The organism is Streptomyces sp. ISL-11 (assembly GCF_018614525.1).
Classification (GTDB): Bacteria; Actinomycetota; Actinomycetes; order Streptomycetales; family Streptomycetaceae; genus Streptomyces.
Genome location: NZ_JAGGOL010000098.1, coordinates 1 through 47,483, shown reverse-complemented (window position 1 = coordinate 47,483; position 47,483 = coordinate 1). Strand labels below are relative to the sequence as shown.

The window sequence follows — 47,483 nt, the reverse complement described above, 5'->3', positions numbered from 1 at the left end:
GCGCGCGCCCAGCGGCCGGGAGCGGCGCCCGCGGCCCGTACGGCCGGCTCGGTGGCGCTCACGCGGCGCGGAGGCGGGCGGCGCGCTGCGCGAAGAAGCGCGCACCGACGGCGAGGACCAGCGTGCCTGTGATCATCTGTACAGCGTAGGTGGTGATCATCAGCGGGGTGCCGGACCGGTCCGGGCCGGCGAGCGCGGCGAGGAGCGGCCAGCCTCCCCAGCAGGCCGTCGCGGCCGACCCGAGCCCGGCGAGCACCAGGGGCACCGACAGCGGCAGCCGTCCGCCCCGGCCGAGGACGAGCAGGGCGAGGCTCGCGGTGGTCGCCAGCGCGAAGAGCGCGTGTCCCGACTGGCCGGCCGCGAAGTCACCGCTGTAGGACCGGGCCAGGTCCGGCGCGAGGCCCGCCGGGGACCCGGCCGCCCACAGCAGGTGCACGGCAGCCGGCATGAGCGCCAGGACGGCCGCGACCGCCGCGGCCGTGCGCTGCCCGCGCCCCGGCGGGCACGCGGCCAGGTCGGCGACGCGCCCGCGCCACAGGTGGCCCCAGCGCCCGCGGGCGTACAGGGCGAACAGGGCACCCAGGCCCAGCCCTTGCACGATGAAGCCCCCGTACACGACGCCGAACACCCACTCGTCGAGGAGCGGGCGGCCGTCGGGTGCCGGGTCGGCGGCCGTACCGCCGAGCGCCCGTACCGCGAGCTGGGCCGGGAAGCCGTAGACGATGGGGGCCAGCAGGCCGGCCGCGCCCCACATCGTCAGGGCCGGCGGCCACGCCGGGAGCCGTCTGCCCCAGGGGCGGGTGAGCAGCAGCGCCAGGACGACGACGCCGGCGTCCATGAGCAGCGTGACGCCGTTCGCCCACCGCATGAACGTCTCGTGGTCGAGGAGGACGCTGCCCTCGGGGATGCCGGTCCGGTTCCCGGCCGTCCAGGCGAGCTTGAGGCTCAGGTAGGGCAGGCAGGTGGCGATGGTGACGGCCCGCAGGCCCCGGTGTACGGAGGCGTGGTCGTCCCACGGTGCGGACGTGGTGACGTGCTGATGCGACGTCAGGGTACTGCCGGAGGTGTCCGGCGTACCGCTCGCGGCGGTCGGGAACTCTGTCGTGCGGCTCATACGACCAGACTCCCGTGAGGGGGCGCGGGGCGCCTCGGCCCCAGCGGTGAATCGTCTCCGCCCCTGGGGGGAACCTTCCCTCGTCCCTGGGGCAGACGCCGCGCCTCGCGGGCTCCGCCTCACGGCGCCCGCCGCTCCACCGGGGGAAGAAAAACGTGGACGGAATGATCGCCGCGGCTGATAGTGGTGGGCATGGAGAGCCTGGCACGCACCCACTTCGCCCCGGAGAACACCTACCTCAACACCGCGTCCGCTGGGCTGTTCCCGGCCGCCGCCGTCACCGCCCTGACCTCGGCCGTCACCGCGGCGGCCGCCGGCGCCGCCGGCAATGTCGACTACTTCCCCGACGTCGAGGCCGTCCGGTCCGCCTACGGCCGTCTCCTGGGCGTGTCCGGGGACCGGGTCGCCGTGGGCGGCTCCGTCGCCGTGTACTGCGGGCTGATCGCGGCATCGTTGCCCGCCGGTGCCGAAGTCCTCGTGGTGGGAGGGGATTTCAGCTCCCTGGTCAATCCCTTCCACATGCGTCCGGACCTGCGGGTACGGACCGTACCGCTGGAGAAGGCCGCCGACGGGGTCCGGCACGGCACGGCTCTCGTCGCCGTCAGCGCCGTGCAGTCGGCCGACGGGCGGATCGCCGACCTCGACGCGATCGGCGCCGCCGCCCGCGCCCACGGCGCCCGTACGCTCGTCGACGTCAGCCAGGCGGCCGGGTGGCTGCCCTTCGACGCGGCCGCCTACGACTACACCGTGTGTGTCGGCTACAAGTGGCTGATGTGCCCGCGCGGCGCCGCCTTCCTCACCGTGCCCGAGGACTTCGGCGGCCTCACGCCCGTCTTCGCCGGCTGGGCCGCCGGTGAGGACCCTTGGGAGAGCTGCTACGGCAGGGTGGAGACGCTCGCGCCGACCGCGCGCCGCTTCGACGAGAACGTCGCCGCCCTCTCCTATGTGGCCGCCCGCCACAGTCTCGCCCTGGTGGAGGAGCTGGGCGTCGAGCGCATCGGCGCGCACGACCGGGCGCTCGCCGACCGCTTCCGCGCCGGGCTCGCGGAGCTCGGCCACACGCCCGTCCGGGCCGAGGGTTCCGCGATCGTGTCCGTCCCCGGCCTGGGGAGCGCCGCCGAGCGGCTGACGGCGGCGGGGGTGCGGGTCGGCGCGCGGGCCGGGAACCTCCGTGCCGCCTTCCACCTCTACAACACCTCCGCCGACGTCGACCGGCTCCTGGAGGTGCTCGCGAAGGGGTGACCGGGCTCCGCCCCGGGGGTCAGGCCGCGCAGTCGTAGACGGCCTTGGCGAGCCGCCCGGCCTCCGGGGCCGCGCCGCCGGGGAAGGCGAAGCGGCGCCGGTTGTAGCCGAAGGCGAGGCCGCGGCCCGGATCGGCGAACGCCTGCGAACCGGCGGCGCCGCTGTGCCCGAAGGCGCGGGCGCCGAGGAAGGGGTAGGTGTCCGAGACGGCGGAGAAGCCCAGGGCGAACGCGCCCTGCTGGCGCAGGACGAGGTCGTAGCCGGTGGAGTGGATCTGGGCGAACTCGGCGGCGGTGTCGGGGGTGAGCAGCGGCTCCTTGCCGTCGACCCCGCTGATGGCGGCCGCGTACATCCGGGTCAGGCCGCGCGCGTTGGCCATGCCGCCGACGGAGGCGGGACCGCCGGCGCGGACGACCCGGAAGTTGGGCAGCGTCTCCAGGGCCGTCAGCTCGGGGTGGTTGAGGTTGAAGCCGATCCCGCGCAGGCTCAGCGGTCCGGCGCCGCCCTCCCGCAGGGCGCGCTTCTGCTCGGGCGTGGGGTCCATGGGCTGGGTGTCGAGGACCCGGTGCTCCTGGTCCTCGGGCAGGCCCATGTAGAAGTCGATGCCGTACGGGGCGCGGATCCGCTTCTCGTAGAACTCCTGCATGGTCAGGCCGGTGACGCGCCGGACGACCTCGCCGGTGAGGGCGCCGATCACCAGGGCGTGGTAGCCGAAGGCTGCTCCGGGCCGCCAGTGCGGACGCTGGGCGGCGAGCCGCTCGGCGATCAGACGGTCGTCCGCGAGCTCCTCCACCGTCAGGCCGCCGTCGACACCGGCCAGGCCCGCCCGGTGGGCCAGCAGCTCGCGCAGGGTGATGCGTTGCTTGCCGGCGGCGGCGAACTCGGGCCAGTAGTGCCGCACCTCCTGGTCGAGCTCCAGGGCGCCGTCCTGGACGAGCAGGGCGACGGCGAGGTGGGCCGCGCCCTTGGTGGAGGAGAAGACGCCGGTGAGCGAGTCCGCCTCGATGCCGGGCCCGCCCCACAGGTCGACCGCCTGCTGCCCGTCGACATAGGCGGCGAGCTGTGCGGAGTGCCCGGCACGCTCCTCCGCCAGCGTCGCCTCGAACTCCTCGCGTACCGCCTCGTAGCCCTCGGCGACGGTCCCCTGTGCCGCGATCCCGCTCGACATCCCGCATTCCCTGAAGATCAATATTGTGTCGGGGTGTGCAGCCCGGCCGGTCCGGGGTTATTCCGATGAGCGTACGAAACTCCGGCGGGCCCGCTCGGGAATTCGACGTTCGGTAATGGAACCGCAAAGCCCGGCCACTCGTTACCCGGGGCATGACCGCTATGACACCCGGCTCGAACATCCCTCTCTCCGTCGCGCGCGTGACGGTGGACGTCACCGCCCCGGTGCGGCTCGACGTTTCGGGCCTGCTGCTCACCGCCGACGGCAAGGTGCGCTCCGACGACGATTTCGTCTTCTACAACCAGCCCACCGGCCCCGGCGTGACCCACCGCGCCGCGAGCGGCTCCACGCCCGACTCGATCACCGTGGACACCGCCGCCGTCCCGGCCGGCATCGAGAAGATCGTGGTGACGGCCAGCCCGGACGCCGCCGGTGCCACCTTCGCGGGCATCGAGCCGACGGCGACGGTCCGCGCGGACGACGGCACCGTCCTCGCCACCTTCACCCCGCCGCGGCTGGGCTCCGAGACGGCGCTGGTGATCGTCGAGGTCTACCGCCGGGCCGGCGCCTGGAAGGTGCGCGCGGTCGGCCAGGGCTACGCGAACGGGCTGGCGGGCATCGCCACCGACTTCGGCGTGAGCGTGGAGGAGCCGGCGCCCGCCGCCGCCCCGGCGCAGGCACCCGCCGCCCCGCCCATGCCGGCCCAGGCACCGCCGGTGCCGGCGGCCGCCCCGGCCGCCGCGCCTCCGGCTCCCGCCGCCGGCGGGAAGATCAACCTGGACAAGGGCCGGGTCAGCCTCCAGAAGAACCAGACGGTGTCCCTCGTCAAGGGCGGCCGCCCGCTGACGCAGTCCGTGAAGATGGGCCTCGGCTGGGAGCCCGCCTACGGCAGCCGGGCCATCGACCTGGATGCCTCGGTCATCGCCTACGGCCCCGACCGCAACATGATCGACGCCTGCTACTTCGGCAAGCTCCAGATCCTCAACGGCGCCATCCAGCACTCCGGTGACAACCTCACCGGCGAGGGCTCGGGCGACGACGAGAGCATCACCGTCCACATGGAGGGCCTGCCGCAGGAGGTCACCGGCCTGGTCTTCACCGTCAGCTCGTTCAACGGGCAGAAGTTCACCCAGGTCGCCAAGGCGTACTGCCGGCTGCTGGACGCCCGCACGGGCGAGGAGCTGGTGCGCTTCGACCTGACCGGCGCCGAGCCGAAGACGGGCGTCCTGATGTGCAAGTTCATCCGGCAGTTCTCCGGCGAGTGGGAGATGACGGCCATCGGCGAGTTCGTGAAGTCGCGTACGGTCCGCGACCTGGTCAAGCCGGCCGCCCAGGCGCTGTGACGACGCCGCGGGCGGGACGGCCCGGGACGCACCGGGGCCGTCCCGCCCGCGGCCCGGTTCACCGGCCCTGGCGGCGCCACGGTCCGGTGATCGCGAACATGATGCCGGGCTCCTGCATGTTGGCGAAGAGCGTCTTCCCGTCCGGCGAGAAGGTCACGCCCGTGAACTCGCTGTACTCCGGCTTCGCCGGGGTCCCGATGTTGAGTTCGTTGCGCGCGATGGGGTAGGTACGCCCGTTCTCCAGCGCCCCGAAGAGGTGCTGGACGCCCTCGCCGTCCTCGGCGATGACCAGGCCGCCGTACGGCGAGACGGTGATGTTGTCGGGCCCGTCGAAGACGCCGTCGCGCTCGGGGTGCTTGTTGACGCCGAGGAGCACCTTGAGGGTGAGGGTGCGCCGCCGGGGGTCGTAGAACCACACCTGGCCGTCGTGCTGGACGGGGCTCTCCTCGCGGGCGAAGGAGGCGACGACGTAGACGCCGCCGTCGCCCCACCACATGCCCTCGAGCTTGCGGGCCCGGGTGACCTCGCCGCCCTTGAACTGCTTGCGCACCGAGACGGACTTCGCGTCGCGGTCGGGCACCGTCACCCAGTCGACGCCGTAGACCGTGCCGGCCCGGGTCGCCCGCGAGAGGTCGTCGACGAAACGGCCCCCGGAGTCGAAGCACTTGAACGCCTGGAGCGCGCCCGCGGTGTCGCCCAGGGTGCGCAGCCGGCCGCGGCCGTGGTGGAAGCCGCTCGGCGGACTCCAGCGGTAGAACAGCCCGTTGGGGCCGGAGGCGTCCTCGGTCAGATAGAGGTGGCCGCGGCCGGGGTCGACGACGACGGCCTCGTGGGCGTACCGGCCCAGCGCCTTGACCGGCTTGGGCCGGCGGTTGGCGCGGCGGTCCTGCGGGTCGACCTCGAAGACGTAGCCGTGGTCCTTGGTCATGCCGTTCTTGCCGGCCTTGTCCTCGGTCTCCTCGCACGTGAGCCAGGTGCCCCAGGGGGTACGGCCGCCCGCGCAGTTCGTGGACGTACCGGCGATGCCGACCCACTCGGCGACGTGCCCGTGCCGCGCCACCTCGACGACCGTGCAGCCGCCGGAGGCCGCCGGGTCGTAGACCAGCCCGTCGGCGAGCGGGACCGGGTGCGGCCACTTGGAGCGGGGGCCGCCCAGCTCGTGGTTGTTCACGAGCAGGGTCACCCCGCGCGGCCCCGCGAAGGTGGCCGTGCCGTCGTGGTTGGAGGGCGTGAACTCGCCCGACTCCAGCTTCGTGACACCCGTTCGGGTGATGACCCGGTAGGAGAATCCCCGCGGAAGGGCGAGCAGGCCCTTCGGGTCCTTGACGAGCGGGCCGTAACCGGGCCCGGGCGGCTTCGCGGCACCGCCCCGCGGCGGGTCGTACGCGCCGGCGTCGGCGGCCAGCGCGCCGGGCGCGCTGGCGAGGACCCCGACACTGCCGGCCAGCGCCACTCCGGCCCCGGCGGATCTCTTCGCGAAGTCTCTGCGGCTGATGGTCATCGTCGCCTCCAGGGATGGCCTGATCGTGCCGGCGCCCCTTGAGCCGAGCGGGTGAATTACCAGGGGCGCGCTTACGATCCCTCCCCGTGTCGAACATCGGATGAACATGACGCGACATCCGACGACCGATCCGATGGAACGGTCCTCCGCCCGGGTGAACCCGAGTGGCGACGGGGGCGGGCGGCGGTCGGACCCGCCCGCCCCCGGAAATCCCCGGTCCGGCGCAGGGCCTCAGCTGCGGGAGCGGGCCTTGAAGGCCGCCTTCCGGGCTTCCTTCGCGACCTTCTTGTCCGGGTGCAGCCGGCCCATCGCCTCCAGCACCTCGGCCGTGGCCGGGTGGTCCACCCGCCAGGCCGAGTCGAAGAAGCCGCTGTCCCGGCCGACCAGGTCCGCGACCAGGGCGCGCAGCTCGTCGGAGTCGCCGTCGGCCGCGAGCTGCGCGGCGATGGTGTCGATGGTCAGCCAGAAGACCATGGTCTCGTCCGGCTCGGGGATGTCCGCCGCGCCGTGCTCGGCGAGCCAGACACGGGCGAGGCCGCCCAGCTCACGGTCGTCGAGGACCTCACGGAGCGCCGGCTCGGCCTCGGCGCCGACCAGCGAAAGGGTCTGCTGGCAGGACAGCCGGCGGTGCGGCGCGTCGTCGTCGGCGCCGCGCGCGGCGGCGAGCAGCTCGCGGGCGGCGTCCAGCGGGGCGCGGCGGCCCAGCCACAGCTCGGTCTCGGCGCGGGCGGCCAGCGGCGGGTGACCCGGGAGCGCGCCGAGGAGGACGTCGGCGCGCTCGTCGGCGAGGTCGCCGACGGCCGGCGCGTCGATCCCGGCGTCGAGCATCCGCGACCGTACGGCGTAGAGGCCGAGCGGGGTGAGGGCGACCATGCCGTAGCGGGTGACGTCCTCCTCCTCGGGGCCGGCGGCGGCCAGGCCGTCGACGGACTCGCGGATGTGCCCCTCGCCGTCGACCTCCTCGATGAGGGCCTCGTCCACCGGCTGGTAGGCGATCAGACCGGTCGGCGCGAGCATCCGGAACTGGTCGTCCAGCCGCATCATCGCATCGGACACCTCTTCGAGGATGTCGTCGGTGGGCTCGTCCATGTCATCCGGGACGATCATGGAGGCGGCGAGCGCGGGCAGCGGTACGGGCTGGTCGGGGCCGCCCTCGTCGAGGACGGTCAGCAGGTAGAGGTTGCCGAGGACGCCGTCGAGGAAGTCGGCCTCCTCCTCGGGGTTCCAGTCGAGCGCGTCGAGGTCCAGGTCGCCGCCCTCGGAGATCTGGTCGACGATGTCACCGAGGTCGGGTGCGGCCGCGTCGGCCAGGACGTTCTCCAGGCCGCCGAGCCAGATCTCCAGGATGTCAGCGGGACTGCCGGAGGTGAGCGTGGCCAGTTCCTCGCCCGCGGTGGCGATGCCGGAGGGCCGGTCCTCGTCGGCCTCGCCGGCGGTCTCCGTCTCCTCCTCCGGGGACTCGGCGAACTCCACCAGACCGGTGTCCAGCGCGTGCTGCCACGCCTCGGCGGTGTACGCGGGCCCGTCCTCGTCGTCCGTGAGGCCGAGGAGCTCGGTGGCGGTGGTCAGCTGCCCGGCGAAGAGCTCGCCGCCCGCCCCGACCGGTGTCCCCTCGCCGGCCCAGCGGGCCAGCTTCGCGGCGCGGACGAACAGCGGCGAGGACAGCGCGTCCCGCGCGAGCTCCGCGTCGGAGGGGAGCCGCACCGGCGGCATGGTCGGACGGTCTGCGGACATCAGGGGTGTCTCTCCTCGTCGTGACGGCCACGCCGGTCGATGGGGCGCGCGATGCCCAAGCGTAGACGGGTTTCACCCCCTGCCGCCCGGTTCACCGGCCCGTGGGCCGCCGGTCACCCGCGAAGCCTTGACAACTCCCCTGGTAACCCCCGACATTGACGCGCGTAGATCTTGCATTCCGCTCTCCCACCATCCATCACCGCCCCTTCCGGAGGCTCCCGTGCCCACTCGTGTGCCCACTCGCCGCCCCCTGCGCAGACCGCCCGCCGCCGGTTCCCTGATAGCCGTCGCGCTCGCGGCCGGGCTGCTCGCCGCCCCGCAGTCCGCGAGCGCGACCGACGCCGGTGACACGGCGATCCGGATCCACGACATCCAGGGCACCACCCGCGTCTCCCCGCTCGCCGGCCGCCAGGTGACCGACGTGCCGGGCGTCGTCACGGCCGTACGGACCTTCGGCTCGGCGCGCGGCTTCTGGTTCCAGGACACCTGCCCCGACCGGTCGCCCGCGACCAGCGAGGGCATCTTCGTCTTCACCGGCTCGACGACCCCGGCCGTCGCCGTCGGCGACGACGTCCTCGTCTCGGCCACGGTCGGCGAGTACTACCCGGGCGGCGAGACGGCCGGCCTGCAGTCGGTCACCCAGCTGACCAAGGCGAGCTGGACGGTGCGGTCCTCCGGCAACGCCCTGCCCGCCGCCTTCCGACTGCGCGCCTCCTCCCTCCCGGACCGGTACGCGCCCGACGCCCACGGCGGTTCCATCGAGCAGCTGCCGCTGCGGCCGGACTCCTACGCCCTCGACCGTTACGAGTCGCTGGAGGGCATGCGCGTCTCCGTCGAGGACGCGCCCGTGGTCGGCGCCACCAGCTCGCACAAGGACCTCTGGGTCACCGCCGACCCGCGCCACAACCGCACCGAGCGCGGCGGCGCGCTCTACGGTTCCTACCGCGACCCGAACGGCGGCCGGGTCAAGGTGACCTCGCTGATCCCGTTCGCGCAGCGCCCCTTCCCCGTGGCGAACGTCGGCGACGCGCTGACGGGCACCACCGCCGGGCCGCTGGACTACGACAACTTCGGCGGCTACACCCTCCAGGCGACCGAGCTGGGCACGCTCGCCGACCGGGGGCTGAAGCGCGAGACCACGCGCAAGCAGAAGGACGGCGAGCTGGCGGTCGCCACGTACAACGTCGAGAACCTCTCGCCGAAGACCCCGCAGGCGAAGTTCGACCGGCTGGCGGCGGCGCTGGTGACCAACCTCGCCTCGCCCGACGTCGTCGCCCTCGAAGAGGTGCAGGACGACAACGGCACGACCGACGACGGCGTCGTGGAGGCGGGCCAGACGCTGCGGAAGCTGACGGACGCCATCAAGGCGGCCGGCGGCCCGGCGTACGAGTGGCGGCAGATCAGTCCGGTCAACGACCAGGACGGCGGCCAGCCGGGCGGCAACATCCGCACCGCCTTCCTCTTCAACCCCGCCCGCGTCTCCTTCGTCGACACCCCCGGCGGTGACTCCGGCACGGCGGTCAAGGCCGTCCGCGAGGGCGACCAGGCGGCACTGTCCGCCTCGCCCGGCCGGATCGAGCCGGCCGACGCGGCCTGGACGAACAGCCGCAAGCCGCTGGCCGGACAGTTCTCCTTCCGGGGCGAGCGGGTCTTCGTGGTCGCCAACCACTTCAACTCCAAGGGCGGCGACCAGGGCCTCGACAGCCGCTTCCAGGCCCCGGCCCGTACGTCGGAGGTCCAGCGGACCCAGCAGGCGAAGCTCGTCAACACCTTCGTCAAGCAGCTGCTGGCGACCGACAAGCACGCGAACGTGATCGTCGCGGGCGACCTCAACGACTACCAGTTCTCCCCGGCGCTCACGACGCTCACCGCGGACGGCGTGCTGACCGACCTGGTCGACCGGCTCCCGAGGAAGGAGCGGTACGGCTATGTCTTCCAGGGCAACTCGCAGGTGCTCGACCACATGCTGACGAGTCGTCATGTCCGTTCCGTGGACTACGACATCGTCCACATCAACGCGGAGTTCGCCGACCAGGCGAGCGACCACGACCCGCAGGTGCTGCGCTGGAAGCCGTAGCAGCACTAATCGGTGAGCGGAAGAACAATTAAATAGACCTGTACGGTCGAAGGGGCCCAGAATCGAGCGACCGGACTCGATCTTGGAGAGTGCCCATGCCCACCAGCCCCTTCGGCCGCACCGTCTGCGCGATGGTCACCCCGTTCACCGCGGACGGGGCCCTCGATCTCGACGGCGCGCAGCAGCTCGCCGACCGCCTCGTCGGGCAGGGCGGCTGCGACGGCCTGGTGCTCAGCGGTACCACCGGTGAATCGCCCACCACCACCGACGCGGAGAAGACCGCGCTCGTACGGGCCGTCGTCGAGGCCGTGGGCGACCGGGCGAGGATCACGGCGGGCGTCGGCTCGGCGAGCACCCGGCACACGGTCGAGCTGGCCCGGGCGGCCGAGGCCGCGGGGGCGCACGGCCTCCTGGTCGTCACGCCCTACTACAGCCGCCCGCCGCAGGAGGACGTCGCGGAGCACTTCCGCACGGTCGCGGACGCGACCGGCGTGCCGGTGATGCTCTACGACATCCCCGGCCGCACGGGCACCCGGATCGAGCCGGACACGATGCTGCGCCTGGCCGAGCACCCGCGCATCGCGGGCGTCAAGGACTGCTCGTACGACCTGCTGGGCAGCTCGAAGGTCATGGCACGCACCGGTCTGGCCTACTACTCCGGCTCCGAGGAGCTGAACCTCCCGCTCCTGGCGGCGGGCGCCGTCGGCTACGTCAGCACGGTCGCCAATGTGGCGGGCCCGCTGCTGGCCGCGACCCTCGACGCGTACGACCGCGGCGACACGGCGCGGGCCACCCGGCTCCACCAGCGCGCGGTGCCCCTGGTCGAACTGATGATGGCGGCGGGCCTGCCGGGCACGGTGACGGCGAAGGCCCTGCTGAACGCGCTCGGCCTGCCGGGCGGCCCGGTCCGCGCGCCGCTGCGGGCGGCGGCCCCGGACCGGGTGACGCGACTGCTGGCGGCGTACGAGGCTTCCGGGGCGGAGGCGGGTGCGGCTGTGGGCGCGCCCTAGTCGGGTCTTCGGCTGCGGGCCGTCGTTGCCGCCTGCGGCGGCGGGCGCCCTGCGGGCGCGTCCTCAAACGCCGGACAGGCTTGATTCGGCTGAGCTCAGCCGCCTTCAGCCCGTCCGGCGTTTGAGGACACCGCCGCGCAGCGGTGGTGCGGAACTTCGGCTGCGGGCCGTCGTTGCCGCCTGCGGCGGCGGGCGCCCTGCGGGCGCGTCCTCAAGCGCCGGACGGGCTTGATTCGGCTGGGCTCAGCCGCTTCAGCCTGTCCGGCGCTTGAGGACACAACACAGCAGCCCGTCCGGCGATTGAGGACACCGGCACGTCAGTTGTGACTGTGCAGCATCTCGTTCAGGCCGCCCCACGTGCCGGAGCGCGGCAGGGCCTCGACGCGGCCGGTGGTGGAGTTGCGGCGGAAGAGGAGGTTCGCCGCGCCGGAGAGGTCCAGCGCCTTGACGACCTCGCCGTCGGGCAGCGTGACGCGCGTGCCGGCGGTGACGTACAGGCCCGCCTCGACGATGCAGTCGTCGCCCAGCGAGATGCCGATGCCGGCCTCCGCGCCGAGCAGGCAGCGCTCGCCGATGGAGACGGTCTGCTTGCCGCCGCCGGAGAGGGTGCCCATGATCGAGGCACCGCCACCGATGTCGGAACCGTCGCCGACGACGACACCCGCGCTGATGCGGCCCTCGACCATGGAGGTGCCGAGCGTGCCGGCGTTGAAGTTGACGAAGCCCTCGTGCATGACGGTGGTGCCGGCCGCGAGGTGCGCGCCCAGGCGGACACGGTCGGCATCGCCGATGCGGATGCCGGACGGGGCCACGTAGTCCGTCATGCGCGGGAACTTGTCGACACTGGTCACCTGGAGGTGCAGGCCCTCGGCCCGCGCGTTCAGACGGGCGGTCTCGACCTGGTCGACGGCGACGGGGCCGAGCGAGGTCCAGGCGACGTTGGCGAGCAGGCCGAAGACGCCGTCCAGGTTCTGGCCGTGCGGCTTGACCAGGCGGTGGGAGAGCAGGTGCAGGCGCAGGTAGACGTCGTGCGCGTCGAGGGGCTTGTCGTCGAGCGCGGCGATGACCGTGCGGACGGCGACGACCTCGACACCGCGGCGCGGGTCGGGGCCGATGGCCTTGGGGGCGGCCTCGCCCAGCAGCTCCGCGGCGCGCTCGGGGGTCAGCCGCTCGGTCCCGGCCGGGCCGGGCTCGGCGACCAGCTCGGGGGCCGGGAACCAGGTGTCGAGGACGGTGCCGTCCGCGGTGATCGTGGCGAGGCCGGCGGCGACGGCGCCACCAAAACGGGCATCGGTACGGGAAGCTACTGCATCGGTCATGGTCGAAAGCTAACCGGACACGGCCGCTCAAGGCGAACTCGCCCGGTCGGCGATCACGGCCGACCGCCCCGGCCGGGCGTCCCGCACCCCGGCGCCGCCGCCCCGCCCGTCAGCCGATGAGCGACTTCTTCGGGCTCAGAACGCAGAATTCGTTGCCCTCCGGGTCTTCCATCACCACCCACGTCACCTCGGAGCTCTGGCCCACGTCGGCGCGGCGCGCGCCCAGACCGGTCAGCCGCTCGACCTCCGCGTCGCGGTCGTCGGGGTTGAGGTCGATGTGCAGGCGGTTCTTGAGCGTCTTGTCCTCCCCGACGGGGACGAAGCAGAAGCCCGGCGCCGCGGACTCGTCGGCGCCGACGACGACCTCGTCGTCGGCCTCGAAGAGAACGCGCCAGTCGAGCACCCGGCACCAGAAGTGCGCCTGGGCGCGAAGGTCATGTGCGTCGATGACGATGGTGTAGAGCGAAGAAGCCATGCCCTCAGTCTGAGGTAGACGACCATGAACCACCTGCCGTCCGAGTCACTTCCGCACACGCGGACGTTCATGGGCCGGCCGCCGTCGGGCTCCGTTTGGGCGGGCACCCCGGCCGTACGGGCGGACGTGGCGGCCGTCGCCACACGGCAGCAGCCCGCGCTCTGACCTGCTGTCAGAGCGCGGGCTGCCGGTGGGACGAACCGCTCAGACGTTGAAGCCCAGCGCGCGGAGCTGCTCGCGGCCGTCGTCGGTGATCTTGTCCGGGCCCCACGGCGGCATCCAGACCCAGTTGATGCGGAGCTCGTTGACGATGCCCTCGGTCGCGGACTTCGCCTGGTCCTCGATGACGTCGGTCAGCGGGCAGGCCGCGGACGTGAGCGTCATGTCGAGGGTGGCGATGTTGGCGTCGTCGACGTGGATGCCGTAGATGAGGCCGAGGTTGACCACGTCGATGCCCAGCTCGGGGTCGACGACGTCGTACAGCGCCTCACGGACCTCCTCCTCGGAGGCCGGCTTCGTCGTCGTCTCGGTGTTGTCGCTCATGCGGTCTTCCCTTCGGACAGCGCCTGCGCCGTCGCGTCCTTCCACGCCATCCAGCTCAGCAGCGCGCACTTCACGCGTGCCGGGTACTTGGAGACGCCGGCGAACGCCACGGCGTCCTCCAGCACCTCCTCCATCTCGTCGTCCGGCTCCAGCTTGCCCTTGGACTGCATCAGCTCCAGGAAGGTCTCCTGGATCCGGCGCGCCTCGCCGAGGCCCTTGCCGACCAGCAGCTCATTGAGCACCGAGGCGCTGGCCTGGCTGATGGAACAGCCCTGGCCCTCGTACGAGACGTCCTCGATGGTCTCGCCCGCGAGCCGCACCCGCAGCGTGATCTCGTCGCCGCACGTCGGGTTGACGTGGTGCACCTCGGCGTCGCCGGCCCGCAAGCCCCGGCCGTGCGGGTGCTTGTAGTGGTCCAGGATGACGTCCTGGTACATCGAATCAAGCTTCACAGTCAGCAGCCCTCGTCCGTGTCAGCCGAAGAAGTTCCGTACGTGCTCCAGGCCCTCGACCAGCGCGTCGACCTCGCCGGGGGTGGAGTACAGATAGAACGACGCTCGCGTGGTCGCGGGAATTCCGTACCGGAGGCAGACCGGCCGTGCGCAGTGGTGGCCGACCCGGACCGCGATGCCCTGCTCGTCGAGGACCTGGCCCACGTCGTGCGGGTGGATGTCACCGAGCGTGAAGGAGATGGTCGCGCCGCGGTCCTCGGCCGTCGTCGGGCCGATGATCCGCAGGTCGGGGACCTCCTGGAGACGGCGCACCGCGTATTCGGTGATCGCGTGCTCGTGGCGGGCGATGTTCTCCATGCCGATCGCCGAGAGGTAGTCCACCGCGGCACCGAGGCCGACGGCCTGGGCGATCGGGGGCGTACCGGCCTCGAACTTGTGCGGCGCCGGGGCGTAGGTCGAGGAGTGCATCGAGACGGTCTCGATCATCTCGCCGCCGCCGAGGAAGGGCGGCAGGTCCTCCAGGAGCTCCTGGCGTCCCCACAGCACGCCGATGCCCGTCGGACCGCACATCTTGTGGCCGGTGAAGGCCACGAAGTCGGCCTGGAGCGCCTGGACGTCCAGCACCATGTGCGGGGCGGCCTGGGAGGCGTCGACGACGACCAGCGCGCCGACCTCCTGGGCGCGGCGGACGATCGCCTCGACCGGGTTGATCGTGCCCATGATGTTCGAGACCAGCACGAACGAGACGACCTTGGTCTTCTCGGTGATGATCTCGTCGATGTTGGACAGGTCGAGGCGGCCGTCGTCGGTGAGGCCGAACCACTTCAGCTTCGCGCCGGTGCGCTGCGAGAGCAGCTGCCACGGCACGATGTTGGAGTGGTGCTCCATCTCCGTGATGACGATCTCGGTCTCGTGGTCCACGCGGTAGGGCTCGTCGGCCCAGCCGAGCATGTTGGCCACGAGGTTGAGCGACTCGGAGGCGTTCTTGGTGAAGATCACCTCGTCGCGGCTCGGCGCGTTGATGAAGGCGGCGACCTTGTCGCGCGCGCCCTCGTACAGCGCCGTGGCCTCCTCGGCGATCGTGTACACGCCGCGGTGGACATTGGCGTTGTGCCGCTCGTAGTACGCGTTCAGCGCGTCGAGCACCTGGCGCGGCTTCTGCGAGGTGGCCGCGGAGTCCAGATAGACGATCTTCTTGCCGTCGTGGACCGTACGGTCCAGGATCGGGAAGTCCTTACGGATCGTGTCGGTGTCGAGGAGGCCCGGCAGTATGGTCACGCGGTGACGCCGCCCTTCGTCTGGTATGCCTCGTAGCCCTCGTTCTCGAGCTTGTCGGCGAGCTCGGCGCCGCCGGACTCGACGATGCGGCCGTTCGAGAAGACGTGGACGAAGTCGGGCTTGATGTAGCGCAGGATGCGCGTGTAGTGCGTGATCAGCAGGGTGCCGACCTCGCCGGTCTCGCGGACGCGGTTGACGCCCTCGGAGACCTGGCGCAGCGCGTCGACGTCCAGACCGGAGTCGGTCTCGTCGAGGATCGCGATCTTCGGCTTGAGGAGCTCCAGCTGGAGGATCTCGTGGCGCTTCTTCTCACCGCCGGAGAAGCCCTCGTTGACGTTGCGCTCGGCGAAGGAGGAGTCCATGTGGAGTCGCTCCATGGCCTCCTTGACCTCCTTCACCCAGGTGCGCAGCTTGGGGGCCTCGCCGCGGATGGCGGTGGCGGAGGTGCGCAGGAAGTTGGAGACCGAGACGCCGGGGACCTCGACCGGGTACTGCATGGCGAGGAAGACGCCGGCCCGGGCGCGCTCGTCGACGGACATCTCCAGGACGTCCTCGCCGTCGAGGGTGACGGTGCCGCCGGTGATCGTGTACTTGGGGTGACCCGCGAGGGAGTACGCCAGGGTCGACTTGCCGGAGCCGTTGGGGCCCATGATGGCGTGGGTCTCGCCCTGCTTCACGGTCAGGTCGACGCCCTTGAGGATCTCGCGGGGGCCGTTCTCGGCCTCGACGGAGACGTGCAGGTCGTGGATCTCAAGCGTTGCCATGGGGAACTCAGGACTCCTGGGTGACGGAGACGAGCACGTCGTCCCCTTCGATCTTGACGGGGTATACGGGGACGGGGCGCGTGGCGGGCAGACCGGAGGGCTTTCCGGTGCGCAGGTCGAAACTGGAGCCGTGCAGCCAGCACTCGATGGCGCAGTCCTCCACCTCGCCCTCGGACAGCGAGACGTTCGCGTGGGAACAGATGTCGTTGATGGCGAACACCTCGCCCTCGGTCCGTACGAGCGCGACCGGTGTGCCGTCGAGCTCCACGCGCTTGGGCGTGTCGTCCTCCAGCTCACTCAGCCCGCAGACGCGGACGAACGTGGTCTCGCTCATGCCACCGACGCTTCCAGCTCGGCCTCGATCTTGGTGATGAGGCGCTCCTCCAGGTCCGGGAGCCCGATCTGCTGGACGAGCTCGGCGAAGAAGCCGCGGACGACCAGCCGGCGGGCCTCGTCGGCGGGGATGCCGCGGGCCATCAGGTAGAAGAGCTGCTCGTCGTCGAAGCGGCCGGTGGCCGAGGCGTGGCCGGCGCCGACGATCTCGCCGGTCTCGATCTCCAGGTTGGGGACCGAGTCGACCCGCGCGCCGTCGGTGAGGACGAGGTTGCGGTTGAGCTCGTAGGTGTCGGTGCCCTCGGCCGCGGCGCGGATGAGCACGTCGCCGATCCAGACGGCGTGGGCGTCCTGGCCCTGCAGCGCGCCCTTGTAGGCGACGTTGCTGCGGCAGTGCGGGGTGTCGTGGTCGACGAAGAGGCGGTGCTCCTGGTGCTGGCCCTTGTCGGTGAAGTACAGGCCGTAGAGCTCGGCCTCGCCGCCGGGGGCGGCGTAGACGACCCGGGGGTGCAGGCGGACCAGGTCGCCGCCGAAGGTGACGATCACGGACTTGAAGGAGGCGTCGCGGCCGACCAGCGCGGTGTGCTGGGCGGCGTGCACCGCGGTGGCGTCCCAGTCCTGGACCGAGACGACGGTGAGCTTGGCGCCGTCGCCGATCAGGTACTCGACGTTGGCGGCGAGCGTGGCGTCACCGGTGTGGTCGAGGACGACGACGGCCTCGGCGAAGGCGCCGATCTCCACGACCTGGTGGCCGTAGGCGACACCGCCCTCGCCGTGCACGGCGATCCGGACGGGCTCGGTGAGCACCATGTCCTTGGGGATGGAGACGACCGAGGCCTTCTCGAAGGAGCTGTACGCCTGGGCGGCGACCCGGTCGACCGGCTTGCCGGCGCGGCCGAGGCGGGCGTCCTCCCGGCCGACGGTCTCGACGATGACGCCCTCGGGGGCGGTCACCTCGACCTTGACGCCACCGCCGTTCGCCACGGCGGTGCCGTCGTGCAGACCGCGGAGGCGCGCCAGCGGGGTGAACCGCCACTCCTCCTCGCGGCCGTGCGGGACGGGGAAGTCCGCGACGTCGTACGAGGCGGGGGCGCTGACCCGGGCGTCGATGGGCTGCTGCGGCCCACCCACCTGGATGGCGCCGTCGGTCGTGCTGCCGGCGGGAGTGTTGTCAGCCATGGCTGTCGTCGTGCTCTCTTCCTGTCACAAAAGGGGTCGCTGCGGGACGGGGGGCGGGGATCAGCCGACCGCGCCTTCCATCTGCAGCTCGATCAGCCGGTTGAGCTCCAGGGCGTACTCCATCGGCAGCTCACGGGCGATCGGCTCGACGAAGCCGCGCACGATCATCGCCATGGCCTCGAACTCGGTCAGACCGCGGCTCATCAGGTAGAAGAGCTGGTCGTCGCTGACCTTGGAGACGGTCGCCTCGTGGCCCATGGAGACGTCGTCCTCGCGGACGTCGACGTAGGGGTAGGTGTCCGACCGGGAGATGGTGTCCACCAGCAGGGCGTCGCAGAGCACGTTCGACTTGGAGCCGTGGGCGCCCTCGCCGATCTCGATCAGGCCGCGGTAGGAGGTGCGGCCGCCGCCTCGCGCCACCGACTTGGAGACGATGTTGGAGGAGGTGTTCGGTGCCATGTGGACCATCTTGGCGCCGGCGTCCTGGTGCTGGCCCTCGCCGGAGAAGGCGATGGAGAGGGTCTCGCCCTTGGCGTGCTCGCCCATCAGGTAGACGGCCGGGTACTTCATCGTCACCTTGGAGCCGATGTTGCCGTCGACCCACTCCATGGTCGCGCCCTCGTAGGCCACGGCGCGCTTGGTGACCAGGTTGTAGACGTTGTTCGACCAGTTCTGGATCGTCGTGTAGCGGCAGCGGCCGCCCTTCTTGACGATGATCTCCACGACGGCGCTGTGCAGCGAGTCGGAGGAATAGATCGGGGCGGTGCAGCCCTCGACGTAGTGCACGTAGGCGTTCTCGTCGACGATGATCAGCGTCCGCTCGAACTGGCCCATGTTCTCCGTGTTGATACGGAAGTAGGCCTGGAGCGGGATGTCGACGTGGACGCCCGGCGGTACGTAGATGAAGGAGCCGCCGGACCACACGGCGGTGTTCAGCGAGGCGAACTTGTTGTCGCCGACCGGGATGACCGTGCCGAAGTACTCCTGGAAGATCTCCGGGTGCTCCTTGAGCGCGGTGTCGGTGTCCAGGAAGAGGACGCCCTGCTCCTCCAGGTCCTCGCGGATCTGGTGGTAGACGACCTCGGACTCGTACTGGGCGGCGACACCGGCGACGAGACGCTGCTTCTCGGCCTCGGGGATGCCCAGCTTGTCGTAGGTGTTCTTGATGTCCTCGGGCAGTTCCTCCCAGGAAGCGGCCTGCTTCTCGGTGGAGCGCACGAAGTACTTGATGTTGTCGAAGTCGATGCCGGTGAGGTCGGAGCCCCAGGTCGGCATGGGCTTCTTCTCGAAGAGCTTCAGACCCTTCAGACGCAGCTTGAGCATCCACTCCGGCTCGGACTTCTTGGCCGAGATGTCGCGGACGACGTCCTCGGAGAGGCCTCGCTTGGCCGTGGCACCGGCCACATCGGAGTCGGCCCAGCCGTATTCGTACGTGCCCAGACCTTCGAGCTCAGGGTGGGCAGTCTCCGTGGGGAGAGTCATGCGGGGTTCCTCCCGGCCGTGCTGGCGGATGCTGTGGTGGTCTTGGTGGTGCGCTCTTCCGAGCCGCGGTCCGTGCTGCGCGGAATGAACGTCGTGCACACCCCGTCACCGTGGGCGATGGTGGCAAGACGCTGCACATGGGTCCCGAGCAGGCGGGAGAAGACCTCGGTCTCCGCCTCGCACAGCTGCGGGAACTGCTCGGCGACATGGGCGACCGGGCAGTGGTGCTGGCAGAGCTGTTCGCCGACCGGTGCGCTACGCGCCGTAGCAGCGTACCCGTCCTCGGTCAATGCCCGGGCAAGGGCCTCCGCGCGGGATTCGGTCGCCCCTTCCGGCAACGCCTCCAGGGCCTTGCGGTACCCCTCGGCCTGGGCGGCCATCCGGGCGCGGGCGAACGCGGCGACCGCCGCCTCGCCCATCTCGCCCCCGCCGGCCGCCTGCGCGATCCAGCGCATGGCGTCCCCGGCGAGCTTGTCGTACGCCTGGTCGAAGGCGTCCCGGCCGCAGTCGGTGAGCGCGAAGGCCTTGGCCGGGCGGCCGCGCGTACGGGCGCCGTAGATCCGCTTCTCGCGGGGCTCGACGACGCCCTCGGAGACGAGGGTGTCGAGGTGGCGGCGGACGGCGGCCTGGGTGAGCTCCAGGCGCTCGGCCAGCTCGGCGGCGGTCGACGGACCGTGATCGAGGATGGACCGGGCGACGCGGTTGCGTGTGCCGCGCTGCTCGTCGTGGGCGCGCTCCTCCTCGCGGACGGGACCGCTCGCGAGCTCGCGGGCAGGCGCCTCGGCCCCGGCGGCCGTCCGGGCCGCGGGGTCCTGCGGAGCCTCGCTCGCGTATTTCACAACACCATTGTTGCGTAATTACCGAGAGAGCGACAAGCCTCGACCGGATCACCCGGCGGTGTCCTCGATCACTAAGGGTCACCTAACCGCCACGGTCAAGATCACTTGAGGTGGCCGGTCCGCGACCCCCCGGCGGGGTTCGCGGCGCCCCGGGGTTCGTAGACTTCCCGCCATGCGCAGCGTCTCCCCGGGGGAAGCCCCCCGGCCCTCCGGCCGAGAGCCCGCGGTCGAGATCCACGGCCTGGTGAAGCGGTACGGGCCCAAGGCCGCTGCCGACGGGCTCGACCTGTCCGTCGCCCGCGGCTCCGTGACCGCCGTCCTCGGCCCCAACGGCGCCGGTAAGACCACCACCATCGAGACCTGTGAGGGCTACCGCCGGCCCGACGCCGGGACGGTCCGGGTGCTCGGCCTCGACCCCGTCGCCGACGCCGCCGCGCTGCGGCCGCGGATCGGCGTGATGCTGCAGAGCGGCGGCGTCTACCCCGGCGCCCGCGCCGAGGAGATGCTCCGCCACACCGCGACCCTGCACGCCCACCCCCTCGACGTCGACGCCCTGATCGAGCGGCTCGGCCTCGGCGGCTGCGGCCGCACCGCCTACCGGCGGCTGTCCGGCGGCCAGCAGCAGCGCCTGGCCCTCGCCATGGCCGTCGTCGGCCGCCCGGAACTGGTCTTCCTCGACGAGCCGACCGCCGGCCTGGACCCGCAGGCCCGGCGCGCCACCTGGGACCTGGTGCGCGAGCTGCGCGCCGACGGCGTCACCGTCGTGCTCACCACGCACTACATGGACGAGGCCGAGGCGCTGGCGGACGACGTCGCCATCATCGACAGCGGCAAGGTCATCGCCCAGGGCGGACCCGAGGAGCTGTGCCGGGGCGGCGCCGAGAACACGCTCCGCTTCGGCGGCCGCCCGGGCCTGGACCTCGTCTCCCTCCTCAAGGCCCTGCCCGCCGGCTCCGCCGCGGTCGAGCTGACCCCGGGCACGTACCGGGTCACCGGCAAGATCGACCCGCAGCTGCTGGCGACCGTCACCACCTGGTGCGCCCAGCACGGCGTCATGCCGGACCGCATCGCCGTGGAGCGGCACACGCTGGAGGACGTCTTTCTTGAGCTGACCGGTAAGGAGCTGCGGTGATGACGACCGGGTACGCACGGACCGGCCGGGGGTCCGGGGGTTGCCCCCCGGAGGACCGCAGCCTTGAGCTGACCGGTAAGGAGCTGCGCGGATGACCACCACCTCCGGGACCTTCACTCCCGACCCCGGCGCCGCGCCCCTGTCCCGGATGATCCGGGCCCAGGCCGCGCTGGAGACGCGGATGCTGCTGCGCAACGGCGAGCAGCTCCTGCTGACCGTCGTCATCCCCACCCTGCTGCTGGTCCTCTTCAGCGCCGTCGACATCGTCGACACCGGCGAGGGCAAGGCCGTCGACTTCCTGGCCCCCGGCGTGCTGGCGCTGGCCGTGATGTCCACGGCGTTCACCGGGCAGGCCATCGCGACCGGCTTCGAGCGGCGCTACGGCGTGCTCAAGCGGCTCGCCGCGTCCCCGCTGCCCCGTACGGGGCTGATGGCCGCCAAGACCTGCTCCGTGCTGGTCACCGAGGTCCTCCAGATCGCGCTGCTGACGGTGATCGCCTTCGCGCTGGGCTGGTCGCCGCACGGCAACCCCTTCGCCGTCGTGCTGCTGCTCCTCCTGGGGACGGCGGCGTTCTCCGGCCTCGGGCTGCTGATGGCGGGCACCCTCAAGGCCGAGGTCACGCTCGCCGCCGCGAACCTCGTCTTCCTGCTGCTGCTGGTGGGCGGCGGGGTGATCGTGCCGCTGGAGAAGTTCCCGGACGCGGCGCGGACCGTACTGGAACTGCTGCCGATCTCGGCGCTCTCGGACGGGCTGCGCGACGTGCTGCGGGACGGCGCCGCCATGCCGTGGGCGGACCTGGGCATCCTGGCCGGCTGGGCCGTGCTGGGCCTGGGGGCGGCGGGCCGCCTCTTCCGCTGGGAGTGAGCCGGAACCGTACGGGCGATGCGCCCGCCGCGCCCGGCCGACCCCTCGTGAATCCGTGCACAAGCGGGCCTTTACGATGACTCCGTGCCCACATCGCTGAATCCCCTCCAGGCCATCGCCGACCGCTGGCAGCCGTCCGCGCGCTTCGTCCGGCTGGCGGCGCTCGCCTGTGTGGTGATGGCCGTGGTCATCGTCGTGACGGGCGGCGCGGTGCGGCTCACCCAGTCCGGGCTCGGCTGCCCGACCTGGCCGACGTGCACCGAGGACAGCCTGACGCCCACCCCCGCGATGGGCATCAACGGCGTCATCGAGTTCACCAACCGCATGCTGACCTACGTCTTGTGCGCGGTCATCGGTGTGGCCATCGTCGCGGCACGCGCGCGTGCCCCCCGGCGCCGTTCCCTGGAACGGCTCGGCTGGGCACAGTTCTGGCTCGTCGCGAGCAACGGCATCATCGGCGGGATCACCGTCCTGACGGGCCTCAACCCGTACATCGTCGCCGCGCACTTCCTGGCGGCGACGGCGCTGCTGACGGTCGCCGTGGTGATGTGGCGCCGCTCCTGCGAGGGCGACGAGCAGCCGCGCGACGTGGCGCCCCGCCCGGTGCGGCAGCTCAGCTGGGTGCTGGTCGCCGCCAGCGCCGTGCTGATCGTCCTCGGCACGGTCGTCACGGGTTCGGGACAGCACGCGGGCGACGCCTCGAAGGACGTCCACCGGATTCCGCTGAACTTCCGCGAGATCACCCAGCTGCACGTGGACTTCGTGTTCATCGTGGTCGGCCTCACGGTGGCCCTGTGGTTCGCGCTGCGGGCCGTGAAGGCGCCCGCGGGGGCGTGCCGCAGGGTGGTCGAGCTGTTCGCCGTGCTGATGTTCCAGGGCGTCATCGGCTTCGCGCAGTACTTCAACGACTCCCCCGAGGTTCTCGTCGGCACCCACATGCTGGGCTCCTGCCTGGTGTGGATCGGCGCGCTCCGGGTCGCTCTGGCACTGCGCGACCGCGGCGAGCCCGTCGTCACCGTGCCCGCACCCTCCGCCGGGCAGGACGCGCTTCAGGCGGCCGCCGCGTCCAGCCGGTAGACCCTGCGCGCGGTGCCGGCCGCGACGAGCGCGGCGATCCGCCGCGCCTCCGATCTACGGCACCAGCCGTCGGCGACCCACTCGTCCATCACGGCGGTCATGGCCCGGACGAACGAGCGGGCGCCGACCACGTAGAGCTCGGCCAGCGCCCGCGCCCCGGTGGAGAACAGCAGCTTGCCGAAGGGCGCCTCGGCCAGGCCCTCCGCCGGCCGGGCGCCCACGTCCGCGTAGACGTGGGGGAAGACCGCCGCGAGCCGGGCGGCGTGCCGGTGGTGTCCGGGGCCGGGCAGCAGGACGAGGTCCGTGCGCAGGCCCGCGGTGGCCCGCAGGAAGCGCGTCAGGCGCCGCGGGTCGCCGCAGTGCAGCTGCACGGGCAGGCCGGTGGTGACGGCGCTCCACAGCAGATGACGGACGAGTACGGGCTCGTCGGGCACGGCGCCCGTACGGCGGGTGCGCAGCCAGCGCGCGGCGGCCCTGCCGACCTCCGGCGGGCCGGGCGGTGTCTCCTCGCAGGAGCCGACGGCGCAGGCGAGGGCGGTGGCGCTCCGCGCGGCCGCGTGCAGGGCCCCGGCGAGGTCCGCGACGAAGGAGCCGGCGCTGCCGGAGGTGTCCGCGAGCCGCCCGGCGAGCGCTTCGAGCCGTACGACCTCATGGGCGCGGCCCTCGGCGGCGCGGGCCAGTTCGGCGGGCGAGGTGAGGCGGTCCGGCGCGCCGGACTCCATCAGGAACGTTCCGATGCCGGTGCCGCGCAGCAGCAGTTGTCCGGCGCGGTAGGCGCCCAGCTCCCGGCGGCGGGCCAGGTAGTGGACCGGCGCGCAGAAGGGCTCCAGGCCCAGCAGGGGCGGGCACCAGCGGCGGACGGCGAGGCCCGCGCGGGTGTCGAAGAAGCTGGTGCCGGGCGGTGCGGGGCCGGTGGCCCCGGCGGCCGCGGCGAGGTGCGTCTCGAAGCCGCCGAGCCCCGGTTCGCCGTGGACCATGCCGTGGCTGTGCTGATCGATGAGCGGCGGCAAGCCGTCCATCCGCCCCCCTCGCGCCGATCCCGCCCCCGGGCGGCACGCGCGTGCGGCCGTCCCCCGCGGGTCTAACGGCCGAGGGGCGCGTCAGTTATCGCCGGGGTTGGCCGGGCCGCCGAGCTGGAGGCCGGCCATGCGCGACCACTCGTACGGGCCGGTGCGCACCTTGGCGGCGAACTCGCCGTCGAAGTCGTCGTGCAGGGTGAGCCCGGCCAGCTCGGCGGCCTCGCGGGCGATCTCCATGGAGGGGGCGACGAGGTTGCCCCACTCGCCGTTGGCGCCGACGAGGGCGATGCGGGTGGTGCCGCGGGCGATGTGCGCCAGCTGGCCCTCGGCGGTGCCGCCGTGGCTCTTGGCGAACGCGCCGATCTGCCGGGCGAGCCGGGCGGCCTTGCGGCCGGGCCGGGCGTGAGGTGCGGTCTCTTCGGCCTGCGCGGTGGTGTCGTCTGCCGCGGTGGTGTCATCTGCCATGGACAGGATGCTACCGGCCGGTAATTAATGACGGAAGGGATTCCCGCCGGGGAAGGGCCCCGCGTCGGCCGCGCGCACTCAGTGCAGGAAGGGGTCCACGGCGACGGCCGCGAAGAGCAGCGAGACGTAGGTGATGGACCAGTGGAACAGCCGCATCTCCTTCAGCTTCGCGCCCGTGACACCGGCCCTGGCGCGGGCCTGGAGGCCGTGCGCCTCCTTGAGCCAGAAGGCGCCCAGCGCGGCCGCCACCACGGTGTAGAACCAGCTGGTGTAGCCGAGCGGCTGGAGCGAGAGCGAGACGGCGACCATCACCCAGCTGTAGAGGACGATCTGGCGGGCGACCGCCTTGTTGCCGGCGATGACCGGCAGCATGGGCACGCCCACCCGCTCGTAGTCGTCCTTGACCTTCATCGACAGCGGCCAGTAGTGCGGCGGCGTCCAGAAGAAGATGACGAGGAAGAGGACGAGGGCGGCCCAGGAGACGGAGTCCGTGACCGCGGACCAGCCGATGAAGACGGGCATGCAGCCCGCGATGCCGCCCCAGACGATGTTCTGGGCGGTACGCCGCTTGAGGATCATCGTGTAGACGACGACGTAGAACACATTGGCGCCGAGCGAGAGCATCGCGGACAGCGGGTTGACCAGGAACCAGAACCAGGCGGTCGAGCCGACGGTCAGAGCGGTCGCGAAGACCAGGCACTCGCGCGGGGAGACCATGCCGGTCACGAGCGGGCGCTGTGAGGTGCGGTCCATCAGCGCGTCGATGTCGCGGTCGATGTACATGTTGTACGCGCCGGCGCCGCCGGCCGACAGGAAGCCGCCGATGCAGGTGGCCAGCACCAGCCACAGGTCGGGCACGCCCTCGGCGGCGAGGAACATCACCGGCACGGTGGTCATCAGCAGCAGCTCGATGACCCGCGGCTTGGTCAACGCCACGAACGCCTTGGCACGGGCCCCGAACGGCCGGTGACTCGGATTCTCCGCGAGCACCCCCGCAGGACGGGATTCGACGGCCGTCACGCACACCCCTGACAGAGATAAGGCCAGCAAGCACGTCCGGGCAGAAGGAACCCCGGGAAAGGCTTGCGCGTACCACGCCACTCTAGACGTAGGGGATACCCCGGCCTCCGCCGGGGTGGGGTCGTGTTGAGGCCGTAGCGGACCTGATCGGCACCGGATCCACAACGTCTCCGCATCGGATCGGACGCCCTGGGAACATGACAGAACGGAAGCGTTCGGGAGGCGCGCTCGCGGCCCTCCCGGCAGGCTGTACCCAAGACCGTCACAGCCGTGGCGGGAATCTTTCCTACCGATGTCAGGTTGCCCGGGGCGTTGGGCCCGGGCGGTCGAACAAGCGCCGAATGAGCGCCTGAGCAGCCGACTGAGCGTCGAAAAGGCGCCCTGTCCTGCGGGGTAGGCTCGACAGCGCCGCGTCGTGGCGGAAGACCGCCCCCGGCAACAAGAACATGTGGAGAGGAGCCCTGACCGAGGGTGAGCAACAAGCCGACCACAACAGACCTCGAGTGGACCGAACTGGACCAGCGGGCCGTCGATACCGCCCGCGTCCTGGCCATGGACTCCGTGCAGAAGGTCGGCAACGGCCATCCGGGCACGGCCATGAGCCTGGCACCGGCCGCTTATCTCCTGTTCCAGAAGCTGATGCGGCACGACCCGAGCGACGCCGAGTGGACCGGCCGCGACCGGTTCGTCCTCTCCCCCGGGCACACCAGCCTGACCCTTTACGTCCAGCTCTTCATGGCCGGCTACGGCCTGGAGCTCTCGGACCTGAAGTCGTTCCGCACCTGGGACAGCAAGACCCCGGGCCACCCGGAGCACGGTCACACCCGCGGTGTGGAGACCACCACCGGCCCGCTGGGCCAGGGCATCGCCAACGCGGTGGGCATGGCCATGGCCGCCCGCTACGAGCGCGGCCTGTTCGACCCGGAGGCCCCGAAGGGCGAGTCGCCCTTCGACCACACCATCTGGGCGATCGTCTCCGACGGCGACCTGGAGGAGGGCATCTCCGCCGAGGCGTCCTCGCTGGCCGGTCACCAGAAGCTCGGCGACATCGTCGCGCTCTGGGACGACAACCACATCTCCATCGAAGGCGACACCGAGACGGCCTTCTCCGAGGACGTCCTCAAGCGCTACGAGGCGTACGGCTGGCACGTCCAGCGCATCGAGCAGTCCGTCAACGGCGACTTCGACGTCCAGGCGCTGCACTCGGCCCTGACGGCGGCGCAGCGGGAGACCTCCCGCCCGTCGCTGATCGCGGCCCGCACGATCATCGCCTGGCCGGCCCCGAACGCCCAGAACACCGAGGCCGCGCACGGCTCGGCGCTCGGCGACGAAGAGGTGGCCGCGACCAAGAAGGTGCTGGGCTTCGACCCCGAGCAGACCTTCCAGGTCGAGGACGACGTCTTCAGCCACGTCCGCAAGGTCGTCGACCGCGGCCGCGAGGCGCACGCCGCCTGGGACAAGCGCGTCCAGGAGTGGCGTGCCGCCAACCCGCAGCGCGCCGCCGAGTTCGACCGGATCAGCGCGGGCGAGCTGCCCGACGGCTGGGAGAAGTCCGTTCCGGTCTTCCCGGCCGGCAAGGACGTCGCGACCCGCAAGGCGTCCGGCGAGGTCCTCAAGGCGCTGGGCGGCGTGCTCCCCGAGCTGTGGGGCGGCTCCGCCGACCTCGCCGGCTCGAACAACACCACGATCGACGCGTCGTCGTCGTTCCTCCCCGAGGGCAACCCGCTCCCGGAGGCGAACCCGTACGGTCGCACGATCCACTTCGGCATCCGCGAGCACGCCATGGGTTCGACCATGAACGGCATCGCGCTGCACGGCAACACCCGCGTCTACGGCGGCACCTTCCTGGTGTTCTCCGACTACATGCGCCCGGCCGTCCGCCTGGCCGCCCTGATGAAGCTGCCGGTCACCTACGTGTGGACGCACGACTCCATCGGTCTCGGCGAGGACGGTCCGACCCACCAGCCGGTCGAGCACATGGCCGCGCTGCGCGCCATCCCGGGCCTGAACATGGTCCGCCCGGCCGACGCCAACGAGACGGCGATCGCCTGGCGCGAGATCACCAAGCGCCACGCCACCCACCCGGCGCCGCACGGCCTGGCCCTGACCCGCCAGAACGTGCCGACGTACGAGGCCAACGAGGGTGCGGCCAAGGGTGGATACGTCCTGTTCGAGGCCGAGGGCGGCCGTGCCCAGGTGATCCTGATCGGCACCGGCTCCGAGGTCCAGCTGGCCGTCGAGGCCCGCGAGGCGCTCCAGGCCGCGGGCATCCCGACCCGTGTGGTCTCGATGCCGTCCGTCGAGTGGTTCGAGGAGCAGGACCAGGCGTACCGCGACGGCGTGCTGCTGCCGGACGTCAAGGCCCGCGTCGCGGTCGAGGCGGGCATCGGCCTGACCTGGTACCGCTACGTCGGCGACGCCGGCCGCGTCGTCTCGCTGGAGCACTTCGGTGCCTCCGCGGACTACAAGGTCCTGTACCGCGAGTTCGGTCTGACGTCCGAGGCCGTCGTGGCCGCCGCGCGCGAGTCCATCGAGCACGCCGACGCCAACCGCCGCTGACGCCCCACCCCATTCAGTAGGAGATGCAATTCCCATGACAGACGCACTCAAGCGCCTCTCCGACGAAGGCGTCGCGATCTGGCTGGACGACCTGTCCCGCAAGCGCATCACGTCGGGCAACCTGGCCGAGCTGATCGACCAGAGCCACGTGGTGGGCGTCACGACCAACCCGTCGATCTTCCAGAAGGCCATCTCCAGCGGTGACGGTTACGAGCAGCAGCTCGCCGACCTCGCCGTGCGCGAGGTGACCGTGGAAGAGGCCATCCGCATGATCACCACGGCGGACGTCCGCGACGCCGCCGACATCCTGCGCCCGGTCTTCGACGCGACCGACGGCCAGGACGGCCGGGTCTCCATCGAGGTCGACCCGCGCCTGGCGCACAACACCAAGGCCACCGTCGCCGAGGCCAAGCAGCTGGCCTGGCTGGTGGACCGCCCCAACACGCTGATCAAGATCCCGGCGACCAAGGCCGGCCTGCCGGCGATCGCCGAGACCATCGGCCGGGGCATCAGCGTCAACGTCACGCTGATCTTCTCCCTCGAGCGCTACCGCGCGGTCATGGACGCCTACCTGACCGGCCTGGAGAAGGCGAAGGCCGCGGGCCTGGACCTGTCCCTGATCCACTCGGTCGCGTCCTTCTTCGTCTCCCGCGTGGACACGGAGATCGACAAGCGTCTGGACGCCCTGGGCACCGACGAGGCCAAGGCGCTGCGCGGCAAGGCCGCCCTGGCCAACGCCCGCCTCGCCTACCAGGCGTACGAGGAGGTCTTCTCCTCCGACCGCTGGGCGGACCTGGAGAAGGCCGGCGCGAACAAGCAGCGCGCGCTGTGGGCCTCGACCGGCGTCAAGGACCCGGCCTACAAGGACACCCTGTACGTGGACGACCTGGTCGCCCCGAACACGGTGAACACCATGCCGGAGGCCACCCTGGAGGCCACCGCCGACCACGGACAGATCACCGGTGACACCGTCCGCGGCACCTACGAGCAGGCCAAGGCCGAGCTCGACGCGCTGGCGAAGGTCGGCATCTCGTACGACGACGTCGTGCAGCTCCTCGAGGACGAGGGCGTCGACAAGTTCGAGGCGTCCTGGAACGACCTGCTGAAGTCCACTGAGGCGGAGCTCAAGCGCCTCGCTCCGGAGGCGTGAATTGAGCACAAGCAGCAATCCGCTGCGTGACCCTCAGGACCGACGGCTCCCGCGTATCGCGGGGCCGTCGGGCCTGGTCATCTTTGGCGTCACGGGCGATTTGTCCAGGAAAAAGCTGATGCCGGCGGTGTACGACCTCGCCAACCGGGGGCTGCTGCCGCCGGGCTTCTCCCTCATCGGCTTCGCGCGCCGCGACTGGGAGAACGAGGACTTCGCCCAGATCGTCCATGACGCGGTCAAGGAACACTCGCGCACGCCGTTCCGCGAGGAGGTCTGGCAGCAGCTGGTGCAGGGCTGCCGGTTCGTCCAGGGCGACTTCGACGACGACGAGGCGTTCGAGACGCTCAAGGACACCATCCACGAGCTCGACAAGGCGCAGGGCACGGGCGGCAACTTCGCCTTCTACCTGTCCGTACCGCCGAAGTTCTTCCCCAAGGTCGTCCAGCAGCTGAAGAAGCACGGCCTGGCCGAGCAGAAGGAGAACTCCTGGCGGCGCGCCGTCATCGAGAAGCCCTTCGGCCACGACCTGGCCAGCGCCCAGGAGCTCAACCGGATCGTCCACGAGGTCTTCCCGGCCGAAGAGGTCTTCCGGATCGACCACTACCTGGGCAAGGAGACCGTTCAGAACATCCTCGCCCTGCGGTTCGCCAACACCCTCTTCGAGCCGATTTGGAACCGGTCCTACGTCGACCACATCCAGATCACCATGGCCGAGGACATCGGCATCGGCGGCCGGGCCGGCTACTACGACGGCATCGGCGCCGCCCGCGACGTCATCCAGAACCACCTGCTCCAGCTGCTGGCGCTGACCGCCATGGAGGAGCCCGCCTCCTTCGACGCGGACGCGCTGGTCGCCGAGAAGACCAAGGTGCTGGGCGCCGTCCGACTGCCCAAGGACCTCGGCAAGGAGACCGTCCGCGGCCAGTACGCGCACGGCTGGCAGGGCGGCGAGGAGGTCGTCGGCTACCTCGAAGAGGACGGCATCGACCCCCAGTCGAAGACCGACACCTACGCGGCGGTCAAGCTGGAGATCGACAACCGCCGCTGGGCGGGCGTCCCCTTCTACCTCCGCACGGGCAAGCGACTCGGCCGCCGCGTCACCGAGATCGCGGTCGTCTTCCAGCGCGCGCCGCACTCGCCCTTCGACCACACCGCCACCGAGGAGCTCGGGCAGAACGCCCTGGTCATCCGGGTGCAGCCGGACGAGGGCGTCACCATGCGGTTCGGCTCGAAGGTGCCGGGCACCTCGATGGAGGTCCGGGACGTCTCGATGGACTTCGCCTACGGCGAGTCGTTCACCGAGTCCAGCCCCGAGGCGTACGAGCGGCTCATCCTCGATGTGCTCCTCGGCGACGCCAACCTCTTCCCGCGCCTGAAGGAGGTCGAGCTGTCCTGGCAGATCCTCGACCCCATCGAGCGGTACTGGGATTCCCACGGCAAGCCCGCGTCCTACCCGGCCGGCACCTGGGGCCCGGTCGAGGCGGACGAGATGCTCGCACGAGACGGACGGAGCTGGCGCCGGCCATGAAGATGGACCTCACGGACACCACGTCCAGCAAGATCAACAACGCTCTGGTCCAGGGCCGCCGGGCCATCGGCACGCCCGCCGTCGGCATGGTGCTCACCCTGGTCATCGTCACCGACGAAGAGCACGCCTACGACGCGCTGAAGGCCGCCAACGAGGCGTCCCGCGAGCACCCCTCGCGCAAGCTCGTCGTCATCAAGCGCGTCAGCCGTTCGCCGCGCGACCGCGCCAAGGCCCGCCTCGACGCCGAGGTCCGGGTCGGCACGTCCGCCGGCACCGGCGAGACGGTCGTGCTGCGCCTGTACGGCGACGTCATCGACCACGCCCAGTCGGTCGTGCTGCCGCTGCTGCTGCCCGACGCCCCCGTGGTCGTCTGGTGGCCGGTCGGCTCCCCGGTCAACCCCGAGAAGGACCCGCTGGGCTCCCTCGCCCAGCGCCGGGTCACCGACACCTACGCCGCCGAGGACCCCCTCGCGGAGGTCTCGGCCCGCGCCGCGCACTACACGCCCGGCGACACGGACCTGGCCTGGACCCGGATCACGCCGTGGCGCTCGATGATCGCGGCGGCGCTGGACCAGCAGCAGGTCGACATCCTCTCCGCGCAGGTCGAGGGCGAGGGCTACAACCCCAGCTGCGAGCTGCTCGGCATGTGGCTCGCGGACCGCCTCGGCGTTCCGGTGCGGCGGAGCGTCTCGGACGGCCCGGGCCTGACGGCCGTACGGCTGGAGACCCGCAACGGTCCGATCGTCCTGGACCGCCCCGACGGCTCGCTGGCCACGCTGTCCATGCCCGGCCAGCCGGACCGCGCGGTCGCGCTCAACCGGCGCGACACCGCGGAGCTCCTCGCGGAGGAGCTGCGGCGGCTCGACCCGGACGACACGTACGAGTCGGCGCTGAAGTACGGCGTGGAGCGGCTCGGCGAGGCGAAGCCGGAGGCGGCCCCGAAGGCCGCCGAGGCCGCGCCGTCGGATGCCGCGGCCGCTCCCTCGGAGCCGGCCCCTGCCCCCGCCCCCGCCTCCGCGAAGAAGGCCGGCTCCGGCAAGAAGGCGGCCGGCAAGTGAACGCCCCTCAGATCGTCGTCCACCGGGACAAGGAGCTGATGGCCCAGGCCGCGGCGGCCCGGCTGATCACGAAGATCGTGGACGCCCAGGCCGCGCGCGGCTCGGCCTCCGTCGTCCTCACGGGCGGGCGCAACGGCAACGGGCTGCTCGCGGCCCTCGCCGCCGCGCCCGCGCGGGACGCGGTGGACTGGTCGCGGCTCGACCTGTGGTGGGGCGACGAGCGGTTCCTCCCGGAGGGTGACCCGGAGCGCAATGTGACGCAGGCGCGTCAGGCGCTGCTGGACGCGGTTGCGCTGGACCCGTCCCGGGTGCACGCGATGCCGGCGGCGGGCGGCCCGTACGGGAACGACGCGGACGCGGCGGCCGAGGCGTACGCGGCGGACCTCGCCGCGGCGGCCCGGCCGGAGGACCACGGTCCGGTGCCGTCCTTCGACGTCCTGCTGCTGGGCGTCGGCCCCGACACGCATGTGGCGTCGCTCTTCCCCGAGCTGCCGGGCGTCCGGGAGACGGAGCGCACGGTCATCGGCGTCCACGGGGCGCCGAAGCCGCCGCCGACGCGGGTCTCCCTGACCCTCCCGGCGATCCGCGCCGCGCGCGAGGTCTGGCTCCTCGCGGCCGGCGAGGACAAGGCCACGGCGGTGGCGATGGCCCTCTCCGGCGCGGGCGAGATCCAGGCCCCGGCGGCCGGCGCGTACGGCCGCCACCGCACGCTGTGGCTCCTGGACCAGCCCGCGGCGGCACGGCTGCCGCGGGGCTTGTACCCTCCGTCGTCCCCCTGAGCCCGCCGACGACAACGGCCTGTGGCCCGCCCCGAAAGGGACGGGCCACAGGCCGTTCTGCGTGGGGGCGCCGCCGGGACCGCCAACGACAACGTCGTGGCTGTTCACCACCGCGGCGGAATGAACACGGCGTCGGCGCCCTTCACGGAACGGCCGGAGGCCGAAAGGGGCCGCTCCTTTCACCCCCGCGAGGATGAACGAAGCCGGCGCCCCCGCCTGGATCGAAAGGTGCCCGCACCTTCATCCCACCGCCACGGCGCGCAACCCGCAACGACGCGACCCGGCGGTGCCCAGCCCGCCCAAGGCGGACACGGCACCGCCGAACAACACCATCATGGCCAACATCCGCCGCGGCGGAATGAAGGGCGCAACGTGGCCCTTCACCCACCACAGCACCCAGAGCGGCCGAGGCCGAAGGAAAGCCGCTCCTCTCACCCCACGCGAGGGTGAAAGGGGCCGCGCCCCCGCCTGGATCGAAAGGTGCCCGCACCCTCATCCCGCCGCCACGGCGCGCAACCCGCAACGACGCGACCCGGCGGTGCCCAGCCCGCCCAAGGCGGACACGGCACCGCCAACGGAAAACGTCAGCGCCCGCGAAGCTCGCGGTACCGCGCCACCAGCGCCGCCGTGGACGCGTCCAGACCCTCGACCTCGGCACCCTCGACCAGAGCGGGCTCGACCCGCTTCGCGAGGACCTTGCCCAGTTCCACGCCCCACTGGTCGAAGGAGTCGATGTTCCAGATCGCCCCCTGTACGAACACCTTGTGTTCGTACAGGGCGATCAACTGCCCCAGAACCGACGGAGTCAACTCGCTCGCGAGGATCGTCGTCGTCGGGTGGTTCCCCCGGAACGTCTTGTGCGGGACGAGCTCCGGCGGGACGCCCTCCGCCGCGACCTCTTCCGCCGTCTTGCCGAAGGCGAGCGCCTGGCCCTGCGCGAAGAGGTTCGCCATCAGCAGGTCGTGCTGGCCCACCAGCCCCGACGGCAGGTCGTCGACCGGCCGGGCGAAACCGATCAGGTCCGCGGGGATCACCTTCGTCCCCTGGTGGATCAACTGGTAATAGGCGTGCTGGCCGTTCGTCCCGGGCGTGCCCCACACGACCGGGCCCGTCTGCCAGTTGACGGGCCGTCCGTCGCGGCCTGTGGACTTGCCGTTGGACTCCATGTCGAGCTGCTGGAGGTAGGCCGCGAACTTCGACAGGTAATGGCTGTAGGGCAGCACCGCGTGTGACTGCGCGTCGTGGAAATTGCCGTACCAGACGCCCAGCAGACCGAGCAGCAGCGGGACGTTCTCCTCCGGCGGCGCGCAGCGGAAGTGCTCGTCGACCAGGTGGAAGCCGGCCAGCATCTCGCGGAAGTGGTCCGGGCCGACGGCCAGCATCAGGGAGAGCCCGATGGCCGAGTCGAACGAATAGCGGCCGCCGACCCAGTCCCAGAACTCGAACATGTTCGTGGGGTCGATGCCGAAGTCGGAGACCTTCTCCTCGTTCGTCGACAGCGCCACAAAGTGCTTGGCGACCGCGTCCTCGCCCGCGCGCAGGCCGGTCAGCAGCCAGTTGCGGGCGGAGGTGGCGTTGGTGATGGTCTCGATGGTGGTGAAGGTCTTCGACGCGACGATGAAGAGCGTCTCGGCGGGGTCGAGGTCGCGCACGGCCTCGTGCAGGTCCGCGCCGTCGACGTTCGACACGAAGCGGAACGTCATGTCGCGGGAGGTGTACGCGCGCAGCGCCTCGTACGCCATCGCCGGTCCGAGGTCGGATCCGCCGATACCGATGTTGACGACGTTCTTGATGGGCTTGCCGGTGTGGCCCTTCCAGTCACCGCCGCGCACCCGGTCGGTGAAGATCTGCATCTTGCGCAGGACGGCGTGGACGGCCGGTACGACGTTCTCGCCGTCGGTCCTGATCACGGCCGACTCGGGGGCCCGCAGCGCCGTGTGCAGCACGGCACGGCCCTCGGTCGTGTTGATCTTCTCGCCGCGGAACATCGCGTCGCGCAGCTCCGCGACCCCGGTGGCCGCCGCCAGCTCGCGCAGCAGGCGCAGCGTCTCGTCGGTGACGAGGTGCTTGGAGTAGTCGAGGTGCAGGTCGCCGACGGTGAGCGCGTAGCGCTCGGCGCGCCGCGGGTCGTCCGCGAACAGCTGCCGCAGCCGCACCTCCCCCAGCTCTTCCCGGTGCTTGGCCAGCGCGTTCCACTCAGGCATCTGGTCGAGCCTGCTGCGGCCCTCTGCGTTCATCTCGGACATCAGCCCACTTCTTCTCGTAGCTGCCCCGCCACCGTCCAACCTAATTGATCAGGGCACGTAATGAGATGTCGAACGGCCCGGCCGCGCGCCTGGACAGGTGCGCGGCCGGGCCGCTCGAAGGTGTGGTGCCGCTCAGATCTCTCCGCGGAGCTTGGCCAGCGCCTCGGCGAGGATGGCCTCGCCGTCCGCGTCGCTGCGCCGCTCGCGCACATAGGCGAGGTGGGTCTTGTACGGCTCGGTGCGCGGCGGGTCGGGCGGACTGTCCCGGTCCTGGCCGGCCGGGAAGCCGCAGCGCGGGCAGTCCCAGGTGTCCGGCACCTGTGCGTCACTGGCGAAGCTCGGCTGCGTCTCGTGCCCGTTGGAGCACCAGAAGGAGATGCGGAGGCGCGGCGCGGACTCGCCCCGCTCGGCCTCCCCCATCGGCCCCGCTCCGACCCGACTTCCTCGGATCGCGTTGCCACTTGCCACGGTCGTAACTCCCTGCGTAATGGTGCTGCACTGTGCCGAATAGCGGCTGCGCCGCGGGGTCGGTGAACGGCTCCGCTGCGGGCGCTCCAGTCTACGTAAGGCCCAACGCGCGTCCAGTGGCAGGAGTTACAGCCCGGCCGCGGGACGCGACCTCAATGATAGGCCGCGTCCACGACGGTACGTCAGCTATCGAGCTTCATCAGCAGGCCGAGCGTGACAATGCACGCGAACCACAGCAGACCGACGACCACGGTGATGCGGTCGAGGTTGCGCTCGGCGACCGAGGAGCCGCCGACGGAGGACTGCATGCCGCCACCGAACATGTCGGAGAGGCCGCCGCCCTTCCCCTTGTGCATGAGCACCAGCATCATCATCAGCAGGCTGAAGACGATGAGGGCGATCGAGAACCCCATGACCACGGCTTGACCAACTCTCTCGGATCTCTGAACGGAGTGGGGCCGGGGCGGTGCGAGTGCACCGGTCCCGGCCCCGACAGGGTACGACGGGGAGTGCCCGTCGTCATAGCGCTGCCTACTGGTCCCGGAAGCGGACGATCTTGACGAAGTCGTCCGCGTCCAGAGCGGCGCCGCCGATCAGGGCGCCGTCGACGTCCGGCTGCGCCATGATCGCGGCGATGTTGCCGGACTTCACGGAGCCGCCGTACTGGATGCGGACCTTGTCGGCCAGCTCCTGGCTGTAGAGCTCGGCCAGGCGGCCGCGGATCGCACCGCAGACCTCCTGGGCGTCCTCGGGGGTGGCGACCTCGCCGGTGCCGATGGCCCAGACGGGCTCGTAGGCGATCACGATGGTCTCGGCCTGCTCGGCCGGGATGTCCTTCAGAGCGCCGTCGACCTGGGCCAGCGTGTGCTGGACCTGGTTGCCGGCCTTGCGGACGTCCAGGCCCTCGCCGACGCACAGGATCGGGGTGAGCCCGTGCCGGTAGGCGGCCTTGACCTTGGCGTTGCAGAGCTCGTCCGACTCGCCGTGGTACTGGCGGCGCTCGGAGTGCCCGACCGCCACGTAGGTGCACTTGAGCTTGGACAGCATGGCGCCGGAGATCTCGCCGGTGTAGGCGCCGGAGTCGTACGCCGAGAGGTCCTGGGCGCCGTACTTGATCTTCAGCTTGTCGCCGTCGACCAGCGTCTGCACCGAGCGCAGGTCGGTGAAGGGCGGCAGGACGGCGACCTCGGTGGCGTCGTAGTCCTTGTCGGCGAGGGCGAAGGCGAGCTTCTGGACGTGCGCGATGGCCTCGAGGTGGTTGAGGTTCATCTTCCAGTTGCCCGCCATCAGCGGGGTGCGGTCACTCACGGTGGTTCAGTCCTCCAGTGCGGCGAGGCCGGGGAGCGTCTTGCCCTCGAGGTATTCGAGGCTGGCGCCGCCGCCGGTCGAAATGTGGCCGAAAGCATTCTCGTCGAAGCCCAGGGTGCGCACGGCCGCGGCCGAGTCGCCACCGCCGACGACGGTGAAGGCGGAGCTGTCGAGGAGACCCTGCGCGACGGCCTTGGTGCCGTCGGCGTAGTCAGGGTGCTCGAAGACACCCATGGGGCCGTTCCAGAAGACCGTGCCCGCGTCGGCGAGCTTCGCGGCGTAGAGCTCGCGGGTCTTCGGGCCGATGTCCAGGCCCTCCTGGTCGGCCGGGATGGCGTCCGAGGCGACCGTGTCGGGGTGGGCCGGGGCCTTGGTCTTCAGGTCCGGGAATTCGGCCGAGACCAGGACGTCGACGGGGAGGACGAACTCCACGCCGCGCTTCTCGGCCCGGGCCAGGTACTCCAGGCAGACCGGGACCTGGTCCTCCTGCAGCAGGGAGATGCCGACCTCGTGGCCCTTGGCCTTGAGGAAGGTGTACGACATGCCGCCGCCGATGAGGATCCGGTCGGCCTTCTCCAGCAGGTTGTCGATGACACCCAGCTTGTCGGAGACCTTGGCGCCGCCGAGGACGACGACGTAGGGGCGGGCGACGTCCTCGGTGAGCTTCTTCAGGACGCCGACCTCGGTGGCGATCAGACCGCCGGCGGCGTGCGGCAGGCGCGCCGGGAGGTCGAAGACCGAGGCGTGCTTGCGGTGCACGGCGCCGAAGCCGTCACCCACGTAGAGGTCGGCCAGCGAGGCCAGCTCGTCGGCGAACGCGCCGCGCTCGGCGTCGTCCTTGCTCGTCTCGCCCGCGTTGAAACGGAGGTTCTCCAGCAGCGTGACCTCGCCGTTCGCCAGTGCGGCGACGGTGGCCTTCGCGCTGTCGCCGACCGTGTCGGTGGCGAACGAGACGTTCTTGCCCAGCAGTTCGCCGAGCCGCGTCGCGGCCGGGGCGAGGGAGTACTGGGGGTCCGGGGCGCCCTTGGGACGGCCCAGGTGGGAGGCGACGATCACCTTGGCGCCCGCGGCGGCGAGCTTGGCGATCGTCGGGACGACGGCGCGGATGCGGCCGTCGTCGGTGATGGTGGTGCCGTCGAGGGGCACGTTGAGGTCGGCGCGGACGAAGACCCGCTTGCCCTCGACGCCGTCCTGGAGGAGTTCGTCGATCGTCTTCATGCAATGACTCCGGTGACGTAGCGGCTGGTCATGGGACGGGGCCCGTACGACGCCCCATCGCGTCGCACGAGCCCCGTCCCCTACATCTCAGTGCCTGTGACCGTACAGCAGCCGCAGATCAGAGCTGGCCGCCGACGAAGACGGTCAGGTCGACCAGACGGTTGGAGTAGCCCCACTCGTTGTCGTACCAGCCGACGACCTTGACCTGGGTGCCCTGAACCATGGTCAGGGAGGAGTCGAAGGTGCAGGAGGCCGGCCAGTTCACGATGTCGGAAGAGACGATCGCGTCCTCGGTGTAGTCCAGGATGCCCTTGAGCTGACCCTCGGCGGCCTTCTGGAAGGCGGCGTTGATCTCTTCCTTGGTGGTCTCGCGGTCGAGCTCCAGGACGAGGTCGGTGACCGAGCCGGTCGGGACCGGGACGCGCATGGCGATGCCGTCCAGCTTGCCCTTGAGCTGCGGGAGGACCAGGGCGGTGGCCTTGGCGGCCCCCGTCGAGGTGGGGATGATGTTCTCCGCGGCGGCGCGGGCGCGGCGCAGGTCGGAGTGCGGGAAGTCCAGGATCCGCTGGTCGTTGGTGTACGCGTGGACCGTGGTCATCATGCCCTTGACGATGCCGAAGCTCTCGTCGAGGACCTTCGCCATCGGCGCCACACAGTTGGTGGTGCAGGAGGCGTTGGAGATGACGTGGTGGTTGGCCGCGTCGTACTTGTCCTGGTTGACGCCCATGACGATCGTGATGTCCTCGTCCTTGGCGGGCGCGGAGATCAGGACCTTCTTGGCGCCGGCCGCGATGTGCTTCGCGGCGTCGGCCTTCTTGGTGAAGATGCCGGTGGACTCGATGACGATGTCGGCGCCGAGCTCGCCCCAGGGCAGGTTGGCGGGGTCGCGCTCGGCCATCGTCTTGAAGGTCATGTCGCCGACGGTGATCGAGTCGTCGGTGTGGCTGACCTCGTGCTTCAGACGACCCAGGATGGTGTCGTACTTCAGCAGGTGGACCAGGGTGGCGTTGTCGGTCAGGTCGTTGACACCGACGATCTGGATGTCCGCACCCTGCTCCAGCAGCGCGCGGAAGTAGTTACGACCGATACGGCCAAAGCCGTTGATGCCTACGCGGATCGTCACGAACCGATCTCCTCGTTGGTTTGCCGGTCTGGACGCCGGCGGCTGTATGGGAAGTCCCCGACCACCAACGACCCTACCTCTAAGCAGGGGGGTGTGTGACATTTAGGGGTCTTGCACAAGTGGGCGGGCTCAGGCACAATTGCGCGGCCTCGGGGCCGGGCCCCGGGGCCGCGCGGTGGCGGGTGTCAGCCGCCGATGGCGCGCAGGGCCGCGCCGAGGAGCGTGGCGCGTTCCCGGGCGTCCGGGACCTGCTCCAGGCCGAAGCCCAGCAGCACGGTGTCGCGGGTGGTGACGGCCGCGGAGAAGCGCAGGAGCTCTTGTGAGCGCGCCCAGTCTCCGGTGTTGCCGGGGCTGCCGGCCGGTGCGCCGGGCGTCGCCCAGTCGCCCAGCGAGGTCTCGAACCCCTCGGTGGGCCGGGCGGTGCCGCCGACGGTCAGGGCGGCGTTGTCGGCGAAGACCCCACGGCCCCCGTCACCGCCGTCGGTGATGTAGGAGAGCGCTACCTCGGCCTTCTTGCCGGCGTAGGCGCTCAGGTCGAAGGAGACCTGCCGCCATCCGGTGGTCGGGCCGGTGAAGCTGTGCCAGGCGCCCGTGGTGCCCTTGGGCTCGCACGTGTCGTCACCGACGGTGAGGTAGTGGCCGAGGAACGGGTGGAGGTGGACGGCGGCGGAGCAGTCGGTGGGCGTGGTCCGCCCGGTTCCGCCATTCGTGTCGGGCAGGGTGGTCCAGTCGTCCCGGCCCGCCGTGCGCGCCTCCAGGACGGCGTGGTCGTAGCCCCGCTCGGTGTCGTGGCTGAGACGGAATCCCAGGCTCGGCTTGTCCGCGGCGGCGACCCCGGTCAGGTCGACGGTCCGCGTCAGCCGCATCCAGGCGTTGTCCTGGTGCCGGGCGGCAGCCATCCAGGCGCCCTCGTACGGCTGGAAGGGGGACCGTACGCCCACGTAGTCGCCGGCGGCCTCGCTGCGGAACCGCGGGAAGGCCGCGGGCGGCAGTTCGTCGGAGATGGAGCTGTAGGCGCCGGCGGTCATGGGCGGCGCGCCAGCGGGGGCGGCCAGGGTGGCGGAGGTGCCGGAGAGCTTGCCGGCGCCGGTGAAGCGCGAGGGCGCCGAGTGCGCGATGCGTCCGCCCGAACCCAGGTAGTACTGGCTGAAGTCGTTGGTGTCGGCCTCGCCGACCCGTGCGTCACCGCCCGCCTGGGGTCCGGCCGCGATGAGCTTGCCGCCCTCGTTGACGAAGTCGCGCGTGGCCAGCAGGGTGGCGCCGCCGGGCGTGTTGGCGCCGGAGTACCACACGACGGTCGTGAAGTGGCCGAGCACGCCGAGCGCGTCCGGGGCGCCCTGGCGGGCGACGTCCCACACGGCGGCCTCGCGGCCGACCGCGGCGAGGGCCTTGGTGTACGCGGCGGTGTGGGCCGAGGGGGTGGTGCCGCCCTCGTCGGCGAGGACCAGGGTGTCGGTGCGCGGCCGTTCGGCGACCTTGTAGGTGAAGGGCTCGCTGGCCGTCGCCCTGCCCTCGCGGGTACGGGCGGTGAACCAGACCCGCACGGTGGAGCCGGGGTCGGCGCCCTCGACGTCGGCGCGGTACTGGTCGAAGTGGAGGTTGTCCTCGCCGCCGTAGCGGTCGCCGCCCTCCCACGCCTCCAGCGGCGCGGTGTGCGTACGGCCGCCGTCGACGCGGTAGTTGAGGCGCTTGTCGCGCAGGCTCTTGCGGGCGGTCACGGCGACCGGCTGTTCCTCGCCACGCGCGTAGGAGGTCGCGAAGGGGTGGGGCGTGAGGTCCGGGGCGGTCAGCACGGCCGAGGGCGCGGGGCGGTCGGGGTGGGCGGCGGTCTCGGCGACGGAGAGGGCGAAGGGGATGTTCTTCGCGAACTCCTGCTGGATCAGCTTCTCGTCGTCCGGGAAGGTGAAGCCGGAGCGGCAGTCACCCGGCTTCCAGGGGTCGTCGGGGTCCACCTTGGACGCCGTCTGGCAGGTCGACATCTCCGGGGTGAACATCATCGTCCCGTTGACGTTGGACGCGTGGCCGTCGGCCTCCCCGTTGGTGGTGTAGAGCTCGGAGGAGAGCTGGGGGTGGTAGCCGGGGATCGCGGACTTCTGCGGGGTGCCGGCCAGGGCACGGTAGAGGACGTCGTCCGGGGTGGGCGTGGCGACCTGCCAGCCGACGCCGTAGAGCAGGAGTTCGGCCGCCGAGTGGTAGTTGACGGCGTAGCGGAAGTGGACGCGCTTCTGGAAGGCGTCGAGGGCCTTCGTCTCCGGCTCGGAGGCGGGCGCGGGGCCGCGGTAGGTCTCGGAGGCCGGGCGGGGGGAGGAACCCTCGTTGTCGTAGCCCCATTTATAGGAGAAGTTGCGGTTGAGGTCGACGCCGTCGCCGGGGGCGATCTTGCCGTCTCCGTCGTTGTCGCGCAGGTTCTTGCGCCACAGCCGGGTGGCGGGGCTCTGGAAGGTGTAGTCGTAGCCGTCCGGGTTGGCGGAGAGCAGGAACCACAGCTCGGACCGGTCCACCAGCTGGGTGATCCGCTTGTCCTTGCCGTAGCCGTCGAGGTAGTGGTGCATCAGCCGCCGGGTCATCTCCGGCGTGATCCACTCCCGGGCGTGCTGGTTGGACATGTAGAGCACGGCGGGCTTGTCGCCGTCGCGGGTCCGCCCGGCGTCCTTGGTCACCTTCAGGGCGAGGATGTCCTGGCCGCGCACGGTCTTGCCGATGCTGACGACCTTGGTCAGACCCGGGTGCGCCGCGGCGGTGTCGGTGATCTCCCGTTTGAGTCCGCGCTCGCCGCTGTACGGGCGGAAGACGCCGTCGCCCGCGGCCTGGAGCCGCTCCTGGACCGTGCGGGACAGGCGCTTCTCGGCGAGGTCCACGCCCTGCCGGCGCAGCGCGCCGGCCTGCTCGCCGGTGAGGGTCAGCTCGACCGGGCCGGTGCGGCCGGCGGTGATCCGCTCGCCCAGCTCGTGCCCGTCGACGCCCGCCTTGAGCAGGAGCGGGACCTGGGCGGCGGTGACCTGGGCGGTCCATACGGACAGCTCCTTGGCGTCCGCGGTGGGGCCGGGGGTGCCGGCGGTGGGCTGTGCCTGGGCGAAGGGTGCCGCGGCCAGCCCTCCGATGACCAGCGAAGCCACCGCCATCGGTCCCGCGAACGATCTCGTTCTGCGTCTCATGAGCCCCCCTTGCTGTTGTCCGTCACGTCAGTGCACGTCCGCCAGGCTGGCGATACTGCATGATCATGTCAATACCGCCGCAAGGGGGACGGAAACCGCCGGAGCGGACGCACGGCCGCCCCCGGCGCGCGGGGCACCGGGGGCGGTCACGTCGTCCGGGCAGGTCAGCCGACCAGGCCCTCGGCCATCTCCTCGGACAGATCCGACAGGTCGGAGAGGTTGGACTCGGTGCCCGGGATGCCGAGGTCCTGGGCACGCTTGTCGGCCATGGCCAGCAGCCGACGGATCCGCCCGGCGACCGCGTCCTTGGTGAGCGGCGGGTCGGCGAGGGCGCCCAGCTCCTCCAGGGAAGCCTGCTTGTGCTCCATGCGCAGCCGGCCGGCAGCGGCGAGGTGCTCGGGCACCTCCTCGCCGAGGATCTCCAGCGCCCGCTGGACCCGGGCACCCGCGGCGACCGCGGCGCGCGCCGAGCGGCGCAGGTTGGCGTCGTCGAAGTTGGCCAGGCGGTTGGCGGTGGCCCGCACCTCGCGGCGCATCCGGCGCTCCTCCCAGGCGAGCACCGATTCGTGCGCGCCCAGCCGCGTCAACAGCGCGCCGATGGCGTCACCGTCGCGGACGACGACACGGTCGACGCCGCGCACCTCGCGGGCCTTGGCCGCGATCTGGAGCCGGCGGGCCGCGCCGACCAGGGCGAGGGCTGCCTCCGGGCCGGGGCAGGTGACCTCCAGGGAGGAGGAGCGGCCCGGCTCGGTGAGGGAGCCGTGGGCCAGGAACGCGCCCCGCCACGCCGCCTCGGCGTCGCAGGTGGCCCCGGAGACGACCTGTGGCGGCAGGCCACGGATCGGCCGGCCGCGGCCGTCGACCAGGCCGGTCTGGCGTGCGAGCTGGTCACCGCCCGCCACCACCCGCACCACGTACCGGCTGCCGCGCCGCAGCCCGCCGGGGGCCATCACCACCAGGTCGGAGGCGTGTCCGAAGATCTCCAGGATGTCCTTGCGCAGCCGCCGGGCGGCGATCCCGGTGTCCAGCTCCGCCTCGATCACGATCCGCCCGCTGACCAGATGCAGACCGCCCGCGAACCGCAGGATCGCCGAGACCTCCGCTTTCCGGCAGCAGGTCCGGGTGACGGGGAGCCGGGAGATTTCATCCTTCACCGCTGCCGTCATCGCCATGGGCCGATCCTTCCATGCATCCGAAAAATACGGTCGTACGCGGCGGCCAACAGCTCCGGGTCGTGTGTCGGGGAGCCGTCGGGAGCGGCGACCGGCGCCAGCTCGACCGCGGCCCCCAGCCGCTTGGCGGCGTCGGTGAGGCTCTCGCGGTCGGGCACGGCGGCCTCGTCGGCCAGCACCACGTCCAGGGCGAGTTTAGGGGCGTGTCGGGCCAAAACCTCCAAATGACGCTGCGGGGAGAAGCCATCTGTTTCACCGGGCTGCGGCGCGAGGTTCAGCGAGAGCACCCGCCGGGCCTTGGTCTGCTGGAGCGCGGCGAGGAGCTCGGGCACCAGCAGGTGGGGGATGACGGAGGAGAACCAGGAGCCGGGACCGAGCACCACCCAGTCCGCGTCCAGCACCGCCTCGACGGCCTCCGGCACGGCCGGCGGGTCCTCCGGCACCACGTGCACGGACTGCACCTCGCCGGGGGTGAGCGCCACCGTGGCCTGGCCTCGGACCGTGCTGATCGCCTCCGGCTCGGCCGGGTCGTGGCCCCGTACGAGTGCCTGGAGCTCCAGCGGCACCGCCGACATGGGCAGCACCCGGCCGTGCGCGCCGAGCAGCTTGCCGACCAGGTCCAGGGCCTGGACGTGGTCGCCGAGCTGCTCCCACAGGGCGACGATCAGGAGATTGCCGACGGCGTGGCCGTGCAGGTCGCCCTCGCTGGCGAAGCGGTGCTTGATCACCCGGGCCCAGGTCTGGCCCCAGTCGTCGTCGCCGCACAGCGCGGCGAGGGCCTTGCGCAGGTCCCCGGGGGGCAGCACGCCCAGCTCGTCGCGGAGGCGACCGCTGGAGCCGCCGTCGTCGGCGACGGTGACGACGGCCGTCAGGTCACCGGTGATCCGGCGCAGCGCCGTGAGCGACGCCGACAGGCCGTGGCCGCCGCCGAGGGCGACGACCTTGGGCTGCGCGCCACGGCCCGCACGCCCGTTCCCCCGGCTGCTGCCGCGGCTGGGGACGAGACGGCGGACCCGGCGCAGCCGGAACGAACGGCTGGTCACTCGCGCCCCATGTCCCGGTGGACGACGACGGTCTCGACACCCTCCGAGACCAGACGGTGGGCGAGCTTCTCGGACATCGCGACGGAGCGGTGCTTGCCGCCGGTGCAGCCGACCGCGATGGTCACGTAGCGCTTGCCCTCGCGGCGGTAGCCCGCGGCGATGAGCTGGAGCAGCTCGGTGTAGCGGTCGAGGAACTCCTTGGCGCCGGGCTGGTTGAAGACGTAGCCCGAGACCTCCTCGTTGAGGCCGGTGAAGGGGCGCAGCTCCGGGACCCAGTGCGGGTTGGGCAGGAAGCGGCAGTCCACCACCAGGTCGGCGTCGACGGGCAGACCGTACTTGTAACCGAAGGACATGACGGTGGCGCGCAGCTCCGGCTCCTCCTCGCCGGCGAACTGGGCGTCCATCTTGGCGCGCAGCTCGTGGACGTTGAGGCTGGAGGTGTCGATCACCAGGTCGGCGTCGCCCCTCAGCTCGCGCAGCAGGTCGCGCTCGGCGGCGATGCCGTCGACGATGCGCCCGGAGCCCTGGAGGGGGTGCGGGCGGCGCACCGACTCGAAGCGGCGCACCAGGGCGTCGTCGGACGCCTCCAGGAAGATCACGCGCCGCTTGACCTTCTTGGCGGCCAGGTCCGCGAGGGACTCCCTGAGGTTGTCGAAGAAGCGCCGGCCGCGGACGTCCACGACCACGGCGATACGGGCCACATTGCCCTGCGAGCGGGCGCCGAGGTCCACCATGGTGGGGATCAGGGCGGGCGGCAGGTTGTCCACGACGAACCAGCCGAGGTCCTCCAGACACTTGGCGGCGGTGCTGCGGCCCGCCCCCGACATGCCGGAGATGATCACCAGTTCGGGGATGCCCGCCGTCTCACCGGCCGCGTCCGCCGTCGTGCCCGTACTCACCTGTGCTCCGTCTCGATCGGTCCCGGTCATGCTGCTGCCCCCGTTCTGCCGACGGCGCCGCGATTGCGGCCCCGTCCTCCATACTGCGGTCTGCCGGTGTCCATGACCCGCACGCCCGTCCCCCGGCGCGGGCGGCCGCGGACGCTGCCGTCCGTGTCCATCATTCCTCCGCATCGTCCATGATCTCGCCCGTCGCGGTGTTGACGGCGGGGGCGGGCGGGGCCGCGGCGGCGAGGGCCGCGGCGATCGTCTCCGCCGTCTTGCGGCCGATGCCGGGCGTTTCGCAGATCTGCTCGACCGTGGCGGCCCGCAGCCGCTTCACCGATCCGAAGTGCTTGAGCAGCGCCTTCTTGCGCGTGTCGCCGAGGCCGGCGACGGCGTCGAGCGGCCCGGACCGCAGCACCTTGGAGCGCTTGCTGCGCTGGTAGGCGATGGCGAAGCGGTGCGCCTCGTCACGGACCCGCTGGAGGAGGTAGAGGCCCTCGCTGGTGCGCGGCAGGACGACGGGATCGTCGTCGTCGGGCAGCCAGACCTCCTCCAGGCGCTTGGCGAGGCCGCAGACGGCCACATCGGTGATGCCGAGCTCGTCCAGGGCCCGGCGGGCGGCCGCCACCTGGGGCTGCCCGCCGTCGACCACGACGAGCTGCGGCGGGTAGGCGAAGCGCTTGGGCCGTCCGTCGTCGGTCCGGGGGCCGGCCGTCCCTTCGGTCTCCCCGGGTTCCACGACCGTTCCCACGACCGCTTCCCCGGCCGCCTCGGACTCCGCGACGGCGTTCTCCTCGGACCACTCCCCCGCCTTCTGCTGCTCCCGGAGGTAGCGGCGGAAGCGGCGGGCGACGACCTCGTGCATCGAGCGGACGTCGTCCTGCCCTTCGCCGTGCCAGACCTGCGTGTCTCCGACCCGACCCTTGATCTGGAAGCGGCGGTACTCGCTCTTGCGGGCCAGGCCGTCCTCGAAGACGACCATCGAGGCCACCACGTCCTGCCCCTGGAGGTGGGAGATGTCGAAGCACTCGATGCGCAGCGGCGCGGAGTCCAGGCCGAGCGCCTCGGCGATCTCCTCCAGGGCGCGGGAGCGGGTGGTCAGGTCCGAGGCGCGCCTGGTCTTGTGCAGGACGAGGGCCTGCTGGGCGTTGCGCTGGACCGTGGCCATCAGGTCCTTCTTGTCGCCGCGCTGGGGGATGCGCAGGTCGACCCGGGCGCCGCGGCGCTCGCCGAGCCACTGGGCGACGGGCTCGACGGGGTCGGGCAGGGCGGGGACGAGGACCTCCTTGGGCACCGCGTCGCCCCTCTCCTCGCCGTAGAGCTGCTGGAGGGCGTGCTCGACGAGGCCGGCGGTGTCGACGGCCTCGACCTTGTCGGTCACCCAGCCGCGCTGGCCGCGCACGCGCCCGCCGCGCACGTGGAAGATCTGGACCGCGGCCTCCAACTCGTCCTCGGCGACGGCGATCAGGTCGGCGTCGGTGGCGTCGGCGAGGACGACGGCGTTCTTCTCCATGGCGCGCCGGAGCGCCTCCATGTCGTCGCGCAGCCGGGCCGCCTTCTCGTACTCCATCTCCTCGGCGGCCTCGTGCATGCGCTCCTCCAGGCGGCGCAGGTACGTGCCGGTGCGGCCGGCCATGAAGTCGCAGAAGTCCTCGGCCAGTTCGCGGTGCTCCTCGGGGGAGACCCGGCCGACGCAGGGTGCGGAGCACTTGCCGATGTAGCCGAGGAGGCAGGGCCTGCCGATCTGGGCGGAGCGCTTGAACACCCCGGCCGAGCAGGTCCGTACGGGGAAGACGCGCAGCATCAGGTCGACGGTCTCGCGGATCGCCCAGGCGTGGGCGTACGGGCCGAAGTAGCGAACGCCCTTCTTCTTGGGGCCGCGCATGACCTGGACGCGGGGGAACTCCTCGCCCAAGGTGACGGCGAGGGAGGGGTAGCTCTTGTCGTCGCGGTACTTGACGTTGAACCGCGGGTCGTACTCCTTGATCCAGGTGTATTCGAGCTGGAGCGCCTCGACCTCGGTGGAGACCACGGTCCACTCGACGGAGGCGGCCGTGGTGACCATGGTGCGGGTGCGGGTGTGCAGGCCGGCGAGGTCCTGGAAGTACGAGGAGAGCCGCTGGCGCAGGCTCTTCGCCTTCCCGACGTAGATCACGCGGCCGTGCTCGTCGCGGAATTTGTAGACCCCCGGCGAGTCGGGGATCTGTCCCGGCTTGGGTCGGTAGCTGCTGGGGTCGGCCATGTCACACACCCTACTTGCGGGCAGTGACAACTCCGCCTCGGAGCCGGGCGGGCCGGGGCCCCTGGGCCCCGGCCCGCCGGCCGGCCCCGGCGCGGGTGCGCCGGGGCCGGGGTGGGGGC

At 71.6% G+C, this 47,483-nt stretch carries 41 protein-coding genes; 13 read left to right on the top strand and 28 right to left on the bottom strand.

Annotation, left to right across the window (positions count from 1 at the left end; all coding sequences use genetic code 11):
• Positions 1-58: 58 nt before the first annotated feature.
• The gene (locus J7E86_RS20590) at positions 59-1,114 is read right to left on the bottom strand and encodes a hypothetical protein (protein ID WP_251019420.1); all 1,056 of its coding nucleotides are present in this window, start codon (positions 1,112-1,114) and stop codon (positions 59-61) included.
• Positions 1,115-1,306: 192 nt separating this feature from the next.
• On the opposite strand from J7E86_RS20590, the gene J7E86_RS20585 reads away from it, so the two are divergent.
• Positions 1,307-2,356, top strand: a complete 1,050-nt coding sequence (locus J7E86_RS20585; protein WP_215083191.1) for an aminotransferase class V-fold PLP-dependent enzyme — start codon at positions 1,307-1,309, stop codon at positions 2,354-2,356.
• Positions 2,357-2,375: 19 nt separating this feature from the next.
• Here the strand turns inward: J7E86_RS20585 and J7E86_RS20580 are convergent, their stop codons facing one another.
• A complete protein-coding gene (locus J7E86_RS20580) occupies positions 2,376-3,524 on the bottom strand; it encodes a serine hydrolase domain-containing protein (RefSeq protein WP_215083190.1) in 1,149 nt (382 codons plus the stop codon).
• Between the two features lie 161 nt (positions 3,525-3,685).
• Here J7E86_RS20580 and J7E86_RS20575 point away from each other — a divergent pair, with 161 nt between their 5' ends.
• Positions 3,686-4,867 carry a TerD family protein gene (locus tag J7E86_RS20575; protein ID WP_215083195.1) on the top strand — a complete coding sequence of 394 codons (1,182 nt, stop codon included), beginning with the start codon at positions 3,686-3,688 and terminating at the stop codon, positions 4,865-4,867.
• A 58-nt stretch (positions 4,868-4,925) separates the two neighbouring features.
• Here the strand turns inward: J7E86_RS20575 and J7E86_RS20570 are convergent, their stop codons facing one another.
• Both J7E86_RS20570 and J7E86_RS20565 read right to left on the bottom strand, forming a co-directional pair.
• Positions 4,926-6,368 (bottom strand): alkaline phosphatase PhoX, encoded by a 1,443-nt coding sequence (locus J7E86_RS20570; RefSeq protein ID WP_215083189.1) that lies wholly within the window; start codon positions 6,366-6,368, stop codon positions 4,926-4,928.
• Between the two features lie 231 nt (positions 6,369-6,599).
• Positions 6,600-8,102 (bottom strand): hypothetical protein, encoded by a 1,503-nt coding sequence (locus tag J7E86_RS20565; RefSeq protein ID WP_215083188.1) that lies wholly within the window; start codon positions 8,100-8,102, stop codon positions 6,600-6,602.
• 232 nt (positions 8,103-8,334) lie between these two features.
• Here J7E86_RS20565 and J7E86_RS20560 point away from each other — a divergent pair, with 232 nt between their 5' ends.
• Both J7E86_RS20560 and dapA read left to right on the top strand, forming a co-directional pair.
• Positions 8,335-10,179: an endonuclease/exonuclease/phosphatase family protein gene (locus tag J7E86_RS20560; protein ID WP_308312659.1), complete on the top strand. Its 1,845-nt coding sequence runs from the start codon at positions 8,335-8,337 to the stop codon at positions 10,177-10,179.
• Positions 10,180-10,274: 95 nt separating this feature from the next.
• Complete coding sequence (dapA, locus tag J7E86_RS20555; RefSeq protein WP_215083186.1) at positions 10,275-11,189, top strand: 4-hydroxy-tetrahydrodipicolinate synthase; 915 nt, start codon at positions 10,275-10,277, stop codon at positions 11,187-11,189.
• Between the two features lie 317 nt (positions 11,190-11,506).
• On the opposite strand, the gene dapD is transcribed toward dapA, so the two are convergent.
• Positions 11,507-12,508 carry a 2,3,4,5-tetrahydropyridine-2,6-dicarboxylate N-succinyltransferase gene (gene dapD, locus J7E86_RS20550; protein ID WP_215083185.1) on the bottom strand — a complete coding sequence of 334 codons (1,002 nt, stop codon included), beginning with the start codon at positions 12,506-12,508 and terminating at the stop codon, positions 11,507-11,509.
• A gap of 109 nt (positions 12,509-12,617) precedes the next feature.
• The gene (locus tag J7E86_RS20545) at positions 12,618-12,983 is read right to left on the bottom strand and encodes a VOC family protein (RefSeq protein WP_215083184.1); all 366 of its coding nucleotides are present in this window, start codon (positions 12,981-12,983) and stop codon (positions 12,618-12,620) included.
• Between the two features lie 24 nt (positions 12,984-13,007).
• Between J7E86_RS20545 and J7E86_RS20540 the strand changes: the two genes are divergently transcribed.
• Positions 13,008-13,148, top strand: a complete 141-nt coding sequence (locus J7E86_RS20540; protein ID WP_215083183.1) for a hypothetical protein — start codon at positions 13,008-13,010, stop codon at positions 13,146-13,148.
• Positions 13,149-13,187: 39 nt separating this feature from the next.
• Here J7E86_RS20540 and J7E86_RS20535 read toward each other — a convergent pair whose 3' ends face one another.
• Genes J7E86_RS20535 through J7E86_RS20500 form a run of 8 tightly spaced genes read right to left on the bottom strand, consistent with a single transcriptional unit; the run spans position 13,188 to position 19,853 of the window.
• On the bottom strand, positions 13,188-13,526 hold the full coding sequence (locus tag J7E86_RS20535; protein WP_215083182.1) for a metal-sulfur cluster assembly factor: 339 nt from the start codon (positions 13,524-13,526) through the stop codon (positions 13,188-13,190).
• Positions 13,523-13,978 carry a Fe-S cluster assembly sulfur transfer protein SufU gene (gene sufU / locus J7E86_RS20530; RefSeq protein WP_215083181.1) on the bottom strand — a complete coding sequence of 152 codons (456 nt, stop codon included), beginning with the start codon at positions 13,976-13,978 and terminating at the stop codon, positions 13,523-13,525. Before sufU ends, J7E86_RS20535 begins: the two co-directional genes overlap by 4 nt.
• 21 nt (positions 13,979-13,999) lie before the next feature.
• Positions 14,000-15,256: a cysteine desulfurase gene (locus tag J7E86_RS20525; protein WP_215083180.1), complete on the bottom strand. Its 1,257-nt coding sequence runs from the start codon at positions 15,254-15,256 to the stop codon at positions 14,000-14,002.
• Positions 15,253-16,020 (bottom strand): Fe-S cluster assembly ATPase SufC, encoded by a 768-nt coding sequence (gene sufC / locus J7E86_RS20520; RefSeq protein WP_215083179.1) that lies wholly within the window; start codon positions 16,018-16,020, stop codon positions 15,253-15,255. Before sufC ends, J7E86_RS20525 begins: the two co-directional genes overlap by 4 nt.
• Before the next feature lie 7 nt (positions 16,021-16,027).
• Positions 16,028-16,354, bottom strand: a complete 327-nt coding sequence (locus tag J7E86_RS20515) for a bifunctional 3-phenylpropionate/cinnamic acid dioxygenase ferredoxin subunit (protein WP_215083178.1) — start codon at positions 16,352-16,354, stop codon at positions 16,028-16,030.
• A complete protein-coding gene (gene sufD, locus J7E86_RS20510; RefSeq protein ID WP_215083177.1) occupies positions 16,351-17,532 on the bottom strand; it encodes a Fe-S cluster assembly protein SufD in 1,182 nt (393 codons plus the stop codon). Before sufD ends, J7E86_RS20515 begins: the two co-directional genes overlap by 4 nt.
• Positions 17,533-17,592: 60 nt before the next feature.
• Positions 17,593-19,014, bottom strand: coding sequence for a Fe-S cluster assembly protein SufB (sufB, locus tag J7E86_RS20505; protein ID WP_215083176.1), 1,422 nt, complete (start codon positions 19,012-19,014; stop codon positions 17,593-17,595).
• A complete protein-coding gene (locus J7E86_RS20500; protein WP_215083175.1) occupies positions 19,011-19,853 on the bottom strand; it encodes a metalloregulator ArsR/SmtB family transcription factor in 843 nt (280 codons plus the stop codon). The genes sufB and J7E86_RS20500 overlap by 4 nt, the downstream gene beginning before the upstream one ends.
• Positions 19,854-20,025: 172 nt before the next feature.
• On the opposite strand from J7E86_RS20500, the gene J7E86_RS20495 reads away from it, so the two are divergent.
• The 3 genes from J7E86_RS20495 to J7E86_RS20485 all read left to right on the top strand — a co-directional run bounded on the left by J7E86_RS20495 (position 20,026) and on the right by J7E86_RS20485 (position 22,927).
• A complete protein-coding gene (locus tag J7E86_RS20495) occupies positions 20,026-20,985 on the top strand; it encodes an ABC transporter ATP-binding protein (protein WP_215083174.1) in 960 nt (319 codons plus the stop codon).
• Between the two features lie 91 nt (positions 20,986-21,076).
• A complete protein-coding gene (locus tag J7E86_RS20490) occupies positions 21,077-21,850 on the top strand; it encodes an ABC transporter permease (protein ID WP_215083173.1) in 774 nt (257 codons plus the stop codon).
• 84 nt (positions 21,851-21,934) lie between these two features.
• Entirely contained in the window at positions 21,935-22,927 is a 993-nt protein-coding gene (locus tag J7E86_RS20485) for a heme A synthase (protein WP_215083172.1), read from the top strand.
• Here the strand turns inward: J7E86_RS20485 and J7E86_RS20480 are convergent.
• From J7E86_RS20480 to J7E86_RS20470, 3 genes are all read right to left on the bottom strand, one after another.
• Positions 22,900-23,946, bottom strand: coding sequence for an amidohydrolase (locus J7E86_RS20480; protein ID WP_215083171.1), 1,047 nt, complete (start codon positions 23,944-23,946; stop codon positions 22,900-22,902). The genes J7E86_RS20485 and J7E86_RS20480 overlap by 28 nt on opposite strands.
• A gap of 81 nt (positions 23,947-24,027) precedes the next feature.
• Positions 24,028-24,420 (bottom strand): hypothetical protein, encoded by a 393-nt coding sequence (locus J7E86_RS20475; RefSeq protein ID WP_215083194.1) that lies wholly within the window; start codon positions 24,418-24,420, stop codon positions 24,028-24,030.
• Positions 24,421-24,489: 69 nt separating this feature from the next.
• The gene (locus tag J7E86_RS20470; protein WP_308312658.1) at positions 24,490-25,431 is read right to left on the bottom strand and encodes a heme o synthase; all 942 of its coding nucleotides are present in this window, start codon (positions 25,429-25,431) and stop codon (positions 24,490-24,492) included.
• 471 nt (positions 25,432-25,902) lie between these two features.
• Between J7E86_RS20470 and tkt the strand changes: the two genes are divergently transcribed.
• The 5 genes from tkt to pgl are packed head-to-tail and all read left to right on the top strand — an operon-like array spanning position 25,903 to position 32,505.
• A complete protein-coding gene (gene tkt, locus J7E86_RS20465) occupies positions 25,903-27,990 on the top strand; it encodes a transketolase (protein WP_215083170.1) in 2,088 nt (695 codons plus the stop codon).
• A gap of 34 nt (positions 27,991-28,024) precedes the next feature.
• Entirely contained in the window at positions 28,025-29,140 is a 1,116-nt protein-coding gene (tal, locus tag J7E86_RS20460; RefSeq protein ID WP_215083169.1) for a transaldolase, read from the top strand.
• Position 29,141: 1 nt separating this feature from the next.
• Positions 29,142-30,668 carry a glucose-6-phosphate dehydrogenase gene (gene zwf / locus J7E86_RS20455; protein WP_215083168.1) on the top strand — a complete coding sequence of 509 codons (1,527 nt, stop codon included), beginning with the start codon at positions 29,142-29,144 and terminating at the stop codon, positions 30,666-30,668.
• Positions 30,665-31,726: a glucose-6-phosphate dehydrogenase assembly protein OpcA gene (gene opcA / locus J7E86_RS20450; RefSeq protein ID WP_215083167.1), complete on the top strand. Its 1,062-nt coding sequence runs from the start codon at positions 30,665-30,667 to the stop codon at positions 31,724-31,726. Before zwf ends, opcA begins: the two co-directional genes overlap by 4 nt.
• Entirely contained in the window at positions 31,723-32,505 is a 783-nt protein-coding gene (pgl, locus tag J7E86_RS20445) for a 6-phosphogluconolactonase (protein ID WP_215083166.1), read from the top strand. The genes opcA and pgl overlap by 4 nt, the downstream gene beginning before the upstream one ends.
• A gap of 584 nt (positions 32,506-33,089) precedes the next feature.
• Here pgl and pgi read toward each other — a convergent pair.
• The 11 genes from pgi to uvrC all read right to left on the bottom strand — a co-directional run bounded on the left by pgi (position 33,090) and on the right by uvrC (position 47,364).
• A complete protein-coding gene (gene pgi / locus J7E86_RS20440) occupies positions 33,090-34,742 on the bottom strand; it encodes a glucose-6-phosphate isomerase (protein ID WP_215083192.1) in 1,653 nt (550 codons plus the stop codon).
• A gap of 141 nt (positions 34,743-34,883) precedes the next feature.
• Positions 34,884-35,219: an RNA polymerase-binding protein RbpA gene (locus tag J7E86_RS20435; RefSeq protein WP_079110552.1), complete on the bottom strand. Its 336-nt coding sequence runs from the start codon at positions 35,217-35,219 to the stop codon at positions 34,884-34,886.
• 182 nt (positions 35,220-35,401) lie between these two features.
• Positions 35,402-35,632: a preprotein translocase subunit SecG gene (gene secG, locus J7E86_RS20430; RefSeq protein ID WP_215083165.1), complete on the bottom strand. Its 231-nt coding sequence runs from the start codon at positions 35,630-35,632 to the stop codon at positions 35,402-35,404.
• 118 nt (positions 35,633-35,750) lie between these two features.
• Positions 35,751-36,527, bottom strand: a complete 777-nt coding sequence (gene tpiA / locus J7E86_RS20425; protein ID WP_215083164.1) for a triose-phosphate isomerase — start codon at positions 36,525-36,527, stop codon at positions 35,751-35,753.
• A 6-nt stretch (positions 36,528-36,533) separates the two neighbouring features.
• A complete protein-coding gene (pgk, locus tag J7E86_RS20420; RefSeq protein ID WP_215083163.1) occupies positions 36,534-37,745 on the bottom strand; it encodes a phosphoglycerate kinase in 1,212 nt (403 codons plus the stop codon).
• A gap of 118 nt (positions 37,746-37,863) precedes the next feature.
• The gene (gap, locus tag J7E86_RS20415; RefSeq protein WP_215083162.1) at positions 37,864-38,868 is read right to left on the bottom strand and encodes a type I glyceraldehyde-3-phosphate dehydrogenase; all 1,005 of its coding nucleotides are present in this window, start codon (positions 38,866-38,868) and stop codon (positions 37,864-37,866) included.
• Positions 38,869-39,053: 185 nt separating this feature from the next.
• Entirely contained in the window at positions 39,054-42,023 is a 2,970-nt protein-coding gene (locus tag J7E86_RS20410; protein WP_215083161.1) for a M14 family metallopeptidase, read from the bottom strand.
• Between the two features lie 164 nt (positions 42,024-42,187).
• Positions 42,188-43,195, bottom strand: a complete 1,008-nt coding sequence (whiA, locus tag J7E86_RS20405) for a DNA-binding protein WhiA (RefSeq protein WP_215083160.1) — start codon at positions 43,193-43,195, stop codon at positions 42,188-42,190.
• The gene (gene yvcK / locus J7E86_RS20400) at positions 43,186-44,238 is read right to left on the bottom strand and encodes a uridine diphosphate-N-acetylglucosamine-binding protein YvcK (RefSeq protein ID WP_215083159.1); all 1,053 of its coding nucleotides are present in this window, start codon (positions 44,236-44,238) and stop codon (positions 43,186-43,188) included. Before yvcK ends, whiA begins: the two co-directional genes overlap by 10 nt.
• Entirely contained in the window at positions 44,235-45,167 is a 933-nt protein-coding gene (rapZ, locus tag J7E86_RS20395) for an RNase adapter RapZ (protein WP_215083158.1), read from the bottom strand. The genes yvcK and rapZ overlap by 4 nt, the downstream gene beginning before the upstream one ends.
• A 130-nt stretch (positions 45,168-45,297) precedes the next feature.
• The gene (gene uvrC, locus J7E86_RS20390; RefSeq protein ID WP_215083157.1) at positions 45,298-47,364 is read right to left on the bottom strand and encodes an excinuclease ABC subunit UvrC; all 2,067 of its coding nucleotides are present in this window, start codon (positions 47,362-47,364) and stop codon (positions 45,298-45,300) included.
• Between the last annotated feature and the right edge of the window lie 119 nt (positions 47,365-47,483).

What these genes read in the sequence shown, in the direction of transcription:
- opcA (WP_215083167.1), top strand. Translation starts at nt 30,665, where the DNA reads ATGAAGATGGACCTCACGGACACCACGTCCAGCAAGATCAACAACGCT.
- whiA (WP_215083160.1), bottom strand. Translation starts at nt 43,195, where the DNA reads ATGGCGATGACGGCAGCGGTGAAGGATGAAATCTCCCGGCTCCCCGTC.
- J7E86_RS20580 (WP_215083190.1), bottom strand. Translation starts at nt 3,524, where the DNA reads ATGTCGAGCGGGATCGCGGCACAGGGGACCGTCGCCGAGGGCTACGAG.
- J7E86_RS20545 (WP_215083184.1), bottom strand. Translation starts at nt 12,983, where the DNA reads ATGGCTTCTTCGCTCTACACCATCGTCATCGACGCACATGACCTTCGC.
- J7E86_RS20490 (WP_215083173.1), top strand. Translation starts at nt 21,077, where the DNA reads ATGACCACCACCTCCGGGACCTTCACTCCCGACCCCGGCGCCGCGCCC.
- sufB (WP_215083176.1), bottom strand. Translation starts at nt 19,014, where the DNA reads ATGACTCTCCCCACGGAGACTGCCCACCCTGAGCTCGAAGGTCTGGGC.
- sufC (WP_215083179.1), bottom strand. Translation starts at nt 16,020, where the DNA reads ATGGCAACGCTTGAGATCCACGACCTGCACGTCTCCGTCGAGGCCGAG.
- dapD (WP_215083185.1), bottom strand. Translation starts at nt 12,508, where the DNA reads ATGACCGATGCAGTAGCTTCCCGTACCGATGCCCGTTTTGGTGGCGCC.
- J7E86_RS20575 (WP_215083195.1), top strand. Translation starts at nt 3,686, where the DNA reads ATGACACCCGGCTCGAACATCCCTCTCTCCGTCGCGCGCGTGACGGTG.
- J7E86_RS20585 (WP_215083191.1), top strand. Translation starts at nt 1,307, where the DNA reads ATGGAGAGCCTGGCACGCACCCACTTCGCCCCGGAGAACACCTACCTC.
- dapA (WP_215083186.1), top strand. Translation starts at nt 10,275, where the DNA reads ATGCCCACCAGCCCCTTCGGCCGCACCGTCTGCGCGATGGTCACCCCG.
- pgk (WP_215083163.1), bottom strand. Translation starts at nt 37,745, where the DNA reads ATGAAGACGATCGACGAACTCCTCCAGGACGGCGTCGAGGGCAAGCGG.
- J7E86_RS20590 (WP_251019420.1), bottom strand. Translation starts at nt 1,114, where the DNA reads ATGAGCCGCACGACAGAGTTCCCGACCGCCGCGAGCGGTACGCCGGAC.
- uvrC (WP_215083157.1), bottom strand. Translation starts at nt 47,364, where the DNA reads ATGGCCGACCCCAGCAGCTACCGACCCAAGCCGGGACAGATCCCCGAC.
- J7E86_RS20515 (WP_215083178.1), bottom strand. Translation starts at nt 16,354, where the DNA reads ATGAGCGAGACCACGTTCGTCCGCGTCTGCGGGCTGAGTGAGCTGGAG.
- rapZ (WP_215083158.1), bottom strand. Translation starts at nt 45,167, where the DNA reads ATGACCGGGACCGATCGAGACGGAGCACAGGTGAGTACGGGCACGACG.
- J7E86_RS20495 (WP_215083174.1), top strand. Translation starts at nt 20,026, where the DNA reads ATGCGCAGCGTCTCCCCGGGGGAAGCCCCCCGGCCCTCCGGCCGAGAG.
- J7E86_RS20565 (WP_215083188.1), bottom strand. Translation starts at nt 8,102, where the DNA reads ATGTCCGCAGACCGTCCGACCATGCCGCCGGTGCGGCTCCCCTCCGAC.
- J7E86_RS20480 (WP_215083171.1), bottom strand. Translation starts at nt 23,946, where the DNA reads ATGGACGGCTTGCCGCCGCTCATCGATCAGCACAGCCACGGCATGGTC.
- tal (WP_215083169.1), top strand. Translation starts at nt 28,025, where the DNA reads ATGACAGACGCACTCAAGCGCCTCTCCGACGAAGGCGTCGCGATCTGG.
- J7E86_RS20410 (WP_215083161.1), bottom strand. Translation starts at nt 42,023, where the DNA reads ATGAGACGCAGAACGAGATCGTTCGCGGGACCGATGGCGGTGGCTTCG.
- J7E86_RS20540 (WP_215083183.1), top strand. Translation starts at nt 13,008, where the DNA reads ATGAACCACCTGCCGTCCGAGTCACTTCCGCACACGCGGACGTTCATG.
- sufD (WP_215083177.1), bottom strand. Translation starts at nt 17,532, where the DNA reads ATGGCTGACAACACTCCCGCCGGCAGCACGACCGACGGCGCCATCCAG.
- pgi (WP_215083192.1), bottom strand. Translation starts at nt 34,742, where the DNA reads ATGAACGCAGAGGGCCGCAGCAGGCTCGACCAGATGCCTGAGTGGAAC.
- J7E86_RS20535 (WP_215083182.1), bottom strand. Translation starts at nt 13,526, where the DNA reads ATGAGCGACAACACCGAGACGACGACGAAGCCGGCCTCCGAGGAGGAG.
- J7E86_RS20570 (WP_215083189.1), bottom strand. Translation starts at nt 6,368, where the DNA reads ATGACCATCAGCCGCAGAGACTTCGCGAAGAGATCCGCCGGGGCCGGA.
- secG (WP_215083165.1), bottom strand. Translation starts at nt 35,632, where the DNA reads ATGGGGTTCTCGATCGCCCTCATCGTCTTCAGCCTGCTGATGATGATG.